Raw genomic sequence first — 57,671 nt, forward strand, 5'->3', positions numbered from 1 at the left:
ATGTTCCCGCCGGCGATTGAGGCAAAAAACAAAATTAACGCGGGGTGGAGCAGCCCGGTAGCTCGTCAGGCTCATAACCTGAAGGTCGTAGGTTCAAATCCTACCCCCGCAACCAAAACGTCACAACCCGGCTCATGCCGGGTTTTGTCGTTTTTGATGGGTGGGAGAAGGAATTGAAACTCAGTCAGGCTTTGCAACGCAAAGGCTGGCAAGGTTCACAACAAGCGCACAGCGCGCAGGTGCAGGGAGGGGCATAGCCCCGAGCAAAATCCTACCCCCGCAACCAATAATTACAACGGCTTAGCTGGAAACAGTTAGGCCGTTTTTTGTTGCCCGTAATTTACTTGCAGTTGATAGTCTAATCGTGGTGTGGAATTGTCATTATAACGTAGGTAAAACAATATATATCGGGATGTTAGGTCCTGTTTCAGGCTTGGGATGGAGCCACAAGGTATTGACGAAGGAGAATAACAAGATGGAATCACGTCGTGAAATTGGCTTAAAGACATTAGGAGACCTGACACAGTCAGACGGGACGGGCATCCTGAAGCGTCTCAAGGATTTTCCTGTGCTTGCAGAGGGAGTTGTTGATTTTGCCTATGGCGAGGTCCTGTCTCGCGATGTACTCGATCCCAAGGTGCGGCAATTGGCGACTGTTTCATCGCTTGCTTCCCAGGGTATGCTCAAACCGCAGCTCAAGGTACATTTTGCGGGTGCTTTGAATATTGGCGTGAAGCCCGAAGAGCTAATAGAGATCGTTTACATAACGGCTATCTATGCTGGTATGCCTAAAGCACTGAATGCTGCGGCGATCCTACAGGAAGTATTCAATGAAAAAGACATTAAAATCACGGTGATGGCTGACTAGGTCATTTTTTGGCCCCCGGAGGAGGCAAATTCCTTAAGGAATTTGTTCAATGTAACCTCCCCTAGGCGCAGCATGCTATTCTGGCATTGAATTTATTTTGCCACCAATTGGCTTTTTTCCGCGTGGAAAAGCCTTCTTATATCAATCCCAATTCAGCATCGCTTGCTGATCCGTCATACTTATTCTTGGGAGGCCAGGGACGGCTTTGCCAGTCGGGTGTGAAGGCGAAGCTGGAAACCTGACGTCCATCCACAAGGGCGCCATTTCCAGCGCCGAGGGCATAGTCATAATAAAGCTTGACGATTTCCTCTCGCGAGACCTGCTGAGCCGCCGGATGGGCAAGACAGGCCTTCCGCCATTTCCGGACACGGGCATAGTCAGCTGCTTCGGGAAGGTCAAAGTCCTCATAATACTCGAGAAACCAGAAACGCATGAACATAGGCGTGAAAACACACTCGGCGAGTCCAAATTCTTCAAAGAGCCAGGTGCCGTCCGGGTTATGCTCCATCAGGAAATCATTGAGATCCCTATAAAGCGCCAGCATCTTGTCAATGTGATCTTTCCGCTTTTCTGGGTCCTGATTCATGACAAAAAGGTAGCCAGCCATCGTAAACGGGCCTTCCCTGGTGATCAGAAGATTCTCGATCGCATGGCGAAGCGGATCAGCTGCTCGCACCTGGCCGCCGGGCACGATTTCGTCAAGATAGCGCAGGAGGACAAGACTTTCTTTTAGAATATTACCGTCATGTGTCTCGAGGACAGGCAGGGCGGTTGTCCCCCTTGTTTTCTCAAGGAGGGCAGGGTCACGCGGCCGGGTGATGTCAACGACCTCGAACCGGACATGATCCTGCTGATTTTTTAAATTGAGCAGGATTTCAACACGTTGGGAGAAGGGGCATACTGGTATATGATAAATTACAAACTCATTTGTCAATTTTCAGTCCTTCTATTTTATTTACAAGTTTCCGCTTCAGTTTCGTAGCTCCATATTTTCGAGTGTTGTTTCAGCGATTTCAAGAATAAGCTTTTTCCTGACCGCATCGGCGAAGGTGGCGGCATTGTCAGCTGTAATTACAAATGCTCCATCGCCGCCAATGATCTGGGTTCTGAAGGCCAACTCCAGATCATAGCTGTTTGGCCGACCGGAGCAATGCCGGCAAAGGATGGCAAGACCATTGATGGTAATTCCCGCATTCACAATTTCCTGGCGGGCAAATTCAATCGGCGGACCACTCCAGTTGTTGGCGCTATCTGCAGAGATATCTATGACGCGCCGAAATCCCCAAATATTATTGGTTTCGATGAGGTTCTTTCCGAACAACAATGCCGTGCCAATGGCGTTGTAACCGCGCGCTTTTCTCGGGTGACTCCGCAGTTCTTTCGCAAAATCCTGCGCGGATTCCTGGCTGTCGATGATACGCCATCCCACCACGATATCCTGTGAATTCGAGTCTCCCCATTCTACATAGGTGACAGCAATTCTCTCATATATTGTTGTTTTAATTGCTGAAATAACATTCTGGTCGGTAATCGCCTTGGCATAGCCTTCCCGTTGAAACAGGATTTCCGCATCATCGATGGAGCCGGTGGCATCAGCAAGTAGAACAAGCTCCACCCCGACCTTTGTTTCTTCCTGCGCCCTTGTTGGCCCGGTCCAGAAGAACATCAGAATTATCAGGATGACACAAAGTTTATCGAGGTGCATCTCCAGACCTCACCCTCCTAACATAAGGAAGATATAATTTGGTAGTTTTGTTAGGGGGTCAAGTAACAATACATTCGAGGAGTTTGTCGCAAGGCACTTCCCGTAGCCATTGCGGCAATAACATTGATCCAAACGGTTTGTGTGGGCGTAAGAAATAATAAATCGGCAGCAAGCTTGACATTCATTAGAATAATTCTAATTGGATATGTACCCCGTAACGCGACGTAATAAACCTCTTTGGAGAAATTCCATGTCAAAACGCAAAAACATGACGACAACCGCCGGTGCACCGATCAGCGACAATCAAAACTCCCTCACTGCCGGGGCACGAGGGCCTCTACTGATGCAGGACTATCAGTTGCTTGAAAAGCTCGCACATCAGAACCGGGAGCGGATACCCGAAAGGGTGGTTCATGCCAAGGGATGGGGCGCGCATGGCACCTTCACCGTAACCCACGACATTAGCAAATATACCCGGGCGAAGATCTTTTCTGAAGTCGGCAAGAAAACCCCGATGATCGCCCGTTTCTCTACGGTTGCTGGTGAGCAAGGCGCGGCGGACGCCGAACGGGATGTGCGGGGATTTGCCCTTAAATTCTACACCGAGGAAGGCAATTGGGATATGGTCGGCAATAATACGCCCGTATTCTTCGTGCGCGACCCCTTGAAATTTCCGGATTTTATCCATACCCAGAAGCGCCATCCGCGGACTAATCTGCGCTCCCCAACCGCAATGTGGGATTTTTGGTCCTTATCCCCTGAAAGCCTGCATCAGGTGACTATCCTGATGTCGGATCGCGGCCTGCCTGTAGCGCCGATGTATATGAACGGTTACGGATCACACACCTATAGCTTCTGGAATGAGGATGGGGAACGCTTCTGGATCAAGTTCCACTTCAAAACCAAACAAGGGCACAAGCATTACACAAATGAGGAGGCCGCGAAAATTATTGGCGAGTCCCGTGAAACCTACCAGGAGGAATTGTTCGGCACGATCGAACACGGTGAATTCCCTAGGTGGACTGTGAATGTGCAGGTTATGCCTGAGGCGGACGCGGAGAAGACGCCTTATAATCCATTTGATTTGACAAAGGTATGGCCGCATGGCGACTATCCGTTGATCGAAGTCGGTGAGATGGAGCTCAATCGCAATGCGGACAACTACTTTGCGGAAATAGAGCAGGCTGCCTTCAGCCCGTCCAATGTCGTACCTGGGATAGGCTTCAGCCCGGATAAGATGCTGCAGGCTCGCATTTTCTCTTATGCGGATGCTCATCGTCACCGTCTTGGTACCCACTATGAAGCGCTACCGATTAACGCGCCAAAATCTGCCGTAAACCATTATCACAAGGATGGGGCAATGCGGTTTTTCCGAAATGATACTGGAAATCCTGATGCCTATTATGAGCCCAACTCTGTGAACGGGCCGGTGGAAGACCAGAGTTATCGTGAGCCACCCTATCGTATTTCTGGTGATGCGGACCGGTATGATCATCGCGAAGGCAACGATGATTATTCTCAACCCAGGGCACTTTTCAACCTGTTCGACGCAGGAGAGAAAGAGCGGCTCTTCTCGAATATTGCAGCGGCAATGCAGGGTGTGCCTGAGGAAATCGTCCAGCGGCAACTCGGCCACTTCTTTAAGATAGATCCCGCCTACGCAGAGGGCGTGGCCGCAAAACTAGGCACCTCCGTCTCAGAAGGAGCAACAGCCGCGTAAGCGCGACAGTAACTATCCAAACAGAAAGCCCCTTGAATAATTGATTCAAGGGGCTTTTTGCTGGAACTGGGGGTGACGGATAGCCGTCTCTAGGAAAGGAAATGCCGATCCGTTGCGAGCTTTTTCCAGGCATTGACATCCGGCGGGCCCATTGTGCGGATTTTCAAATCACGTATGCCCCTGCTTACCCAGCTCTGCATGCTTTCTAGATGCGTTAGCGGGGCGTCTGCAAACCGGATGACTCGCTCGACTTTTCTCTCTCTTCTTTCCTTGTATGTCATCAGCGCCTGATCAATATTTTGCATGGCCAAAGCATCCGCAAGGCAGCGGCTGTCGGCGAGGGCCATTGCAGCCCCTTGCTGGATTAAAGGAGAGCATCCGCTTGCAGAGTCGCCGACGAACGCGATGCGCCGGTCGAAAAAGCAGGGCTTGATAACGGATTTCAGACGGTTCGTCAGGATATCAACATCGTCCAACTGGGACAGGATATACGGAACGGGTCCGCCGTATCCGGAGAACACCTTCTTGATATTCTCCTTCGCGTTGTCACCCAGAACTATGTCATTTAGGTCCTCATACACATGGCCATAACAATAAAGGGCATCCTCGCTAATGGGATAGACAGTGAAGAGATCTGTCTGGCCAATTAAATGTAGAGGTTGCAATGTATGCTCGGTATAGGGAACCACAAACCGCCAACTGATGACATTATGATCGACGAGCATTTCCTGCCCTTCATAATTGTTTTGGCGCACCAGGGAATTGATCCCATCCGCCGCGATCAAAAGGTCGTAGGATCCGTTCAGTAGTTCGTTCGTGCAGGTGATCTTGACCGCGTCATCACCATGTTCGACCGTCAGTATTTCCGTATTGTAGCGGATCTTTTTCTCCAGACCTTCAAGCAGGGCGCGATCAAGGTCCTGCCGTTTGAGTGAGATGAACTGATCGTTCTCGAACGGCGGTTCCGTCAAATTTGCAGACTTGATCGTCTTGCCCGTCATTTTGTTGTAGGTGATTGTAGAAGCCTCGAAATAACGGCCTTCCAATCGCTCCAGCGTGCCGAGATCTTTAAGCTCTCTCACAGCATTGAAAGGAAGGACGATGCCGGTATGGGCAATGCATTCCGAAGATCGCTTTTCAATTATCTCGAAGTCCAGCCCGAATCTACTTAGCCACTGCGCAATAGAAAGCCCCGCAATTCCGGCGCCTACAATCAAAATTTTCGATGTCAAACCGGTATGTTCCTCATAATAGCCATACCCTCGTACGATAGAGCCGGATCATATAATTATTCCTCAGTTAAATCAAAGTAGCTTGTTGAGATGGTTGATGAAACTCTTATTTCCCAGGCGTCAGGCGGCTTGCAAGCGGGATTCTGACTGTTTAACGGAAGCTCAACACTTTCCAGCTAATGTTAGGCAAGCCTGAATTGTTCGAACCGGGAAGAAAATTTGATTAGACATCGCAATAACTTGCGCGCCGGACAACGCAAGGGAATTGGCTTATGCTGAGCGAATTAGCCATTCTCATCTGCTTGCTTGTCATGTTAACCGTTTTTTGGAGGCGGAAAAAGCGGCTCACTCACGTCAAGTTAGGACGGGATTTAATAAACTACGGCCTGCTTATCGTGGTAATCGCGTCCTTCGTCGATCTTTTGTTTGTTGGTGACGGCTCGGTATTCAATATCGGTTTTAGCGATATAAATTCACTGGAAGTATGGAATGCCGTTGGTTATTTGCCGGGCCTCGTGCTGGTTGCGATCGGCATGTCGCGCATGCTTCCAGCTATTGAACGTCTCAATCAGGAGATTCAGGCCAGGATAATCTCCGAAGAAAAGCAACGGGAACAAAATAAGCGTCTTCAGTTGACTATCGCCCGAGCTGAGACAGCCGAAACCACACTACTCGATGCCATCGAATCAATGCCGGAAGGCGTTGCAATTTTCGATCCGAACGACCGGCTTTACGTTTGTAACAACCCCTATCGTGAGCGGTATAAGAAACTTGCGGACAAGGTACAGTCAGGCGTCCATTTCAATGAACTCGTCCGTTTGATGGTCGAAATGAAGCGGGTGCCGGAAGCGGTTGGCAGGGAAGAAGAATATATTGCGGCTCGAATCAAGGAACATAACAATCCAGCCGATCCGGTAGAGCAGGAAATGGACGATGGTCGGATTTACCGGCTATCCGAAACAAAGACCAAATCGGGAGGCACAGTATCCATTCGAACGGATATTACCGATATTCGTGCCCGTGAGCAGGCTCTTAAGGAAAATCGTGCAAAACTGGAGGAAGCTCAGGCCATCGCCCATATCGGTAACTGGATGCGTGATACTCGCGCCGACAAACATGAGTGGTCGGATGAAATTTTCCGCATTTTGGGATGCCAGCCTGGCGAAATCGAGCAAAGCTACAGCAATTTTATGTCCCGGGTACATAAAAACGATGTCGCACGTCTGCGCTCAGTCTTTGAGCATACGAACGAAAGTCTTGAGCCGTTCGAAGCGGAGTTCCGTGTGGTGCAGGATGGGGGCAGTATTGTTTACGTCAGGTTACTGGGGCGGGTGAATACTGATGAAAATGGAGTTGTGACAGGGGGCAGCGGAACCCTTCAGGATATCACCACCCAGCATATATTTGAGCGCGAACTGATGCAGGCGAAACTGGAAGCGGAAGAGGGCACGAGATCAAAATCTCTGTTCCTTGCGAATATGAGTCATGAGCTCCGGACGCCGCTAAACGCCGTAATCGGCTTCTCCGAAGTTCTGGCGAAAGAAATTTTCGGCCCTCTGGCGAACGACCGGTATCGCGAATATGCCGACAACATCCAGTCCTCGGGTCGGCACCTGCTATCGCTAATCGATGATATTCTGGAATATTCGCGTCTGGAATCTGACTCCATCGAACTGCAGGAAACGGAGTTTAATCTCCTGAAGGCAGCAGAATCGACGAAAACCATGTTGTTGGCTAAGGCAAATGAAAAGCGGATCAGCTTTTTCCTTTCGAAGAATCTCGATATCGAGATTCGGGCTGATGAAAGAAAGCTGAAACAGGTGCTCATTAATCTTGTCAATAATGCCATAAAATTTACGCCGGAGAATGGACTGATAGAATTGGACCTAGCTGAAGATTCGGATAATTTTATTTCGCTCTATGTGATTGATAACGGTTATGGCATCAGCAAGGATGAAATTAAGAATGTGATGCGCCCGTTTGGACGGACGCATTATTCCATATCAAAATCGATTGAGGGAACAGGTCTGGGACTCCCGCTTGCGAAATCAATTGTCGAGTTGCATGGCGGCATGTTGAAAATCAAATCCAATGCGAATAAACCGGGAACAACGATCGAGATACGTTTGCCAAAATCCCGGGTGGTAGGCCCGGAGCAGAATGCCCCCCGTCTGAACGTAATTTAACGGTCATAATCGGGCTGCAAAATACTCACCTGATTAGTGAATCTTTATGTAGCGTAGCAGTATTTTTTCTGCTAATGAGCCTCACCGAAATATTTGGATTCAACAACTAAACAGGTGGAACATTAGAATTGCAACTGCTCCAGGATTGTGAGGGCTATGTCGCTGATCGCGAGCATGCCCTAGCCGGTTTGCGGCGATATGAAAACGAAGCGACAGCTCTTGAAATCGAGCAGTCAAACGATGCTGTCCACTTTCTGTATATCGACAAGATTGCAGAGGCGGCCAGCAACTTTCTCACCGGATTTCCAGGTACTTGTCTTTATGCGGCGAAAGCTAACCCGCATCCGGCGCTTCTGCGTCTGCTGTGGGCTGCGGGTATTCGTCACTTTGAAGTCGCCTCGATCCGGGAGATTGAGAATCTGCGTCGCGATTTGCCAATGGCGCAGCTTTATTTCATGCACCCGGTCAAAAGCCGGCAGGCAATTGCCCGCGCCTATGCGCTTGGCGTGCGCCATTTTGCCTTCGACAGCCTTGACGAACTTCGCAAGATAAAGCAGGAAACCGGCCATGCCGAAGACCTGTCGCTGATGCTGCGTCTCAGTGTATCGCAGGTTGGTGCGGCATATCCGCTCGACAATAAATTTGGCGCGACATTGATGGAGGCTCCGCTTCTCCTCACCCATGCCCGCCAGATCGCTGAGAAAGTCGGCGTAACTTTCCATGTCGGCTCGCAATGTCTTGAGGTCGAGGCATATGTCAATGCCATCTACAATATCGCCAATATGCTGGAAGGTTGCGGTGTCAAGATCGATATGATTGATGTCGGCGGTGGTTTCCCGATTTCCTATCCGGATATGGAGCCTGCGCCGCTGCAGGATTATTTCGACGCAATCGCCAAAGCCCTGATGGAATGCGGCTTTGAAGATCTCGAGATTTTCTGTGAGCCGGGCCGGGCGATGGTTGCCGCAGGCGGAGCCGTCGCGGTAAGGGTTGAACTTCGCCGTGGGCAGTCGCTATACTTAAATGACGGCACCTATGGATCGCTCTTCGATGCGGGCCAGCTGGGCTGGACTTATCCGATTGAGCTATACCGGGCCGGACGGCTGGAAGTCCTTTCGGAAACGTCGCTATTTCAACTCTACGGGCCGACATGTGACAGCATCGACAAGATGCAGGATCGACTTTCGCTCCCAGAGGATGTGTGTGAGGGCGACTGGCTTATTTTCCGTCATTTGGGGGCTTATGGTTACGCCATGCAAACCAAATTCAACGGATTTTACTCCGAAACAGTCGTGGCGATCGAAGGCGGCGCCGAACTCGCGTAACGCAACTATTCAATAAAAGGCATTGAGGTCATTATGATGAAAACCTCTCAAAGTAACGATAAGGCGGCTCTCCTTTCGAAGACCGTCGAGCATATCGATTTTAAAAGTTTTGACGCCCGACCAATCATTGACGCCATGGGCAAGATGTCCTTCACCTCGCGTGATCTCGCACGGGCGACGGAAATTTTTAACATGGCCGTTGAAGACCCGGATTGCGCTGTCATCCTGACCCTCGCGGGATCGACATCCGCGGGCGGCTGTATGCATGTTTACCGGGATCTGGTGGAATTGGGCATGGTGGACGCGATTGTGTCCACCGGTGCTTCCATCGTCGACATGGATTTTTTCGAGGCGCTCGGCTTTCGCCACTATCAGGCCGACAGTTCTGTCGACGATAATGATCTGCGGGCGCTTTATATCGACCGTATTTACGACACCTATATCGATGAGGAAGAACTCCAGCATTGCGACGAGACGATCAAGCTGATCGCCGATAGTCTGGAGCGGCGCCCTTATTCCTCACGGGAGTTTATCCAGGAAATGGGCCGTTGGCTCAAAAGCAATTCGGTCAAGAAGAACTCCTTGATCGAGACCTGCTTCGACCATGATGTGCCGATTTTTGTTCCGGCTTTTTCCGATTGCTCCGCCGGGTTTGGCCTGGTCAAGCACCAGGTTGAAAACCCGGACGCACATTTGAGTATCGATAGCGTAAAGGATTTCCGTGAGCTGACGGAAATCAAGATCGCCGCTGGCACAACGGGCCTGTTGATGGTTGGTGGCGGTGTTCCGAAAAACTTTGTTCAGGACACGGTTGTCTGCGCGGAAATTCTCGGCAAGGAAGTGGATGTACATAAATACGCGGTGCAGATTTCCGTCGCTGATGTGCGCGACGGTGCCTGCTCCTCTTCCACCCTGAAGGAAGCGGCAAGTTGGGGCAAGGTCAGCACCAATCTGGAACAGATGGTCTTTGCCGAGGCTTCATCGGTTGTACCACTCCTGGCGTCTGATGTTTATCATCGCGGCGGATGGAAGAACCGTAAGCCCAGAAAATTCACCAAGCTGTTTCAGTAACAGATTGCTGGATTAAAGCTATGAAGGCTCCATTTGATATTCTACCCTCGGAAGAAGGGTTCCTGGGGTTGCCCGCGGAAGAAGCGGTCGACTATGCGACGGCCAAAGCGGTGATAATCCCTTTCGGTCTTGAAGGGTCCGTCAGCTATGGCGGCGGGACAGCCATGGGACCCGCTGCCATGATCGAGGCGAGTCATCAAGTGGAGCTTTTTGATGAAGACCTTTGGTGTGAACCGTTTCGCAACTTTGGCGTTGTTACGATGCGGGAGCAGCCTGTCGACGGCAGTGATATCAAGAAGGCGGTCGATGATCTGGCGGCATTGACGGGGAACGCGTTGTCTGATGGGAAGTTCCCTCTCGTTTTCGGCGGGGAACATTCGATCACTCCCGGTGCGATACGGCCGTTTCTGGAAAAATATGATGATCTGATCATTTTGCATTTTGACGCCCATGCGGACCTGCGGGATGGCTTTGAGGGGGAACATTACTCTCATGCCGCCGCAATCCGGCGCGTTCTTGATCATCCCACGGTACCCATTGTCTCCATTGGCATTCGTAATATCTCGGCGGAGGAAATCCCGTTCCTGGACGCAAACCGTCATCGTATTACGATTCACTGGGGCAAGGATCGCGAAAACTGGCGCGTTGAGGATATTGTTGCCCCTCTTAAGGACCGGCCCATTTATCTGACGTTCGACCTTGATGGTTTTGACGGGTCACTGATGCCGGCCACCGGAACGCCGGAGCCGGGCGGGGTGTTTTGGAATGATGCGATCAATATCATCAAGGCGGCGTCGAAAACCGGTAAAATAGTTGGTGCCGACATCAACGAACTTGCGCCGATAGAAGGGTTTCACGCGCCGAATTTCCTGGCGGCAAAGTTAGCTTACAAGATACTTTCCTTTGCTTTTTCGCGTTGACTGCCCCGAAAATAGCAAAATTTCACCTCATTTTTGAATAAAATTGGCCGCATTTCCCCGTCATGTTGTTTCTCGTAACAAGAGGACAGGGAAATGGAAAAAGCAGGATATTCACGGAACAAGGGAAATATCTTTACCCGACTGTTTTCAGTGGCGAGATCATGCCGTCATCAGCTCGGCATTGTTGCTGTCACGATGGCGCTGGGACTGGCTATCATTTTGAATATTGCCATGGCGTCCGAGACAACCACCGAGAAAGCGCACGCCCAGATGGCTTACTTCAAGACAGATTCCTCGAAGAAAAGCATGGCCATCAATTAAGAAGGGCCTTTATCGCGCGACCAGCCCATCCTGTTTCATGCGCCACAAACAAACCTCCACCCGGTCCTGTCCGAAGAAGGCTTCGTTCTTGTAGGCAAGGGTGGGGACACCCCAATGGCCTGATTTTTCAAGCGCAGCCTGATTTTCCTCGACCTTGGCGGCATAACCGTCGAAATCATTTTCTATGAGGTTGTCAAGATGTGCGAGATCGAAACCGGCCTTCGCCGCTGCCTTGTCCAAATGGTCTCCTTCGTGCCATCCGCGCACCTCGCCGTTCCACAGGAGTTGGGAAATGTTATCCAGAAAGGCGAGGCCGTCGCCTGTTTCTGCAGCAGCAATCCCGAGATGCGTCAATCGATGGATAAAAGGTTGTTCCGCCGGCACTTCCCTTGTTTGACGGTTCATCTTGACTGGGTCCGGCCTTGGCCAGGAAATCGGGATGCCGTTCATGTCACCAACGCGTTGAATATCCGTCAGGAGATAGTCGATCCAAAGCGGATGCACATCCTTGAAGAATTGAGGTGTGCGAATTGCAATAGGATATACGGGGCGCACATTAACCTGAAGATCATATTCACGTGTTAATTCGACAATCCGGCGCGTTGCCAAGTACGAATAGGGGCTTCTGAACGACCAGAAAAGATCAACGCTGTGGGTCATGGTTACTCCATTGTTATTTGTTACTTTTTCTTCACAATAGGACCTTATAGTGACTTCCGCCAAGTAATTTTCTTTACCGCTGTAATGGCATGAGTCATTGTAACGACCGTGCAGGAAATGTAATGGGCCGTCGTATGCCAAATCCTAAGTATCTTAAGGGATAACATGCCTTTTTTTCATATACTAGTTCTTGCGGTGATTCAGGGAATTACCGAGTTTCTGCCTATTTCTTCGAGCGGCCATCTATTGATTATCCCGACGTTAACTGGCTGGCAGGATCAAGGGCAAAGTATTGATATCGCAGTGCATGTTGGGACTTTGGTGGCTGTAGTGGCATATTTTCGAAAAGATATTATGCAGATTATGACGGCCTTTGTGAAACCGAATGATCCTGCAAGCGCCGAGGGGCGTCGTCTCGGTTGGCATCTAATAGTCGGCAGTATCCCGATCATTTTTGCCGGTGGAGCCATGTACTATCTCGTTCAGGGAGAGCTCAGGTCGATCCTGCTGGTCGCCGCGACCACGATCTTTTTCGGGCTGTTTCTTGGTTGGGCAGATAAATACTTTCCAGCCTCGAAAAAAGTAACTGAAATCTCCATGATGGATGCATTCGTAATTGGCCTTTTTCAGGTTCTGTCGCTCCTTCCTGGAACTAGTCGATCTGGGATTACCATGTCGGCAGCGCGGATGCGTGGCATAAGCCGGAGCGATGGCGCACATTTTTCCATATTGCTTTCCATTCCAACAATTCTCGGGGCCGGCACGCTGGCGACCTACCACCTGATCCAGATCGGGGATGCACAGGTTGGTTTTGATGCCGTTCTGGCAGGCGTAGTCTCCTGTGTGGTTGCTTTTATGGTCATCAGCCTGCTGATGCGCTGGATCGAAAAAATTGGCTACACCCCATTTATTATTTATCGGCTTATCCTCGGCGTTTTTCTGCTTGCGGTGTATTTTTCTTCATAGCGTTCGATAATCCCGGAGTAGTTTCGTAACGTCAAACTGCTTGATTAATCCTGTCTGAAACACCATTTCCCCATACATGGTGAACGGGGAGGGCGTAAACATGTCTGCAGTTCAAAAAAGTAGCGTAAATGCCGTAAAGATTTTCGGGGCAGGCCTTATGATCGTCGCCACTCTCTTTTCACGGCACGTTGCCGCTGCGGAGGATGAAACGGATTTACACTATTCCGTTTATCTTGGGGGGCTTTACCTCGGCAGTATTGAAGCTGAAGTCAGGCAAGGACAGAGTAACTACAGTATCGAGAGTGCCGCCCGCACCAATGCGGCGTTCAAGTGGATGCTAAACTGGTTTGCGACGGGCGAGACCGAGGGCCTGATCAGTCTTGATAAATTTTTACCACGTCAGCATTTGCATAAAAGCACCTGGAATAAGAATGTCCGTACCGTCTTCTTGGATTACGCAAAAACAGGTGAGGTCAAAGTACAGAAAACTACCTCCCGCGTTGACCCTCCCAATAAATACACACCTATTGACCCTGAAAGCCTGGCGAACACGATTGATCCGATGACGGCTTTCCTGACAATGTCCAATCGATTGGAAAAAGGGATGGGCTGCAACATCCAGATGCCGGTTTTCGATGGCCACCGTCGGTATGACGTGGTGCTGACCGATACACCTCCGCGTTATTTTAAACCGTCCCGGTATTCTGTATTTGAAGGGCAGGCTATCGGATGCAAGATTGATATCGTCAGAAAAGGCGGATTCCCGGCAGACCAGGATTACGAAAATAATCCCACTGCCAATCAGGATATCATTTTGTATTCAGGTGCGCCTGTCGAGAACGGTAACGTCGTTCCGGTTCGCATGCGAATGAGTACCCAGTTCGGCATGATGGAAATTCACCTCGACCGCTATCGCGAAGGCCCTGTGAAGCTCGTGAGTCGTATTTCGCAATAGACCTGCCTTTATCACAGGACGTCTGTCAGATAGTCCGCCACTGAATTAAAAATAAATGGCTTGAAGTTCTAATGTCCTCTTTGGGGTGGTCCGGATCATCGAGTCAGACTAGATTGATCTGCATTGGTGGAGAAAACACAATGGCAGAAGCTCACTTGGTTGATGGAATGCGTCCAATAAGTCGCAGGGAAGAACTTGAGGACATAGAGAGGAATAAATACCTCTACGAAGCACTGGACCAGAATAAACGCGAAGGCCTGATGCTGGCGGTCCGGGCCCGAACTATTTCCCTTGTGATTATTGGTGTTTTTCTGATTTACCTCAATCCAGACTGGTCTGTCCTGTACTATGAAGTACTGATTGCCGGCTTTTTGTTGATTGGCTGGTTGCAAGTTAAAATTGGCCGGGTGGAGCGATCGCGAGCGGAGTTGCTCCTGATCCTTCTGGATCTCGCGCTGATGACTATTGTCCTGGTCGTTCCCAATCCGTGGGACCCACGCCCCTGGTCTGTGGCCATGCAATACAAATATGCGCTCTTTCCCTACTTTTATGTACTTTTGGCAGGTGCTGCACTTGCCTATTCCTGGCGGACATTACTGCCGGTCGCCGCCTTTACGACTGTTCTTTGGATTGGGGCCTATTTTTGGGCAATCGAACAACCATCGGACATTGCGGAGTTATCTGAGAAGGTAAAGTTGGCGCTTGCCGGATATCCACATGTACTTGACTTCGTTGACCCGAATTTTGTTCCGCTGGAGCAACGCATTCAGGAGGTCCTGATCTTCTGTATTGTCGCCGGATTGCTCGGGCTTAACGGTTGGCGGTCCCGCCGGCTGCTGGTCAAGCAGGCCGGTGTCGCGCGTGAACGCGCAAACCTTTCCCGGCATTTTCCACCGAATATCGTTGATACCCTTGCTGAAAGTGATCAACCCCTTGGTGATGTCAGATCCCAACCGGTAGCCGTGTTATTTGCAGACATTGTTGGTTTTACGAAAATGGCGGAAGCGGAAACGCCAGAACGAATTGTTGCGGTGCTGAGGCAGTTTCACACCCGGATGGAGGCCTGTGTATTTGACAATCACGGGACGCTGGACAAGTTCCTCGGCGATGGGCTGATGGCAACTTTCGGTACGCCGGAGATAACAGTGGAAGATGCTGAGAATGCTTTGCGTTGTGCGGCCGCAATGCACCAGGAAATGAATATCTGGAACGAGCAACGGGCAAAAGAAGGATTATCCCCAATCCGATTATCCATCGGTATTCATTATGGGACTGTGGTTCTTGGGGATATCGGTTCCGAACGCAGGCTTGAATATGCAGTGCTGGGGGACGTGGTGAATGTTGCTAGCCGGCTTGAGGCATTAACACGTGAGCTGAATGCATGCACGGTCGTCAGTGACAAGCTCATAGAGGCTGCAGGAGGGGCGGCAATCGCCAGGGATTTGGATTTCATCGAAAACGGGTCCCAGGAAATTCGGGGACGTGATGAAACGGTGACAACGTGGATACAGCCTCTTGCGTCTGTTGCCCCTTAGCCGGAGAGAAGACGCGGAACGAAGAGGGCGATGGCCGGGAAGAGGAGGATAAGGGCAATCCGGACCAACTCGATCCCAAAGAAAGGGATGACCCCCTTGAAGGTATCTCCCATTTTCACGTCCCCGGCGAGTGCACTGATGATGAATACATTCAGCCCCACCGGGGGCGTTATCAGCCCAAGCTCAATGACAATGAGCGAAAGAATACCAAACCAGATTTTCAGCTCATTGGCATTCATGGCGAACGCGGCCGTGGCCGCGGTTACGTAATCGCCGCCATTAATCTCGACGAGAACCGGCCATAAAAAAGGAACGACGACCAGGATCATCGAAAGGGAGTCCATAAAACAGCCTAGGATGATCAGTGCGATCAGCATCACAACAATAATTGACAGTGGCTCCAGAGTACTGGCTCCCGCCCATGATGCCAATGCTTCGGGAAGTCCGGCGCGTGTAAAAAAGCCCTTCAGGACCTCGGCACCGAACAGAATGAAATATATCATCCCGCTGGTTACGGCTGTCGCGAGAAGGGATTCCTTGATGCCCGCAAGGTCCAGCCCTTCTCCAAACCGGCGCAGGTATAGGCCATAGACAAGGATAAGGAAGACACCGATACCCGCGGCCGGCGTAGGGGTAAAGAGGCCGAGACCAAGCCCCAGGATAATCGCGCCGAAGATGACCACAACCGGGATGAGGCGCCGGATGGCGATCCGCCGCTCCTCTGGAGGCATCGGTTGTGCTTCCGGTGCGAGGGACGGCTTGATCCGGACCATTACCGCGATCGCCAAGACGAAAAACAGGACCGCAATAAGGCCCGGGATAATCGCCGCCTGAAACATCTCAAGAATGGAGGCTTCAACGATAATCGCATAAATCACGAGCGCCACAGAGGGCGGTATGAGGATGCCAAGTGTGCCGCCTGCTGCCAGCACGCCGGTCGCGAACCCCGGCGCATAATTAAGCCGCCTGAGCTCCGGCAGGGCAACCCGCCCCATCGTCGAGGCTGTGGCAAGGGAAGAGCCGCATACGGCGCCAAAGCCGGCGCAGGCGCCAATTGCCGACATTGCTACACCGCCCCGGTACTTCCCGGCAAAGGCATTGACGCCCTGAAACAGGTCACGGCTGAGATTTGCGTTAGATGCGAGATAGCCCATTAGAATAAACAACGGAACAACGGACAGGTCGTAATTGCCGACCGAATTCCAGAGCAGGCTCTTGAATTGAAAAAGGTAGGGTTCAAACCGCAGATAGGGCAATGCCAGGCTTAACGCGAAGTTCCCGCCGATCCCTACCAGAACCATCGACAGGCCCACCGGGACGCGAAGGGCAAGAAGAACGAATAGGACCACAAGGCCCAAAATGCCGATAAATTCGCCGCTCACTCGCTTGTCCTTTTCTCGCGAAGCTGCATTGCCGCAACCAGGGCCCAGAGAACCAAGGACAGGATTCCGGGAATATAGAACGGCCAGTTCGGCCAACCAAGTATAGGGGAAGAGGCAAAATCCTGGTAAGCGGATATCATTCCAAGGGACATCCAGTACGCCAGAAACAGTGCCAGAAGGATCGTCAGAACCAGGATAATCTTTTCAAGAATTTGCTGGATTTGCACAGAAAAATGGTCGGCGAACAAGTCCACCGCGACATGCCCTTTCCGGCGCTGGCAATAGGGGAAAAACATCAGGGCGACCGCGCTGATGGTCAGGCGGACAAAATCCTCATACCCCGCCAGACCGGCGACATTCGCGCCAAACAGCCGGGCAATCTTGTCGGCCCCGAAGGCAGCCGTATTGATAGTAGTTGCAAGAACAATCAGAAGGGTAAGGACGCCTGCCAACAAGGCCCAGCCGGATACGATCCAGTCCAGTTTTTTCGGCATCCTTACTCCCTTAACTGCTCGCGGTTAGCGTGGTCAATTGGAATGCTTGGCGATAGCTTTGCGTGCCTCATCGACCAGTTTTTGGCCGTCAATGCCGCGGTCGCTCACTTCACTGACCCATCGTGCGACGACCTTTCCGCCAACCTCGTCAAATGTTCCCTTGGCGGCCGCATCAAGCTGGACAATCTCGCCGCCTGATTTTTCCTGCATGCCTATTCCGGGCTTTTCGACATTGTTCCAGACGACGCCCATTTCCTCGGAAAAGGCAGGGCCGATATTGTCGTCGATAACCTTCTTCAGGTCATCAGGTAGGCTGTTATAGCGATCCTTGTTCATTGCAAAAAGGAAAGTTGCCGTTCCAAACCGTTCATTGTCGCCGCCGACGAGTGAGTAGTTTGTAAGTTCCGCCAGCTTGAACGGGGGAAAAATCTCGAAGGGAACCAAACCACCTTCGACGACACCCTTCGACAGGGACTGCGGCAGATCCGGCAGAGGCATTCCGACGGGGTCGGCGCCCCAGGCTTCAATCATCCAGCCACCACTGCGCGAGGGTGTACGGATTTTCATTCCCTTTACATCTTCCAGCGAGGTGACTTTCTTGGATGTCGTATGCAAGGCATTGCCTGCGTGCACATGGACGAGAAGCGGTTTCACCTCTGTAAAATCCTCAGCAATCAAAGGGAAAACGTCTTGTATGGCAGCGTTCGTTGCCTTGGCATCGCCCTTATGAACCGTTGGCAGTTCGAAAACTTCTATGCGAGGAAAAACCCCCGGCGTATAGCCCGGAACTGTCCAGACCATATCGACAACGCCGTCACGGACCTGCTGATAGAGCTCCGGTGGCTTCCCGCCGAGTGCCATTGACGGGAAAATCTTTACCTCGATACGGCCGTTTGAGTCTTTCGCAACCTTTTCTGCCCAAGGCTGTAACATTTGAGTATGCGCCGGTGCCTTAGGGCTAAGAAAATGATGCAGGGTTAAGGTGACCTCGGCTGCCTGCGCAGAGATCACACTGGTAACCGTCATTACGGTTGCCAACGTAAATCCAATTAGCTTTTTCATGTGTATCCTCCCAGTTTCGCCGATCCTGTTCTATGACAATTGATATACGGCGATAAAGTTGACATTAGCGATAATAGATCGGGCGTAAAATAAGATTATGCTTCGCGCTATTCGTAAAATGCATGAAATGTAATTCCGTAACCGTCAACTCGTTACCAAAAAATGCCTCATGTGAGAAGGCTATGATTGACTTTCTGGTTCTGGATCAGGAAGACTTATCGGTGCAATACACTCAGGGAGCGATTCATGAAAGCCGCCATCTGCCGGGAGTTCAACAAGCCGCTGCATATTGAGGAGCTAACTCTCGCGCCGCCTGAGGAGGGGGAAGTGCGGGTCAAGCTGGCTGCCTGCGCGATCTGTCATTCGGACATTACCTATATGGACGGAGGCTGGGGTGGCACCCTTCCAATGGTGCTTGGCCATGAAGCCGCCGGGGTCGTTGTAGAGACCGGCGCTGGCGTGCATGATATCAAAATGGGCGATCATGTACTCGTAACTCTTATTCGCTCCTGCGGTCATTGCGCGGACTGTGAAAATGGAAAGCCCTATATCTGTTCTACGCCATTTCCAATAGACACGGATAGCCGCCTGACATCTGTACAGGGTGAAAAGGTAGGGCAGGGTCTTCGCACCGGGGCGTTTGCCGAAGAGGTGGTCGTAGATCAATCGCAGCTTGTCAGTCTTCCAAAAGATTTGCCGTTGGATGCGGCGTCGCTCCTTTCCTGTGGGGTCATTACGGGACTTGGCGCGGTCGTGAATACGGCTGAAGTTGACTATGGCTCTTCCGTCGTGGTCATCGGTTGTGGCGGCGTTGGTTTGAATGCAGTGCAGGGAGCCGCGCTGGTGAATGCTGCGCCAATCATCGCTCTGGATCTGGTTGAAGAGAAGCTGGTCGCCGCCCGCAATTTTGGCGCAACTCATACTGTCGATCCACGCGCCAACAATGCGACGGAACAGGTGCACGCACTGACCCATGGACGAGGCGCTGATTATGTCTTTGTCGCAGCGGGTAGTCCCAAAGCGTTTGAACAAGGCCTTGATCTCCTCGCACCGTCCGGGACGCTGGTGATTGTCGGGATGCCGCCGACAGGACAGAAGATTGCGGTCGAGGCCGGTAACATCGCCGGGGCCGCCCAGAAAATTCTCGGTAGCAAAATGGGATCGACCCGGTTGCGTATCGATATCCCGAAACTTGTCGCGCTCTATGAGGCGGGTCGGCTGAAACTGGACGAGTTGATTACTGGGCGATATCCGCTTGATCAGATTAACGAGGCCATTGACGAAGTGCGGGCGGACAAGGCCCTCAGAAACGTAATCATATTTGAGTAGATGTCATGAAACTAACCGATCTTGAAACCTTCGTTGTTGGTACGCCTCCCCCACATTGGGGTGGGCAGTTCTGGGTATTCGTCAAGCTGACCACGGACAGCGGGGTGAGCGGAATAGGCGAAGCCTATGCGGCGCCGTTTCACCCGGATGTCACAGTCAAGATGATCGAAGATGTATTTGAGCGGCGTCTTCTCGGGATGAATCCGTTTCATATCGAGCGCATCTGGCGTCGGGTCTATTCCAGCGGATACACACAGCGGCCGGACTCCGCCATGATGGCGGTGCTGAGTGCGCTTGAAATGGCATGCTGGGATATTAACGGGAAAGAAACAAATAAACCGGTTTATGAACTTTTAGGAGGTAAAGTCCGCGAAAAGCTTCGGACCTACACCTATCTCTACCCGAAGGAAGGGGATACCGCGGATGTTTATAGCGATCCAGACCTTGCCGCGGAGCGGGCGGCGGAGAATGTTGCCCTCGGATTTACCGGCGTAAAGTTCGATCCGGTGGGGCCTTACTCGGCTTTCGATCCGCGCCAACCCTCGCTTGGCCGAATGGATCTGTCGGAAAAGCTGGTCGCCCGGGTCCGCGACGCCGTCGGTGATAAAGCGGACTTGCTGTTTGGTACTCACGGCCAGTTGACAACCTCGGGCGCCATTCGTCTCGCGCGCCGCCTGGAGAAATATGATCCGCTCTGGTTCGAGGAGCCGACCCCACCTGAAAATGCGAATGAGATGGCTAAACTCTCACGCCAGACAACGATCCCGATCGCAACCGGAGAGCGTCTTTGTACGAAATATGAGTTTCACCGCGTGCTGGAAAGCGGCGCGGCTTCGATCCTGCAAATGGCGCTTGGACGTGTCGGCGGAATATTGGAGGGCAAGAAAATCGCCAGCATGGCGGAAGTTTATTACGCCCAGATCGCGCCACATATGTACTGCGGCCCTGTTTCGGCAATGGCCGATATTCAGCTCAGCACCTGCACGCCGAATTTCCTGATACAGGAAAGCATCAACACCATGGGTGACTTTCATGCGGACATCCTGAAAGAACCGATCCAGTGGGAGGAGGGGTATATCATTCCACCCACGAAACCAGGTCTCGGGATTGAACTGGATGAAGACGTCATTGCCCTGCATCCCTTCACAGGCGACCAGCTTCATCTGGAAATGGTCGATGACCCGGTAGTCTTTGACTAAGTCAGCCGAAATTCATATCGGCCACAAATGGATTGGTTTCTCTTTCCTGACCGAAGGTCGAGAGATTTCCATGCCCCGGAATAAAAGTGATATCATCGCCCAGCGGCCAGAGCTTTTCACGAATGGAATGGATCAAGTCCTCATGATTGCCGCGCGGGAAATCCGTCCGGCCAATTGATCCCTGGAACAATACATCCCCGACGATCGCGACTCGTTCCTTCAGGTTGACAAAAACGACATGGCCGGGTGTATGGCCGGGGCAATGCACGACAGTAAATTCTTCATTCCCGACGGTGACTGTGTCACCATCTTCCAGCCAGCGATCAGGCGTGAAGGAAAATGACTCTGGGAAACCATATCTTGCGCATTGGGTTGGAAGCTGATCGATCCAGAATTTATCGTCCTTGTGCGGTCCTTCAACCGGCACGCCCAGCTTTTTGCGCAGCTCTTCCGTTCCGCCGGCGTGATCAAGATGGCCATGAGTGATCAGGATTTTCTCGATCGTCACGCCCTGTTTTTCAGCGGCTTCCTGAACACGATCCAGATCACCGCCGGGGTCGGTCACGGCGCCCTTCATGGTTTCTTCGCACCAGATCAGGCTGCAATTCTGGGCAAATGGGGTAACGGGAATAATGACGGCTTTCATTAAATATCAGAGCGTGTAACGCCCTGTCCTTTGACTGTTGTTTTTACTTCTATCTTTTCAGGGCGCCGAGAATACCACGAAGAAGGGCCTTGGCAATGCTACGCCCGAAGGAGGAGCTGACCGCCCGCGTGAGGGACTTGACTGCGGCTTCACCAACACTCTGGCGGTTTGACCGGCGCGCGGGCACCTTTTTTGATTTTGCGGCTTCGGCAGCTTCAGCAGCTTTTGCTTTTTCCGCCGCTTTCGCCGCTTTTTCTGCCCGTTCCTGCAAAATTTCGTAGGCCGATTCATTATCGACCGTTTCATCATACTTACTCGCAAGCTTGCTGTCGTTCAGGACGCGCTTGCGTTCGGTCTGGCTTACCGGTCCGAGCTTGGAAGACGGCGGGCGGACCAATGTCCGTTCAACAATTGAAGGCTCCCCTTTATTCTCCAGGGTGGAAACAAGGGCCTCTCCAACGCCGAGCGTGGTGATGACATCTTCTACCTCAAAAGCCGGATTAGGTCGATAGGTCTGCGCAGCAAGCCGAATTGCTTTTTGTTGCTTCGGTGTAAAGGCGCGGAGCGCATGCTGTATTCTGTTGCCGAGTTGCCCCAACACAGTGTCCGGAATGTCGTCCGGACTTTGCGTGACGAAAAAGACGCCAACACCTTTTGACCGGATCAGCCGGACCACCTGCTCAACCTTGTCAAGGAGAGCCTTGGGTGCATCGTCAAATAGCAGATGCGCTTCATCGAAGAAAAAGACTAGCTTGGGCCGATCGGCATCGCCCGCTTCCGGCAACTCCTCAAACAGCTCGGATAACATCCAAAGAAGGAAAGTTCCGTAAAGGCGGGGTGAGTTCATCAGTCTGTCGGCAGCTAGAATATTGATCATGCCGCGCCCTTCATGATCAGTCCGCATAAAATCTCGAAGATCAAGCGCAGGTTCCCCGAAAAACTTGTCCGCTCCTTGGTCTTCAAGGCGCAATAACGCGCGTTGAATCGCGCCAATCGACTGTGGCGAAACATTTCCATAAACCGCGGAAATCTCTTTTCGTTGTTCATTGAGGACACCAAGGAGGGCGCGCAGGTCTTTCAGGTCGAGCAGTAACAGGCCCTGTTCATCCGCGACACGAAAGACGATATTCATGACGCCTTCCTGCGTATCATTCAGCTCCAGCATGCGTGACAGCAAAAGTGGCCCGATTTCAGAAATTGTCGTGCGGACCGGGTGCCCTTGTTCCCCGAAAAGATCCCAGAAAACAGCGGGAAAGGCGGCTCCGTGGTATTCCTCTGTAAAACCGATTTTGCTGGCTCGCTTGGTCAGGAAATCCTGCATGTCCGATGTGTGACAAAGTCCGGAAAGATCACCTTTGGCATCGGCAAGAAAAACCGGAACGCCGGCGCTTGAAAACCCTTCTGCAAGGACTTGCAAGGTGACGGTCTTCCCCGTGCCGGTAGCGCCTGCAATGAGGCCGTGCCGGTTCCCCCATTTAAGAGGAAGATATTGGTTGCTCCCGCTGCCGTCGTCGCTCTTGCCGATAAATATGCTGTCGCTTTGCAAACAGGTCATGGTCACTAACTTCCCTAAATTAAGTTCGGATCGGCAAAGACGCGGAAACTTCATCCTTGAATTTATACCGGTTGTCCCGCTGCCTCAAGCATCCATTCACGCACGGCGGCGAGCTTGGGGCGCGTCGCTTTGCGCGCGGATGACACAAGATGGAAGGAATGGTTGGATCGGCGTTTGACATCGAAGAGTTTTACTAGCCGGCCCGCCGCGATTGATTCCTGCACCAGTGCATCGATGCCTATGGCAATGCCAAGGCCATTTTCCGCCGCATGGAGCGCCATGTTCGCGCTTTCAAAATGCAGGCCTTTGCTGGAATTGATATCGTTGAATCCTGCCTCCGCGAGCCAGCGCGGCCAGTCAGTGGGGCGCGGGCTTTCATGGACAAAAACCGCATCGTGCAAATCGTCCGGCTGCGTGAATTTTTTGGCCATTTCCGGGCTGCAGACTGGATAGGTGATCACTTCGAGCAGTTTGTCGATCCGCATGCCGGTAAGGCTGATTCCATCGGGTAGGACCTGGATGGAGAGGTCAAAGTCATCTCGCTCAAAATCCGCCGGATTAAGGGACGTGATGAGTTGCACGTCAATATCCGGGTGGTGTTCATACAGATCTGCCCATCGTGGAATTAGCCAGCGCAACGCAAAAGTTGGGTAGGCACAAATGGAGACGGCGTTGCGTCGTGTTTCACTTCGTAAGCGCGCAGAAGCCGCCGCGATCTTCTCGAGCGGGAGGGTTATCTCCGCAAGATACTGCCGACCGACAGCGGTCAGTTCAATACGTTTGTGATGGCGATGAAAGAGCGTTTTTCCCAAATACTGCTCCAGTGCCTGGATTTGACGGCTGACAGCCCCCGGTGTCACACCCAGCTCTTCTGCTGCTTGATTGAAGCTCAAATAGCGGCAGGCGGCGTCAAAGGCCCTAAGTCCAGCTGTAGAGGGAATATGAAGCATAAATAATAAAATCCTGAGTGAGTTTTTTTCAATTATATTATGCTGAATTATCGATTGTCCATAGTCATCGTCTTGCTCATTATAAAAACCGAAATTTGAACTGGTAATGGCCTATAAAAAAAGCGGGAACGATATGACTTTTCTACATAAAAAGCAGGAATTCAAACCACAGGAACTCTCTGATTATATCGCGCCGGATTGCCATGGCCTTAACTTTTTCGAGGTTGATAGCAACCTGCGCGATTTGTTGCATGTCTATATGCCGGATGATTTGCGCCAGCATATGGAGCCGCATTATAACCGTCTGGGTGAAATTTCAGGTAACCAGCTTGATGACTGGTCGCGCGAAGCGGACAAACATGTCCCCGTCCTCCATGCCCGTGACGCCCGCGGCAGGAATGAAGACTGGATCGAGTTTCATCCTTCCTACCGCAAGATGGAAGACGTCGCCTTTAAGGAGTTTGGCTTTCACCGCATGTCCCATTGCAAAGGCGTGCTCGGCTGGCAGGAAAAAGTTCCGCCCATCGGGAAGTATGTTTTCCAGTATATTTTTGGCCAGTCTGAGTTCGGCCAACTCTGCCCGATCTCGGCAACCGACACGTCGGCCATGCTGATTGAGCGCTATGCGGATGATGCCACCAAGGAAAAGCTTCTGGATCGGATGTACAGCCAGGATATGGACAAGATCCTCAAGGGCACGCAGTTCATGACCGAGAAGACGGGCGGATCGGACGTCTCGCAAATTTCGTTGCAGGCGCGCCATGAAGACGGTGAGTGGAAACTTTATGGCGAAAAGTGGTTCTGTTCCGCCGCGGACGGAGATGTTGCTCTTCTGCTGGCCCGGCCTGAAGGTGCACCGGAAGGGAACAGCGGTCTTGCGCTCTTTGCCATGCCGCGTCGCCGTGAAGACGGCAGTCGCAATCCTTACCGCATTGTCCGACTGAAGGATAAGCTTGGCACCAAATCCATGGCATCTGGTGAAATAATCTTTGAAGGAGCGACGGCCTATCCGCTCGGTGAAGTTGGGGCGCACCCGAATCAAGGCCTCAAGATGATGATGGATCAGGTGAACTTCTCCCGTTTGTCGCATGGCGTGCGCGGGGCGGCGATGATGCGCCGCTGCCTGAACGAGGCATTGACTGTTGCCAACTACCGCAAGGCGTTCGGAGAAACCATCATTGATAAGCCGCTTTTGCGCCGGCAATTGATGAAACTGATGGTCCCGACGGAGCAGGCGCTGTCCATGTTTATGTATGTCGCCGTCAACCTCGAGCAGGGGGAAAAGGGGGACGAGGCTGCCGCGAAGAGGACCCGCATCCTGACGCCGCTCCTGAAGTACCGGACTGCACGGGACAATATTCGTGTTGCGACCGGCGCCATGGAAGTGCGGGGTGGCAATGGCTATATCGAGGATTGGGTCAATGCCCGCCTAGTCCGGGATGCCCATTTGGGTGTGCTGTGGGAAGGAACCTCCAATATCAACTCCCTCGATGTAACGACGAGGGCTGTCGCCCGGGTCGGTGCGCATGAGGATCTTGGCGAGGATCTTACCCGGCAAATTGATTCAAATACTGCGATGCCGGGTCAGTTCGCCGGTCAGCTTAAAGGGCTGGTCGATCAGTCCGTGAAGTTTGCGAAGGAAGTCGCCCGGCAGGGGAAGGAAACCCACGCCCGCAAGGCCGCAAGTGCGCTATATCATGTTACAACCGCAACCTTGATGGCGAATGAGGGGGCGGAGCTTGGCGCGGCCGGAAAAGATGCCCGGCGACTGCTTCTCTCTCGTATGGTAATTGATCACAAGCTTGGCGCGGCCAATCCGCTTTCGATTGAAGCTGATGCCTTTGATACGGCGGCGACGGACGCACTCCTGAATGACGCACCGGTCAGCCTTGAGGAGGCAAGCCGTATCCTCACTTTGTAAGGGGACAGTGACTGTTGGAACATGAAGATAGGTCTATAATATGAATATGGAAGTCAAAATCAAAAATCGGGAAGAACGGGAACTTGAAGACTGGGTGGCGGCGGACTGCCATGGCCTTAACTTCTTCGAGATAGACAAGAGCCTTCAGGACCTGCTGACGATCTATCTTCCCGATGATCTGAGGGAACATATGACGCCGGTCTATCGGCAGCTTGGTGAAGTGGCAGGTAACCGTCTCGATGAGCTGGCGCGGATTTGCGAGACGCATATGCCGGTCCTTCATCCCCGTGATGCTCGCGGTCGCAACCGGGACTGGATTGAATACCATCCTGCCTTCCGCGAAATGGAGAAAATAGGTTACGGCGATTTCGGAATACATTGCATGTCGCGAAAACCTGGTGTCCACGGCTGGCAGGAGAAGGTCCCGCCGATGGCGAAATACGTGTTCCAGTATCTTTTCACACAGTCTGAGTTCGGCCTGATGTGCCCGATTTCCCTGACGGATACGTCGTCCATGTTGCTGGAACGTTATGGCCCGGAAGTGGCCAAGGAAAAATTCCTTGAGCGGATGCGCAGCCAGGATATGGACAAACTTTTCCGCGGGGCACAGTTCATGACAGAGAAGATTGGCGGTTCGGAGGTTGCCAATCTCGCGGTTACGGCGCGCGAGGAAAATGGCGAATGGCGGCTTTATGGTGATAAATGGTTCTGTTCGAGCGCGGATGCAGAGGTCTGTCTTGTGCTGGCAAGACCGGAAGGGGCGCCAGAAGGAAATGCCGGTTTGGCGATTTTTGCTGTCCCTCGACAACTCGACGATGGTGCACGCAACAACTACCGAATCGTTCGCTTGAAAGACAAGATGGGTACGAAATCCATGGCCTCCGGCGAGATAATCTTTGACGGCGCGCTTGCCTATGCGTTCGGTGATGTTGGCGCGAAGCCCAATCCGGGCCTGCGCCAGATGATGGATCAGGTCAGCATGTCGCGCCTTTCTCATGGCGTGAGGGCCGCCGGCATGATGCGGCGTTGCCTGAATGAGGCAATGGTGACAGCCAGAACCCGGGATGTTTTTGGCGAGCCGATCATCAACAAGCCTCTCTTACGGCGACAATTGCTGAAATTGATGGTGCCGACAGAGCAGGTGCTGTCAATGGTGATGCATGTTTCCTCTGTTCTTCATAAGGCGGAGAATGGCGATGAGGGAGCCAAGCGCCTCAACCGGATTCTGACACCGCTCGTTAAGTTCCGCGCCTGCCGGGACAACGTAACCGTTGCGACTGGCGCCCTCGAAATCCGGGGTGGAAATGGCTTTATTGAGGACTGGGTGAATTCCCGTCTTGTCCGTGATGCGCATACGGGCTTGTTGTGGGAGGGCACCTCGAATATCAACGCGCTGGATATAACGACCCGTGCGGTGGCCAAAGCTGGCGCTCATGAAGATCTGGCGGATGATTTGAAGGACCGGTTGCAAAGCGCAACTGGACTCCCTGGTCAGTTCGCTGGCGAACTCTCGGGTCTTGTTGACCGGGCTAAGAAGTTTGCCGAAGATATTGCGAAATCCGGAAATGAAACCCAGGCGCGGCAGGCGTCGGATGCGCTCTATCACGCAACGACGGCAACCCTACTTGCGACGGAAGGCGCGGCGCTTGGCAAGGCGGGCGGCGATGCCCGTCGGATGCTTCTCTCCAGGCTGGTGATGGATACACGATTGCGTCCTCATGATCCGCTCTGCAACGGAGGGAACCAATTTGAAATTGAGGCGGGAAATTACTTGCTTCAGGACGCATCGGTTCCAATTGATGTCGCCGCCGATCTACTGAGAGTTTAAGTCAACGAGAAATAAGTATAACAAAAAAATCTAATGTAAATTCGACAGATCTCCCCGACCGTGTCATTATGTCGCTGTCGGGGATTTTTTTGTTCAAAAGCTCGTAGAACTGCGAAAAAAAGACACATACACAATAAAATTTTACCGAATAAATGTGTAAAATTTGAACCTGCGTCATCTCACCACATGGAAGGACGTCTGATAAAATTAAAATATGTTCCTCAGACATCGGCTTTTGATTGGTTGGCAATCGAACTGGAGAGGAGATAATACGTGACATGTTGGGATCCTTGGATACGCGTATTTCGTCATTGGCTAAGTCGGAGGCGGAAGATGCCCGTCTTGAGCTGCCGGTAACGAATCCGGAGACAGAGCGTAAAAACATTACGAGGGCGCCTTGTGCAACCTGCAGCGCCCATAATGAGGCCATTTGCTCCGCTATTAATGATTGTGACATGGACGATTTCGCCCGGAATGTCAGGACCAGGTTGGTCAAGCCAGGCCAATCCGTCTATCGGGAGTTTGAAGAGGCAAAGTTTGTATTTAGTGTTGTCTCAGGGGAGATCCGGCTTGCGAACCTGTTGGATGATGGCCGCCGCCAGGTCACCGCTTTCAAGACCGCCGGTGAGGTAATTGGCGCGCAACAGAATGGATACTACCAGTCAGATGCAGAGGCCGTCTGCGACACGGTGGTGTGTCAGATTCCGGTAAAGGCCCTGGAAACATATCTGAAGAAAATGCCAGCCATGCAAACCGCCCTGACAGAAAAGGTTCTTGAAGAGCTTCAGGAGCTTCGCCATTTAGCCATTCTTTTAGGCCGCAAAACACCGGTTGAGAAAATTGCAACTTTTCTTATTGATCGGGCGGAAAAGAGCGGCAGTGAAACCGAGAATGAGATCAAAGTCAGCCTGACAATGGGCCGTAATGACATTGCTGATTTCCTGGGGTTGACGATTGAGACTGTCAGCCGGACGATCACGAAACTCAAGAAAATGGGTGTTCTGGAAGTGCCGTCGAACCATTCGATCCTGATCAAGGACAGGGTATGGCTGGAAAACCTGGCGGAAGGTGAAAAATAACTCTGGAGATGCGGGATTTGGTCAACGAGCCTGTTTCCCGCTTTTTTGGTCAGTTGATAGCACCGCATCTCTCTTAACCTGACAGAACAGATCAAAAGAGCTCATAACTGGCGCTCGATTCCCAAAAATCGCTATGGCTTTACCTGTTCGGGGCCTTTAAAACGACATTCCATAGCAGATTAGTTCTTCCAAAAAACAAGTCCATATACGCAAGGCGGAAAGTTCATTTCTGCTTTGATTTCAATCAATGCCGGAAAACCGTCTTCTTCTAGTTTGCGAGCTTAGGAGGAGTGTTGGTGATGTCCAGAGCGAAGAGATCTGTAAAGCGCTTCAAATACTCCTGTAACTAATCACAAGAGACGGAACTCGGGTATGAATCTGTTATGGCTCGCTTTTACAATCATGGGTGCCCTGCTGGGTATTGTGCTGTCTGCAAAGGCAGTCGACTCGTCAATGATGCTGCATGGCATGATATTCTCCATAGCCAGTGTGCTCAGCGCTTTTGCCCTGATAGCAAGGAATTACCGTAACATCCGCAGCCCCAGTCACACGGATACCAACGGCAGGGTTAGTTACAATACGGATATCATCAAGGCCGGGGTTATCGCCTCAGCATTCTGGGGGATTGTAGGATTTGCCGTTGGGTTGCTCATTGCGTTGCAGCTTGCGTTTCCAGCCCTGAACTTCGATCTTCCCTGGACAAATTTCGGTCGGCTTCGGCCACTTCACACGTCGGCGGTTATCTTTGCATTCGGCGGCAATATCCTGATCATGACGTCCTTTCATGTCGTGCAGCGAACCTGTCGCGCGCGGCTCGCCGGAGACATCGCGCCCTGGTTTGTCTTCTGGGGGTACCAGCTTTTCATCGTGCTGGCCGCGACTGGCTATGTGCTGGGTGTAACCCAATCCAAAGAATATGCGGAACCCGAGTGGTATGTCGATATCTGGCTGACACTGGTGTGGGTCGTCTATCTGCTGGTGTTCCTTGCGACAATCTGGAAGCGGCAGGAAAAACATATCTATGTCGCCAACTGGTTCTATCTAGCCTTCATCGTGACCATTGCGATGCTGCATATCGTGAATAATCTCTCCGTGCCGGTCAGTCTTGCCGGTGTGAAAAGCTATTCCCTGTTTGCTGGGGTGCAAAGCGCGCTGACCCAATGGTGGTATGGGCATAACGCGGTCGGGTTTTTCCTGACGGCGGGCTTCCTGGGAATAATGTATTACTTCATCCCAAAACGGGTGAACCGGCCGGTTTATTCCTATCGCCTGTCGATCATTCATTTCTGGTCGTTGATATTCCTCTATATCTGGGCGGGTCCGCATCACCTGCACTATACAGCCTTGCCTGACTGGGCGCAGACCCTCGGCATGACCTTCTCCATCATGCTCTGGATGCCGTCTTGGGGTGGGATGATCAATGGCCTGATGACCCTTTCCGGGGCTTGGGATAAACTCCGGACTGATCCGGTCGTCCGCTTCCTGGTGACTTCGGTTGCATTCTACGGGATGAGCACCTTTGAAGGACCGCTTATGTCGATCAAGGCGGTCAACGCGCTCAGCCATTATACGGACTGGACCATTGGCCATGTACATTCTGGCGCGCTTGGCTGGGTTGCTTACATAAGCTTTGGGGCGCTTTACTTCCTGACGCCTGTCGTGTGGAAGCGCAAATCGCTTTATTCGGATGCGCTCGTCAATCTGCATTTCTGGATTTCGACGGTGGGCATCCTGCTTTACATCACCGCAATGTGGGTCTCCGGCATTCTGCAGGGCTTGATGTGGCGCGCCTATGATGCCTTCGGATTTCTGGAATACTCCTTCAGCGAGACGGTCGAGGCGATGCATCCTTTCTATGTGATCAGAGCCCTTGGTGGTGCCCTCTTCCTCATTGGCGCTCTCATCATGGTCTACAACCTCTGGCGAACCGTCCGGGGCGATGTGCGTGAGAAAGAAGCAGGGGCACTTGTGCTGAATATGGAATTTGCAGGGGCGAGGTAAGGAACATGTTCAGTCACAAGAAAATTGAGAAAAACTCGATCCTGATGCTGGTTCTCGTCCTGATCGTGGTTTCCATCGGCGGGCTAATCGAAATTGCGCCGTTGTTCTATCTGGAAAGTACAATCGAGAAGGTAAAAGGAATGCGGCCCTATAGCCCGTTGGAGCTTGCCGGCCGGGATATCTATATCCGCGAGGGCTGCTACAACTGCCACAGCCAGATGATCCGTCCCCTCCGTGATGAGGCGGAACGCTATGGCCATTACTCTCTGGCAGCGGAAAGCATGTATGACCATCCATTTCAGTGGGGGTCCAAGCGGACAGGTCCTGACCTCGCCCGGGTGGGCGGGCGCTATTCAGATGAATGGCATGTCACTCATATGAATAACCCGCGTGACGTGGTGCCTGAATCTATTATGCCGGGATATCCCTTCCTTGGGAAAACGCCCCTGCATGTGCCGGATGTTGCTGGCAATCTCGAGACAAACAAGATTGTCGGGGTACCGTATACGGACGATATGATCACCAACGCGGAGCTGGATTTGGCAATACAGGTAAATCCGGATGCCGACGAGATTGATGCTTTTCTGGAGCGTTACCCCAAGGCACAGGTCAGGGATTTTGATGGTAATCCGAAGATGCTGTCGGAGCTGGATGCGTTGATTGCCTATCTCCAGATGATGGGAACCCTGGTGGACTTCACGTCATATGACGTGGATGCAAATAAACGGTAGGAGGGGACTAATGGATTATCATAGCGTTTCGACTTTCGCACAGAGTTACGGACTGCTTTACCTATTCGGCCTGTTTATTGCGGTGCTTGTTTATGCATTGTGGCCGCGAAACAAGGAAAAGTTTGACAAGGCAGCCCATATTCCGCTCGAGGACGACTAAGATGTCTGACAAGGTTGAAAAAGACGAAATTACTGGTACCGATACCACAGGACATGAATGGGACGGGATCAAGGAGCTGGATAATCCCATGCCGCGGTGGTGGCTTTGGACGATGTACGCCTCTATTGTCTGGGCGATCGGTTACTGGATCGTTATGCCCGCCTGGCCACTTGTTACCAGCTATACTTCCGGATTCATCGGGTACTCCTCTCGCGGATCGCTGGAACAGGAACTGGCGGAGGCGAGTCAGGCTCATGCAGCAGACCGGGCGACTCTTCTCACGATGGAATTCAGCGCCGTAAAGAATAATGATCAGGTCTATCAGTTCGCCATTCGCGGTGGAAAGTCGGCCTTTGCCGTGAATTGCTCGCAGTGTCATGGGTCCGGTGCGCAAGGGTCACCAGGCTTTCCGAACCTGAATGACGATGATTGGCTTTGGGGCGGGAACCTGGATGCGATCTACGAAACCATTAAATATGGAATTCGCTCAGATCATGACGATACGCGGATTGGTGATATGCCTGCCTTTCTCACCGACGAATTGCTCACAAAGGAGCAAATAAACGATGTCGCGGAGTATGTCCTTTCCCTGTCAGAGGAGCGAAAAGATATGGCTGCAGTTGATCGCGGGTTGGAAGTTTACATGGAAAACTGTGCGTCCTGTCATGGCGATAAGGCAAAAGGTAATCGCGATTTCGGGGCGCCGAACCTGACCGACGCGATTTGGTTTTACGGGAAAGACAAAGATATCATTCTCCGAACCATTTCCCGGGGCCGCGCCAACGTCATGCCTGCCTGGACCGGGCGGTTGGATGACACAACAATTCGCCAGCTTGCCCTGTATGTGCACTCCCTCGGGGGCGGAGAGTAATCCGTTTCACCTTTTTATTCTGGAGTAAGGGTTGTGGTTGACAGCTCCGTAGAAAATATTGACGTCCGTCCGGTTAACAAGAAGGAAAACCGGGCTCTCTTCGCCAAGCGTGAGAAAATCCAGCCTAAGAAGGCGCGTGGAAACTTCCGCCGCCTGAAATGGATCATCATGGGCATAACCCTGGCGATCTACTATATCACGCCCTGGATCCGCTGGGATCGCGGTGAGAGTGGGCCGGATCAGGCCGTACTTGTCGATTTCGCGCGAGAGCGGTTCTATTTCTTCTTTATCGAACTCTGGCCGCAAGAGGTCTACTATATTACCGGGTTGCTTATCCTGGCGGCAATTTCTCTATTCCTTGTGACGTCTCTATTCGGGCGGGCCTGGTGTGGGTATTCCTGCCCGCAAACGGTCTGGACGGATCTTTTCATATTTGTTGAGCGTATGGTGGAAGGGGACCGAAACGCCCGCCTTAGGCTGGACAAGGAACCGATGTCGATCTCGAAACTCAGCAAACGGGTGCTGAAGCATTCGATCTGGCTCGTAATCGGCGTGCTCACCGGCGGTGCCTGGGTATTCTATTTTGCCGATGCCCCGACGCTGCTGCGAGAGCTGCTAACGTTTGAAGCACCCGTCATAGCCTATTCCAGTGTTGCGGTCCTGACCGCTACGACCTATGTCTTCGGCGGTTTAATGCGGGAGCAGGTCTGCACTTACATGTGTCCCTGGCCCCGAATTCAGGGCGCAATGGTGGATGAGGACTCTCTGACTGTCACCTATCATGAGGCTCGCGGGGAACCGCGCGGACCGCATAAAAAAGGAGACCCCTGGACTGATCGGGGACATTGCATCGACTGTAACCAGTGTGTTGCGGTTTGTCCGATGGGGATTGATATCCGCGACGGCCAGCAGCTTGAATGTATTACCTGCGCCCTTTGCATTGATGCCTGCGATGACGTGATGGACAAGATCGACCTGCCGCGCGGGCTGATTAGCTATGATACGTATGCGGGACAGTTTGACAGCGATCCGGACCGCAAGCTCAATATACGCTTTATCCGTCCGCGGACGATTGCCTATGGGCTGATCCTTGCCCTTGTCGGGGCGGTGATGGTCTTTACGTTGTTCAACCGGTCGGTGCTCGACGTAAATGTCATCCGTGACCGTAACCCGTTGTTCGTGACTCTCTCTGATGGATCAATTCGCAATGGCTACACGGTGAAGATTCTGAACAAAATTCATGAAACTCGGCAATTTTTGATTGAGGTGAAGGGTGTGAAGGGTGCTCAGGCGTGGATCGAAAGCGGCCCGCCGCTCGGACTGCCGATACTGGTCACGGTGCCGGCTGACGCCCTATCCAGCTATAAGCTCTTTGTCTCTGCGCCGTCGGAAAGCCTGCAGGACAAGAGTTCTGATATCGATATCGTCGTCGCGGATTTCGAAAGCGGCGAGACGGATGTGCGGACAACAAGTTTCAAGGGGCCGGAAAGATGAGCGCGAGAATAAACGGAAAGCTGCTGACTGGTCGCCATGTGGCCCTGATGCTGGCCGCATTTTTCGGGCTGATGTTCACGGTCAACGGTATCTTTGTGTATTTCGCACTCGGAAGCTTTTCGGGGGTCAGCGAGAACGATGCCTATAAGCGCGGCCTCGCCTATAATGAGGAAATCGATCTCCGGTCGCGGCAGCTTGCACGCGGATGGCAGCCAACGCTTATATTTGAGCAGACAGGTGCCGCCCAAGGGAAGTTAATTTTCACTATTCTGGACGAGGACGGGCAAAAACTGGAAGATCTCGATATTGTTGCGACTATTCGTCGTCCGGTGATAGACGCCAAAGATCAGGGTCTATCTCTGGTTTATGACAATGGCTATTACGCGGCGGATGTCTTGCTTTCGGGCCCTGGGCAATGGGATGTCTCCATTCTGGTTTATGGAGGCGATTATAACGAGCCTTACCGGTTGGATAAGCGGATATGGCTAAAATAGCGCTTGAAACTCAGGGAAACTTGACCGCCGGACGTTCCTACGATCTGGGCGGAAATTGTTGTTCCGGCGGCGCCATGGCACTGGGCGATGCGATATCTCCCGCCGCCGATTTGGACGATTTTATCAATGCGGATCCAACGGCATTCGCTGAAACCGACCAGGATGGCAACGCGATTTTGCATACGCTCGTAGAGAACATGCATTGCGCCAATTGTATCAAAACGATCGAGCAGACGCTGCAATCCAATCCGTCGGTCCTTGAGGCGCGGGTCAATTTTTCAACCCGGCGGCTCTTCCTGCGCTGGCGGCCGGAAGGAGTGGATGTCAGTGACCTTGTAAAACCGGTAATTGCTCTCGGCTACCCTCTCACACCCTATAACTCCGCAATGATTAAATCGGCAATCGCGGAGGAAAATACGCATCTTCTCAGGGCGCTGGCGGTGGCCGGTTTCGCGGCGGCCAACGTGATGTTGTTGTCCGTTTCCGTATGGGCGGGGCTCTTTTCTGAAGACATGGGACCAGCAACCCGGGATTTTCTGCACTGGATTTCCGGGATGATCGCGCTGCCGGCTGTGGCCTATGCAGGTCAGCCCTTCTTCAGGTCCGCGATCGCAGCTCTTCGCGCCGGCCGTCTCAATATGGATGTACCCATATCGCTGGCCGTTATACTCGCCGCAGGCATGAGCCTTGCCGAGACCATTCAAAGCGGGGAGCATGTCTACTTCGATGCCTCAGTTACGCTTCTCTTTTTCCTGCTCATCGGGCGGTATCTTGATAATGCGGCGCGCAGCAAGGCGCGCTCTGCGGCAGAGAGATTGCTGCTTCTGAAGGCGGTAGCGGCGACGATTGTTCTCCCGGACGGGAAATTTAAAACAGTATCGGTTGAGGCCGTTACGCCCGGGACACATGTCAGGGTTATGGTGGGGGACAGGTTACCCGTCGACGGGGAGGTGGTTAAGGGGCGGTCGGATATCGACGTGAGTTTGATTACCGGGGAAAGCTTGCCGAGTTCGGTCGGCGCTGGTGATGATGTCTTTGCCGGTACACTGAACTTGAGCGCGCCGCTTGAGATCGTGGCAACCAAGACGGGCGACAATACGCTGCTTGGGGATATCGTCCGTCTAATGGAAGCGGCAGAGCAGGGACGGGCAAATTATGTGCGTCTTGCTGACCGAATTGCTGGATTTTATGCGCCTGCGGTCCATCTGCTGGCAGCCGGGACCTTTATTGGCTGGTGGATACTGGCCGGGAGCTGGCAAAATGCGCTGATGCAGGCCGTGGCCGTGCTCATTATCACCTGTCCCTGCGCGCTTGGTCTTGCCGTACCTGTCGTGCAGGTGGTCGCGAGCGGACGGCTCCTGATGAAAGGGATATTGGTTAAGGCGGCGGATGGTCTCGAGCGTCTCTCGGAAGTTGACACAATTGTTTTTGATAAGACTGGCACTCTGACGGAAGGCCGTCTTGATCTTGTTAATCGCGATGAGATATCCGTGAGGCATCTTGACCTTGCGGCTCGGATTGGGCGCAATAGCCGCCATCCGCTTGCCCGTGCGGTAGCGCGGGCCGGAAAGGGAGCAGGGGAATATCTGGAAGTTGAAGAATGGCCTGGAGAGGGGCTGCGTAGCCTGGTCAGCGGCAAGGAAGTGCGTCTTGGCAGTCGCTCCTTTTGCGGTGTGCGGGACGACGCATCCTCTGACATAATTCCGGGTCCGGAGTTGTGGTTAAGCATTGAAGGCGAGGACGCGATCCAGTTCCGTTTTCAGGATCGATTGCGCCCGGACGCCCTTGCCACAATCAAAAACCTGAAAGCGCGGGGTTTCAAGATCGATCTTCTCTCGGGGGATCGGGAAGCGGTGGTCAGAGATCTTGCCGAGAATCTTGGTATTGAGAATTGGTATGCCCAGAAAAAGCCCGAGGATAAGGTCGCACATCTCAAAACATTGGAGGCGGCGGGACGTAAAGTATTAATGGTCGGTGATGGATTGAACGATGCGCCGGCGCTGGCCTCAGCCTATGTGTCACTTTCTCCCGCGAGTGCGGCAGATATCAGCCAGACAGCCGCCGATTTCGTATTTCAGGGCAGGGATCTCTCGGCCGTAATCGAAACGATCCAGGTCGCCCGCGCATCAAGGCGCCTGATTTTCCAGAATTTCTCCCTTGCGTTTCTTTATAACGCCATAGCTGTTCCGCTCGCAGTCGCGGGCGTGGTAACACCGTTGATCGCAGCGGTGGCCATGTCCGCGTCCTCCCTTCTCGTTTGCCTGAATTCCCTCCGCCTCCGGTTGCATGGGAAAGGTTCCACAGGATGAATGTGCTTATCTATCTCATCCCGGTCGCATTGTTTCTGGGGGGAATTGGGCTTGCGGCATTCCTTTGGAGCCTGAAAAGCGGTCAATATGAAGATCTTGACGGTGCCGCAAATCGCATTCTTATTGATGAAGATGATGACGAGAAAATTTCCTGATATGCCGGATGCCGATGTTGTACAACACTGGCAGTTTTGAAACTCTCCTGATACTGTGGTTTCAAATAAACAAGATTCTGGTAGCGTAATTCATCATGGCGATTTGGGGAAAAATTCTGGGTGGAGCGGCCGGCCTTCTGATGGGGGGTCCTCTTGGCGCTCTTGTCGGCGGTCTTGCGGGGCACGCAGTCGATAAATATCGTGAAACAGCGTCGGGTGAAGACGAGATCGGGCACCATCAGGTCAAGCAGGTTGCGTTTACCATCGCGGTCATTGCTTTGGGCGCAAAAATGGCGAAGGCGGACGGCGTTGTCACGCGTGAAGAGGTCGATGTCTTCAAGCGCGTGTTTCGCATTCCGCCAAATGAGGAAAAGAATGTTGGGCGTGTCTTTAACATGGCCCGTCAGGATACGGCCGGATATGAAGAGTATGCGGCCCAGGTGGCGCGGATGTTTCGCGACACGCCTCAGTTGATGGAGGATCTTCTCCATGGTCTTTTTGCTATTGCCATGGCGGACGGCGTTTTGCATCCGGATGAGGATATCTATCTTCAGAATGTCGCGGCGATCTTCGGCTTTAACGAGGCGGCTTATGCCCGTATTCGCAGCTATCACGCGAAAGATGGTGAGCGTGATCCCTATCAAATTCTCGGCGTTTCTGCAGACATATCCGATGCAGAACTCAAGAAAGCCTATCGTCAACTCATTCGAGAAAATCATCCAGACAAGGTTATCGCTGACGGTCTGCCACAGGAATTTGTGGATGTTGCCAACGCCAAGCTTGCAAAAATTAACGCAGCATATGACCAGGTTGTAAAAATCCGCGGTCTTTAGTATCGGAACAAAAATTGAAGAATAAAGATCTTGTCCTGATGCTTCTGGTCAATTTTCTCTGGGCATCAAATTTCCTGTCGGCAAAGATCGGAATGGAAGTGTTTACCCCGCTTCTTTTCACAGCGCTGCGCTTTTCCCTAGTCATCATGGTGATGTTGCCCTTTGTCTCGCTCCCGCACGGCCATTGGCGAAAAATTCTTATAATTGGCTTGTTGATGGGTGTGCTGCACTTTTCCCTGATGTTTTGGGGGCTGTCTCTTTCGCCGGATATTTCCTCGGTTGCGATTATCAATCAGACCTTCGTGCCATTTTCCGCCTTGCTGGCGATGGTGTTCCTGAAAGAAAAGATCGGCTGGCGGCGCTGGGGCGCTATCATCATGGCGTTCGCTGGTGTGATGGTGATCGGATTCGATCCGGTAATATTCGCGAACTGGTTGTCGCCAACGCTTGTCATCATCGCGTCCTTTCTGGTCTCTCTCAATATGGTCATTGTCCGGACGATGCCGGGTGTCAGCGCCCGTAATCTTACCTTCTGGACCGCGGCCATCGGCACCTTACCGTTATACTTCTTCTCCTATTTGTTCGAAGACGGTCAGTGGGCCGCCGTGCAGACCGCCAGCTGGAAGGAATGGGCCGCCGTCGCGTTCTCCGCCATCGGGGCGACAGTCATCGGCCATGGTCTTGGCAATTACCTGATCAAACGTTATCCTGTCAGTACAATCGCGCCCTACTATCTACTGGTGCCGGTTTTTGCCATCGCGCTCGGTATTATTTTCTGGGGAGATGTAATGACGCTGGAACTGATGATTGGCGGGGCGATGGTGATGAGCGGGGTAACCATCATCACATTACGATCAGCAAAAAAACATCCAGCGAAGCATGTCAAAAGCGATTAGGAACATTATCTGGCGTCCGTCGCCGAATTTCGACGATCGCGCCGCAGGCACGCCGATTGACATGCTTGTCCTGCATTATACAGGAATGAAGACAGCGGAGGCTGCGATTGAGCGCCTGACGGACGAGACTGCTAAAGTTAGTGCGCATTATCTCGTTCAGGAGGACGGTCAGGTACTGGCGCTGGTGGCGGAGGAAAAGCGCGCCTGGCACGCCGGTGTTTCACGCTGGCGCGGCGCGGACAACATCAATGCCCGTTCGGTTGGAATTGAAATCGTCAATCCCGGTCATGAATTCGGTTATCGGCCTTTTCCGGACGTGCAAATGGAGGCGGTCACGGTGCTGGCAACTGATATTGTTGCGCGTCACGCCATCCCGGCATGGAATGTTGTAGGTCATTCTGATGTGGCGCCAAATCGCAAGGAAGATCCGGGCGAGCTGTTTGAGTGGCGGGAACTGGCGCGCAAGGGCGTTGGTCTTTGGTATCGGGAGAACAGACACGCATCTCTACATTACGCTTCGCTGTTGCCGGGCACAGGGGGAGAGAGCGTCATTGCGATACAGGAAGCTTTGAACGAGATCGGCTACGATGTCATGAAAAATGGGATTTATGACGATGCGTTGACAGCTGTTATTTGTGCTTTTCAGCGTCATTGGCGACCGTCAAGAGTGGATGGAAATGTCGATGCGGAGACACAGGCCGTCCTTTACGCGTTGCGTGATGAAGTTCGGCGCTTGACTTGAGCTTGGCTCATGCTTAGTTAAAACCGGACAGATGGCTGGATGATCGTCGCTAACCGGAAGGTTAGGGGAGGAAAGTCCGGGCTCCACGGAAATACGATGCCGGTTAATGGCCGGCGGGGGTGACCCCAGGGAAAGTGCCACAGAAAGTAAACCGCCCGGTTTCCGGGTAAGGGTGAAAGGGTGCGGTAAGAGCGCACCGCGCCGCTGGCAACAGTGGCGGCATGGTAAACCCCATCGGGAGCAAAACCAAATAGGGATGGTCGGCGCAAGGGCAACCTGTGTGCAAGCCGGTTTTCCGGGCTATCATCCGGGTTGGTTGCTTGAGATGTCTGGTAACAGGCATCCTAGATGAATGATCATCCCCTGGATTCAGGGACAGAACCCGGCTTACAGGCCATCTGCCTTATTTTCTATCGCAATCTGCGGTATAGTGGGATTTTGGCGAAGGCGTCTCTTCACAATAGGAAAAAATATGGGGTTCTTGCGAGCGGCGGGTCTCGGAATGGTGGCGGTTTTCCTGCCTGTTTTTGCGACGCCTGCTTTTGCTGCCGCGACGGAAATGCCCTCTCTTGTCTATGACATCGGTATTAGTATTTGCATCGCCAGTATGCTCTCGATCCTCTTTGTCCGGATCAAAATCCCAACCATTGCCGCGTTTCTTGTATGCGGGATCCTGATCGGGCCGATCGGCATAAAACTCATTACCCAGCCGGACAATATTGACACAATATCTGAGCTTGGATTTATCCTGCTCCTGTTCATGATCGGGATGGAGATAGATCTTCGCCGGATGTTGCGGAGCGGCAAGATGATTATTGCCTCCGGCCTGCTGCAATATCCATTGACGGTATTGTTTGGCATTCTCGTGGCGAAGGCGCTCGCCTGGATCGGTTTGTCAACGGTGGGCGAAAACTATGATGCGCTGTATTTCGGCTTGTTCATTGCCGGTTCCTCGACTCTCCTGGTGATTAAGCTATTCCAGGAGAAATATGAACTGGATACTGAGCCGGGGCGCATCGCCCTCGGCCTTCTCGTGTTTCAGGATTTCTGGGCTATTATTGTGATTATCCTGCAGCCCTCCTTTGCGGCGCCGGAAATATTGCCTGTGCTATATACCCTTCTCGGGATCGCGCTTTTGGCCGTCGTGTCCTATTTGCTCGCCAAGAGCCTTGTGCCGCTGGTGTTTCGGTGGCTCTCCAAGGAACCGCAGATGATGCTGGTCGGCGCCCTGGGCTGGTGTTTTGCCATTGTCTTTATCGGCAATGGATTTGAGTATGTTGGTGATTTCGCTTTCGGTGAAGGCTCTCACATGTCGGTGGCTACCGGGATGAGCGCGCTGATCGCCGGTTTGACCATCGCAACGCTTCCCTATAGCCGGGAAATTGTCGCGAAGGTCGGGATTGTTCGTGATTTCTTCATTACACTGTTTTTTGTGGGGCTTGGGATGAGTGTGCCGCCGATAGAGGGGGTGAGCGTCATGGTCATTGCTCTCGCGCTTGTCTTGTTTGCCTTAGTGAGCCGCCAGCTTATTTTCTTTCCCTTGCTCTATTTTACCGGCGGCGACCAGCGTCATGCCGAGGTCGCCTCTATCCGGCTCGCGCAGATTTCGGAGTTTGGTCTTGTTATTTCCTACCTGGGGACGCAGTACGGCCATATCTCGGATGAGTTTGCGAGCGCGATCATTTTCGCCTTTATTATCACGGCACTACTGACGCCGGTACTTTACAAGCATGCGTATAATATTCATCGGTGGATGGCACCGTTTCTGCAGGCAATCGGTTTTCGAGAGCCGGAAGAAGGCGCTCTGGAAGCGGAAAAAGAATATGATCTGGTGCTGCTCGGGTTTCATCGCGTTGCGTCATCTTTGCTGCATGATATCGCCAAAAACAAGCCGGAGTTGCTGTCGCGCATTCTCGTGATTGATTTCAATGTTCAGCTTCACCCCGCGATCCGCAAGCTTGGCGCGGCGGTCCGCTACGGCGATTTGTCAAACGATGAAATTCTCCTTCATGCCGGGGTCGGGAATGCAAAGGTCGTGGTTGCCACTATTCCTGACGACATTCTTCGTGGCACCAGCAACAAGGAATTGGTGAAGGTTGTTCGGCGGATAAACGAGAAAGCAATCGTGATTGCCAATGCCGAGGAGCTTGCCTCTGCGCAAGAGGTTTATGCCTGTGGGGCGGATTATGTCTATATGGGCCGGATCAATACAGCCCGTGCCCTGGAAGAGATTATCACACGGACGATGGATGGGGCCCTTGAGGATTTTCGAAGGGATGAAGAGGAGCTTCACGGCCGCCATCATGAAAGAACGGAAATCCTAAAATAGGTCGGCTTTCGATATAAACATTGCCGATTATCTGATTTATATCAGAAAAATACGAATCACTTTGGCCTGAATTTTTGAAATCAGGCGATATTTCTCGCAGAAGTATAAATTTTCGTTTCTCCCTTTTGGCCCGAGAACGCGGACTCGTCACTCCAATAGCCCGTCGCCAAGTGACTGTGCCGTCCTTGATGAGTGATCGACAAGTCGGAACAAAAATAGAACATATATAAAATTCCCTATTACTTTCAATAAATCGATCAGGAGTTTTGATCGCAGAATATCGCTGCAGTAAAGGTCAAAATTTTACTTAAATTCCTCTGAGTTTTCTCCCGTAAATCCCAGTAATTGGGGGCGTTTCCCGTTGACTTCCATAAAATCCCATGATATTCCAAATTTATCCATTATACACCAGAAGTGCTTGTTTTTGCCGGTCTGTGTCGGAAGTTCATAAGAAATTTTCTGGGTTCTTGGGGAATGGAAAAGTAGGGGGATTTTTGGCTGTATGGCCCTGTTTCTGTCCACATATGTCAACAAGGTCGATAAGAAGGGACGGGTATCCGTGCCGGCGAAGTTCCGTGCGGTTCTTGCGTCCAAGGGTTTCGACAGTGTTGTGCTGCTGCCCACAATCAATGGCGATGCCATTGACGCCTGTGGTATGGACGTGATGGAGCGCCTTCTCGAGAAGATCGGCGGCTTTGATCCCTTGTCTGAAGATCGCGAGAGCTTTGCTGATGCACTCATGAGTGACGCTGTCGAGCTCCCCATTGATGGTGACGGTCGTATTATGGTCCCTCTGGAGCTTCTTGAAAACGCAGGTATTGAGGGTCAATGCGCCTTTGTCGGGCGGGGCGACAGTTTTCAGATCTGGCAGCCCGAGGCCTTTGAAATTCGTAAGAAACAGGCGCGTGCCCGCGCCGTCCAGAAACGTGCCTCTAGTTTGGGCGGCGAAGGGGGTGCCAATGATTAGGCAAGATGCCCCTCATATCTCTGTACTACTGCGGGAAGTTCTAGAGATTCTTGGCCCGAAAGACGGGGGTGTCTATGTGGACGGGACCTTCGGGGCTGGTGGTTATTCCCGCGCAATACTTGAGGCCGCGGATTGTCATGTCTATGGCATTGACCGCGATCCACTTGCGATTGCGATGGGCCGCGAGATGGCAGCCGAGTTTCCCGGTAGGCTGGTCATGGTTGAAGGTTGCTACGCGGATATGGAGGGGTTGCTGTCCTCCCACGGCATAGATGCGGTTGATGGAATTGCTCTCGATATCGGTGTTTCCTCCATGCAGATCGATGAGGCGGAGCGCGGCTTTTCCTTCATGAGGGAAGGGCCACTTGATATGCGCATGTCCGGTGAGGGCCGGACGGCGGCTGACGTTGTTAATGAAGAATCTGAAGCAGAACTCGCCAGGATTATATTTGTGTACGGTGAGGAGCAAAGATCGCGTGCGATTGCGCGTGCAGTAGCCGAAAGGCGCGAGTTGGCGCCTTTCAAGAGTACAGTTGAGTTAGCGGAAGTGGTGGCTTCGGTTGTTCGTCCAACAGGAAAGGGCATTCATCCGGCGACGCGTACCTTCCAAGCGTTGCGTATAGTAGTAAATGATGAACTTGGGCAGCTGGTCAAGGGCCTGGCCGCATCCGAACGACTGCTTACTCCCGGTGGTCGTTTAGCGGTTGTGTCTTTCCACAGTCTTGAAGACCGACGCGTGAAAAACTTCCTGTCAGCAAGGTCTGAAGGGCGTGCCAGGCCGTCTCGTCATGTTCCTGTCTCGGACGAGGGGCCAGCTCCCACTTTCAAGCTTATCAAACGAGGTACCTTCAAGGCTCGTCCTGATGAATTGGCCGTTAATCCGCGGTCGCGCTCTGCGCGGTTGCGTGGGGCGATCAGGACTGATGCGCCGGCCTGGACGGAGGCGGCATGAAGTTAAACCTAACAGTAATTTCTCTGGTTCTTGTTGCGGCTGTATCTTTCGGTCTCTATCAGCTTTCCTATGAGGTTCAGGAGCTTGAAAAAGACCTCAAGGCGCTCAACAAAAGTATTTCCGAAAATAAGGAGAGTGTTCGTATTCTGAAAGCGGAGTGGACCTATCAGAACCGTCCGGACGTCCTGCAGTCGCTCGCAAGCAAGTATCTGCCGTTGCTCCTGATCGCGCCTTATCAGGTGGCGTCGGTTGGCGAGGTGCCATACCCGCCTATTGACCCAGAGCAATATTCTGTTCCCGTGCCGCGCCACAACCCGCGCCGCGATTATACGCCTGTAACGCCACTGCCAAAAGGAGCAATACAGCTTGCGACCTTTACGCATGAGGGGAGCTTGCAATGAGCGAATTGACTTGGTCCACTAAGTCATCTCGCCCCCGCATTACGCTGACGCCCTCTCATGGCCACAACAATCCGGAAGATCGTCATATGGCGTTGCGGCTAGAGGGCAGTGCAAAGGAAACACTAGAGCAGGGTCGAAATCGACTTGTGATGGCCGGCGTTATCTTTGCCTTTTGTTTTGTTATCCTTGCCGGAAGGCTCGTTGGGCTGGCCATTAGCGGTATTGGTGAAGAGGACGCAATCGCCTCTGATGTTGATGCGCCTCCGCCTGTCGCAGTCGGTGAAAGCATGCGGGCAGAGATCAGGGACCGGAATGGGGTCCTGCTGGCCACTACGCTAACCACGGCATCGCTGTTCGCCGAGCCCAAAAATATTATCGACCCCAAGGAAGTTGCGGCGAAGCTTACAACGGTTCTCGATGATTTGAGCGAAGCTGCGATCCTGAGCAAACTCGCGTCGGCAAAAAATTTCGTCTGGCTCAAGAGAAACTTGACGCCAACGCAGCAGTATCAGGTAAATGCCCTCGGTATTCCAGGACTGCATTTCCGTGAGGAGGAGAAGCGGTTTTATCCGATGGGGGCGCTGGTCTCTCATGTGATGGGCTTCACCGATGTGGACAACCACGGCATTGCCGGTGTTGAAAAGTATTTTGACGACCAGCTCAGCGGGTCCCGCGACAGAGCTTCGCAGGAGTTAATGCTCTCTCTCGATGTTCGCATACAGCATGCCTTGCGGGACGAGCTTTCCCGTCACATGTCTATTTTCCGTGCCATCGGGGCGGCGGGCATGGTCATGGATGTACAGACGGGCGAAATACTGGGAATGGTCTCCCTGCCGGATTTTGATCCTAATCGGCCGAATGATTTTTCAGGGGATGCCAAGTTTAACCGGATTTCCCTTGGCGTCTATGAAATGGGCTCAACCTTTAAGACCTTTACGACAGCAATGGCGCTGGATATGGGCGTTGTTGGATTGCAGGGCGGATATGATGCGACAGACCCAATCCGCAAGGCCGGCTTTCGCATTCGCGACGACCATCCGAAGAAGCGCTGGCTGTCTGTTCCTGAAATATTTATGTATTCCTCCAACATTGGCGCGGCAAAAATGGCCGATGACGTTGGACCCAAGAAACACAAGGCATTCCTGGCGAAATTGGGCCTTCTCGACAAGCCATCTTTAGAAATTCCCGAGCTCGGTGCCCCAATTTTGCCGCCAAGATGGAATAGTCTTGAGACCATGACAATTTCATTTGGCCACGGACTGTCTGTTAGCCCCCTGCAACTCAGCACGGGGATTTCGGCGATCGTCAATGGCGGCAATTATATCAACCCAACGGTGATCCGGCGCGATAAAGGAAAACTGACGCCGGTCCGTCAGGTTATTTCTGCAAAGACCTCCGATACTATGCGGCGGCTAATGCGGCTTGTTGTTGAAAAGGGGACCGGCGGCAAGGCATCTGCTGCGGGGTACCTCGTCGGCGGTAAAACCGGTACGGCGGAAAAGGCAGTTGGCGGCCGGTATAAGCGGGATGCATTGATCGCGTCTTTCGTCAGCGCGTTTCCCATGAATGATCCGCGCTACGTCGTGTTTGCCATGCTTGACGAGCCAAAAGGTAACGCCCAGACGCATGGCTTCAGAAGCGCAGGCTGGACGGCGGCGCCGATTGTCGGGCGGTTGATTTCCCGGATTGGTCCGATCCTGTCAATCCAGCCGGTCGAGGAAGAGAGCGAGGCTGTTCAGAAGGCCATGTTTATCCCCATTAATTCACGGGAGAAAAAACTTGCGTCTTTCTGAATTGATGAAAGGCCGGGAAATTCCGGCCATGCATGATACGCATATCAAGGGGCTGACCGCGGACAGTCGCCAGGTTGAGCCGGGCTTCCTGTTTGCTGCGCTTTCTGGAAAAAGTGCTGACGGCCGTGAATTTATCGAGGATGCCGTTAAAAGAGGGGCAGTCGCCATCCTTACCAACACGTCATATGAGCCGGCGGACTGTAAGCTGCCATGTTTTCGCGAGGAAAACCCGCGCTTGATCCTGGCTCGCCTGGCGTCGCGCTTCTACGGGGCGGAGCCAGAGACGATGACGGCTGTCACCGGAACAAATGGCAAGACATCCGTGGCGTATTTTACGCGCGCTATTTGGCAGGCGATGGGTTTGTCCGCGGCGAGCATTGGGACACTTGGTGTCATGATGCCCGACCAGACGCTGCCCCTCGGCTACACGACTCCCGAGCCGGTCCTTCTGCATAAAACGCTTACCTATCTCGTCGGTCATGGAATTCAGCACGCGGTTATCGAGGCGTCTAGTCATGGGCTTGATCAGTATCGCCTTGACGGAGCGCGTATAAAATCTGCCGCTTTTACCAATCTGACGCGTGACCATCTTGATTATCACGCGTCATCCGAAGGCTACCTGAATGCGAAGCTTGGCTTGATCTCCCGCGTTCTTGATAAAACGGGAACGGCGGTTCTTAACGCGGATTCGGAAGTCTATCCCGCCTTTTTGCGGGCTGCCAAGGATCGCGGCGTGAAGATCATTTCCTATGGTCGGGCGGCAAATGACCTCAAGCTCATTGATCTCGCGCCTGAAAGCGCGGGGCAGGTTGTGACAGTGGAAATTTTAGGAAAGCGGCAGGAAATCATGTTGCCGCTTGCTGGTGAATTTCAGGTCATGAACGCTCTTTGCGCCCTCGGTCTGGTGATTGGCGCGGGCGGTGACCCGGCCGCTGCCAGCAAGGCGCTTTCAAAAGTGACCAATGTGCCGGGGCGGCTTGAACTGGTTGCGACGCTTGCGAATAACGCCGCGATCTATGTTGATTATGCTCACTCGCCTGACGCGCTGGAAACCGTGCTCGAAGCCGTTAGAAGCCATGCAAAAGGCAAAATTCACGTGGTTTTCGGATGTGGCGGTGACAGGGATAAGGGCAAGCGCGCGGAAATGGGGCGTATAGCCGGTCTTTATGCGGATCGGGCCATCGTGACGGACGACAACCCGCGCACTGAAGACCCTGTTCAGATTCGGGCGGAAATCATCGTTGCTTGCCCGGACGCCCTGAATATTGGTGATCGTTTTGCGGCGATTGAAACAGCGATCAAGGCTCTCGGGCAGGAAGATATACTCGTTGTGGCCGGGAAAGGTCATGAGGAAGGCCAGGTTATCGGGACGCAAACCATCCCGTTTAACGACAAGAATGCCGTTCACGAGATCGTCGCGGCGTTAGGGGGCGAAAATGTCTGACCAGCCACTTTGGAAAGGGATCGATGTTATCGCCGCTGTTGGTGGAAAAGCCGACCGGGAAGACTGGACGGCGTCCGGCGTCTCCATTGATAGCCGCTCCCTTGAAAAAGGGGAGTTGTTTGTTGCGATTGTTGGCCCAGTGCATGACGGTCATGATTTTGCTCGCGCTGCATTTGATAAGGGCGCGGCGGCATTGCTGCTGAGCCAACGGCCTGATGACCTGCCGGCGGAGGCGACTGTTATTCTTGTGGATGATACCTTGCGTGCGCTTGAAGATCTGGGGCGCGCCGCCCGGGCGCGAACAAAAGCGCAGATCGTTGCGGTCACCGGCAGCGTTGGCAAGACAGGCTCCAAGGAATCGCTTTTACACATTTTGTCGCGGCAGGGAAAAACCCATGCCAGCATCGGCAGCTTCAACAATCACTGGGGCGTGCCACTGTCGCTTTCGCGCATGCCCGAGGATACTAAATTCGCCATTTTCGAGCTTGGCATGAACCATCCGGGTGAGCTTGGTCCCCTGTCAAGAATGGTCCGTCCGCATGTCGCGTTGATCACCACGATTGAAGCCGTTCATCTGGAGTTTTTCTCGGATGTCGAGGCAATTGCCCATGCGAAAGCGGAAATATTCGAGGGTCTGACCTCCAGCGGCTCGGTTATTCTCAATGGAGATAACAGCTATGGCGGCCTTTTGAAGAGCATTGCGGCGAATGCCGGCATTACACATATCCTGACATTTGGTGAAAAGTCTGAAGCGGACATCCGTCTAACTGATTTTACGCTTTACCCCGATTACAGTGATGTCGCGGTCAAGATTGCGTCCCATGAGGTGTTTTTCCGCCTGGGTGTGCCAGGTCGCCACTGGATCAGTAATATTCTCGGCGTATTGGGTGCGGTGAGCGAGCTTGGCGCCGATATCGAAAAGGCGGCGGATGCTCTTAGCAATTTGCAATCCCCGAAAGGGCGGGGTGCACGTCATATGGTGCCTTGTTTCGGGGGCAGCTACATGGTCGTTGATGAAAGCTACAATGCCAGCCCGGCCTCCATGCGCGCGTCTTTGGAGGTCCTGCATAACCTCCATCCAGACGGCAACGGGCGGCGTATCGCTGTTCTTGGCGATATGCTGGAACTGGGCGAGAAATCCGCAGATATTCATCGCAGCCTGAAAGCGGATGTGTGCGCGGCGGGAGTTGACCTTCTGTTCACCTGCGGACCGAATATGGCGCAACTGTCAAAATCCATGCCTAGCACTATCGGCACACATCATGAAGAGACATCGGATAGGTTGATCAATCCCTTGCTGGAGGTAATCGGTGCCGGTGACATTATTCTAATCAAGGGCTCGCTTGGCAGCAAAATGCGTATCCCGCTCGATGCCCTGCTAGAGCGCCGCCCCGTCGTCATGGCGGGCGCCGAACAGAGGGGGCGCTGATGCTCTATAACCTTTTATTCCCGCTGGCCGAAGATTTTACACTCTTCAACCTATTCCGTTACCTGACGTTTCGAACCGGTGGCGCGGTGATGACGGCGCTGTTGATCAGTTTCATATGTGGTCCGGCGGTTATTCGCTGGCTGAAAAGCAAGCAGCATCGCGGACAGCCGATCCGTAACGATGGGCCGCAATCTCATATTATCGCCAAGCAGGGCACCCCGACGATGGGGGGCTTCCTGATCCTTCTGGCGCTTGGGATCAGCACATTGCTCTGGGCGGACCTGAAAAATATCTATGTCTGGGTGGTACTGCTGGTCACGCTTGGGTTTGGCGCCATCGGCTTTGCCGATGATTATCTGAAAGTCAGCCGCCATAATACCCGGGGTCTCCCCGGGAAACTCAAGTTGCTGCTGGAACTACTGATCGCCGGATCGGCCGGTTATGTCATCATGGCAAGCTCACCGATGGATATATCGGGTGTGCTGACCATCCCGTTCTTCAAGAATGCGATTATCAATCTTGGCTGGTTTTATATCCCTTTTGCCATTTTGGTGACAGTGGGGGCAGGGAACGCTGTTAACCTGACCGATGGCCTAGATGGCCTTGCCATTGTTCCGGTTATGATTGCTGCCGCCTCCTTTGCGTTGATTGCCTATCTGGTAGGTAATGCCGTCTTCTCGAATTACCTCCAAGTCCAATATGTCCCGGGTTCTGGAGAGTTGACCGTATTCTGTGGTGCCTTGATTGGTGCCAGTCTCGGGTTCCTTTGGTTCAACGCGCCTCCTGCCATGGTTTTTATGGGCGATACCGGCTCGCTTGCCATGGGCGGTGCGCTTGGCTCCGTCAGCCTCGTCGCGCGGCATGAGATTGTGCTGGCGATCATTGGCGGACTGTTTGTGTTGGAGACCGTGTCCGTAATTGTTCAGGTGGCGTCCTTCAAGCTGACGGGGAAGCGTGTGTTCCGGATGGCGCCGCTGCATCATCACTATGAACAGAAGGGCTGGGCAGAGCCGACAATCGTAATCCGGTTCTGGATTATTGCCGTTATCCTCGCCCTTATCGGCCTCGCATCGCTGAAGTTGAGGTAAGGGGATGATGCAGAGCCATTCATATCAGCATAAGAACATCGCCGTATTCGGTCTGGGCAAGAGCGGTATGGCAACGGCGCGCCAGCTTCACCTTGGCGCAGCGCATGTTTTTGTCTGGGATGATAATGAGGCCCGGCGCCAAGCAGCGCAGGAGGCTGGCCTGATCGTGCAGGACCTGACGGAGAATAGCTGGCCGGAGGCAGAGGCGCTGGTCTTGAGCCCGGGCGTCCCCCTTACCCATCCGACACCGCACCCCGTTGTGAACCTTGCCAAAAAGGCCGGCGCTGCCGTTATTGGCGATATTGAAATATTCCTGCAGGAGAAAGAGGCGGGACGGATAATCGGTGTGACCGGCACCAATGGGAAATCGACAACGTCAGCGTTGATACATCACCTGCTCGCGTCCGCCGGAAAATCCACAGCTCTTGGCGGAAATATCGGTACGCCGGTCATGGACCTGCCGGAGCTCGAACTAGAGGGATGCTATGTTCTGGAGCTGTCGTCCTACCAACTGGATTTGACGCCTTCCTGGCAGGCGGATGTGGCGATCCTTCTCAATATTACGCCTGATCATCTGGATCGTCATGGTGACATGGAAGGGTACGCAGCTGTCAAGAAGCGCATCTTCCAGCACCAAGATGAAAATGGTATCGCAATCATCAATATCGATGATCCGATTTGTGAGCATATTGCGACCTGCCTTGCTATTTATGGTGAAGGTAAGCTTGTTCCCATTTCGACAGAGACGTCAGTTTCTGGCGGAGTGAGTGTCATTGACGGCCGACTCGAGGACCTGTCGGTTGGCGATCAATCTTGGACGATGGATATTTCAAAGATTGGTTCCTTGCGCGGCCGTCACAACTGGCAGAATGCCGCGGCAGCAGTTGCTGCCGCGCGGAGTGTCGGGTTAACGCCTGAAGAAATCAGGTCAGGCCTTCAGTCCTTCGGGGGCCTTTCTCACCGCATGGAAGAAGTGGGCCGCTGCGAAAATATTCTGTTCATCAACGATTCCAAGGCGACGAATGCGGAAGCGGCGGAGAAAGCCCTGACCAGTTTTGGCAACATCTTCTGGATTGCCGGGGGCCGACCAAAAGCGGGCGGTATTTCCTCGCTAGCACCACATTTTGGCAGAATACGAGAAGCTTTCCTGATTGGCGAGGCTGCGGACCAGTTCGCTGAGACGCTGGACGGAAAGGTTCTTTACCGGAATTGCGGTGATTTGACCAAGGCTGTGCAAATGGCTGCGCAGGCTGCACAGAAAGCAGGGCATAAATCTTCCGTTGTGCTGCTGTCTCCAGCGGCTGCGAGTTTCGACCAATTCACCAGCTTTGAGGCCCGGGGCGATGCGTTTCGAGCCGCCGTCCAGCAATGGATCAAGGAGGCGCAATCGTGACAACCTTTACCCGTCTTGATCGTTCTATAGTCGGAAGCTGGTGGTGGACTGTCGATCGCTGGACGCTTGTCGCGGTAGGATTGCTCGTTGCAATGGGCGGGGTGATGGTCTTGGCGGCAAGTCCGGCTATTGCGGCCCGACTTAACCTTGACAGCTTCCATTTCGTGCGGCGCCAGTTCATGTACCTGCCAATGGCCGTGATGATAATTTTCGCCATCTCACTGCTCTCGCCTCTCTGGGTGCGGCGGCTAGCGGTTGTCAGTTTCGTCTTTTTCTCCCTCCTGACAATTGCCACCCTGCTGGTCGGGCCTGAGGTAAAAGGCGCGCATCGCTGGCTGCAATTTGGCAGTTTTACCCTTCAGCCAACCGAATTCCTGAAGCCGTCATTTGCAGTTGTCGCCGCCTGGATGTTTGCGGAGCAGCGTCGGAGCGATGAAATACCGGGTAATTTGATTTCCATGGTGTTGTTCGCCTTTGTTGTTACCCTGCTGCTCCTGCAGCCGGATGTCGGCATGACGCTGGTTGTTTCCGCTGTCTGGTTCGCCCAGTTTTTCCTCGCGGGTCTACCCATTATCTGGGTTGTGATGTTTGTTGTCGTCGGCATTGTCAGTGCCGCCGCGGCCTACAGCCTGTTTCCCCATGTGGCAAGCCGTGTCGATCGGTTTATGGATCCGTCGGGCGGCGGCAACTATCAGATTGAGCGCGCGATGGAGGCGTTCCAGACCGGTGGCTTTTTCGGAGTCGGGCCAGGGGATGGCTCGGTAAAACGTCAACTGCCAGATGCGCATACTGATTTTATCTTCGCCGTTTTGGGGGAGGAATTTGGCGTCGTCATCTGCCTTCTCGTTGTTGCCCTTTTCGCGTTTATTGTCCTCCGTGGCTTCAGCCGCTTGCTGGAAGAAAAGAACTTTTTTGTCGTTCTCGCCGCGGCCGGCTTGCTCACCCAGTTCGGGTTACAGGCAGTAATTAATATAGGGGTCAATCTGCGCCTGATGCCGACAAAGGGAATGACACTGCCCTTTATCTCCTATGGCGGTTCATCAATGTTTGCGCTCGCCCTTTTAATGGGCATGTTGCTCGCGCTCAGCCGTCGCCGTGCTGGTACGGGAGAGCTAAGATGACGCGCCTGAATAAGCAGATAGTCTTGGCGAGTGGCGGTACGGGCGGGCATATATTCCCCGCCCGCGCGCTTGCGGAAGAACTGACGTCGCGGGGGTTTGAGGTGACGCTCATAACCGATATGCGCGGCGAGAAATATGACGAGCTTTTCCCCGGAGTTACCGTTCTCCAGGTCAAGTCCGGCTCCCCGTCTATCGGAGGACTTGTCGGGAAAGTGAAGGCCGTTGGCGCCCTGATTCTCGGCTTCCTGCAATCACGCAAAATGCTGCGCCGGATAAAACCCTTAGCAGTGGTGGGATTCGGCGGATACCCCTCCATGCCCCCGGCGGCTGCCGCGGCAAGTCTGGGTATTCCGCTGGTGCTGCATGAGCAGAATGCCGTGTTGGGCAGGGTGAACAAGTTGCTGGCGGGTTATGCGAAGATTATCGCCACATCCTTCGATCACACCGAGAGTCCGGACAACGAGACCGCGAACAAGATGATCTATACCGGCAATCCTGTCCGGCGAGCAATTCTTCCACTGTTTGGTAAGGGCTACATTAGCCCGGCACCAGGCGGCCCTATTAATCTGCTCGTTCTTGGCGGTAGCCAGGGGGCGACCATCCTGTCTGAAGTCGTGCCGCTCGCACTGATTGCCCTTCCTGATGACCTGAAGGCGCGCCTCCATGTGACGCAACAATGCCGCGCTGAAGACATTGAGAAAGTTCGCGCTCTCTATCTGGAGAATGGAATAGAAGCGAAGTTGGGTCGCTTTTTTGACAATGTCGCGGAACTGCTGGAAACATGCCATCTGGCCATCACCCGTTCGGGCGCGTCGACGCTGTCTGAATTGACGGTGGCTGGGCGACCGTCGCTCCTCGTTCCCTATAAACATGCCATGGACGACCATCAGCGAAAGAACGGTGAGAATGCTGTGGCGCGTGGTGCCGCTCGGCTTGTCCTGCAGGATGAATTCACGGTTGAAGAAGTAAGCCGCCAACTGACTTACCTTTTTCACCATCCGGACTGTCTGTCGGTTATGGCAAATGCCGCGACAAGCCTTGGTGAAATTCACGCGGCAGAGAAACTTGCCGATCTGGTCGAGCGGTTCAAGCCCGCCAATAGTGACAATGAGAAAAACGGAAAGGCCGCCGCATGAGAAAGCTACCCCTGGATATGGGCCTTGTTCATTTCGTCGGTATCGGCGGAATCGGAATGAGCGGTATCGCGGAAGTGATGCATACTCTTGGCTACCAGGTGCAAGGCTCAGACCTAGCCGCCAATGCTAATGTTGAACGCCTGCGCGGCCTTGGCATCACGGTGCATGTAGGCCATGACGCAAAAAACCTGGGGGAGGCCCAGGTCGTTGTGATTTCCTCTGCGGTGAAGCCGGACAATCCCGAAGTGCGTGAAGCAAGGAGCCATCTGATACCGGTTGTTCGCCGGGCGGAAATGTTGGCTGAATTGATGCGGTTGAAATCGGCGATTGCCGTTGGCGGTACCCATGGCAAGACAACGACAACTTCACTGCTGGCGAGCTTGCTCGATGCGGCGGGGATGGAGCCGACAGTCATAAATGGCGGTATTATCAATGCTTACGGGACCAATGCCCGCCTCGGTAAAGGCGAGTGGATGGTGGTCGAGGCGGATGAGTCCGATGGCAGTTTTACGAAATTGCCGGCAACCATTGCTGTGGTAACCAATATTGATCCGGAACATCTGGATTTTTATGGCGATTTTGATGGCGTGCGTGAAGCCTTCCAGACATTTGTCCAGAATATTCCCTTTTACGGGTTCGCCGCGGTCTGTATCGACCACCCCGAAGTTCAGGCGCTGATCGGCCGGATTTCGGACCGACGGCTTGTTTCATATGGACGCTCTCCGCAAGCGGATTACCGGGCAACAGATATCCGGTTTGCAGACGGGCATGCGCATTTCAATGTAGTGCTAAGCGATCGTATTGAAGGCGACACCCGTGAAATGAAGGGATTCGAATTGCCCATGCCCGGCGTTCATAATGCCATGAACGCGCTTGCGGCGATCGCGGTCGGCATGGAAATGGGCTTCTCGGAAAAAGACCTAAAGAAAGGCTTACGCAATTTTGGCGGGGTCAAACGCCGATTTACAAAAACAGGCGAAGTGAATGGCGTCACCATAATCGACGACTATGGCCACCATCCTGTTGAAATCGCGTCGGTTCTTTCCGCCGCGCGCCAAGCCTATGACAAAAAGGTGATCGCCGTCGTGCAACCGCACCGTTATTCGCGTCTTCATGACCTGTTTGAAGAGTTCTGCACCTGCTTCAACGATGCGGACACGGTCATCGTGGCGGATATTTATGCCGCGGGTGAGGCACCATTTCCAGGGATTGACAAGGAGCATTTCGTCGAGGCGCTTCGCGCCCGAGGGCATCGCCATGTCCTGTCTCTGGACGGACCGGAGGCACTGCCCGCCATGGTCAAGGAAAACAGTCACCCTGGTGATGTCGTTGTTTGTCTGGGGGCGGGTTCTATTTCAGCTTGGGCCAATGTATTGCCTGCGAATCTCGAAAAGCTGAGGGGCGAGGAAAAGGTAGGATGAATGACATGACTCCTATGGAGCCACAAAATTCGACCAATGAAAAGCTGCTGGATCTTATGCCGCCTGCTCGTGGCCGGTTGCGCGAGAATGCGGATCTCAGCAAGGTGACCTGGTTTCAGGTAGGTGGACCTGCGGATATTCTTTTCAAGCCGGAAGACGACGCAGACCTAGCCGAGTTTCTGAAGAACCTGCCAGGTGATATTCCCGTTCATGTCATTGGCGTCGGATCCAACCTTCTCGTGCGGGATGCCGGAGTGCGGGGCGTTGTCATTCGCCTGGGCCGCCATTTCGCGAAGATGAACAATGAGGGTGACAAGTTGACCGTGGGTGCGGGGGCGCTCGACGGGCATGTCGCGCGTTTCGCGGCAGATGCGGGGCTGGAAGGCGCCGAATTTTTGAGTGGCATTCCCGGAGGGATCGGCGGCGCGTTGCGGATGAATGCCGGGGCCTATGGCGCCGATATCTCAGATATTTTCCTGTCTGCGGTTGCGTACGACCGAAAAGGCCAGCGTCATGAACTGAGCCTGAAGGAGATGGGCTTTTCCTATCGTCACACGGATGTTCCAAAGGACTGGATATTCACGGAGGCGACATTCCGGCTCACGCCGGGCGACCGGCAGGAAATACTGGACCGTATGGCGGATATTTCGCGAAACCGGGAGGAAAGCCAACCCATTCGCAGCCGGACCGGTGGCTCGACTTTTGCTAATCCTCCCGGAAAAAAGGCATGGGAGTTGATTGATGATGTCGGGGGGCGTGGATTTTCGATTGGTGATGCCATGGTCTCCGAAAAACACTGTAATTTCCTGATCAACAAAGGCGCCGCGCGGGCGGCTGACCTGGAGGCAGTCGGCGAAGAGCTGCGCCGCCGCGTGTTCGCCAAGCATGACACGCTACTGCGCTGGGAGATAGTTCGTCTCGGGGATGCAGGCGAGCGGATGGAAGGAGCCGATTCATGAAACATGTCGCTGTCCTAATGGGGGGGTGGTCCGCCGAACGCGAGGTTTCCATGAATAGTGGCCTCGCCTGCAGCGAGGCACTTAAATCATGCGGATACAAGGTTACGCCGATTGATGTCGGTCGCAATATCGCCGAGACACTCAGCGAGCTTAAACCCGATGTTTGTTTTAATGCTCTGCACGGTCGCTATGGGGAAGATGGCTATATTCAGGGATTGCTCGAAATAATCGGCATTCCCTACACTCATTCCGGCGTTCTTGCGTCGGCACTGGCGATGGATAAGCCGGTTGCAAAGACGCTTTTTGCCGACGTCGGGATCCCTATTGCCGATGGCAAGATTTTCACGCGTCAGGATATTCAGGATGGCGCCAGCTTTCCTAAGCCTTTCGTCGTCAAACCTCTAAATGAGGGTTCGAGCGTCGGGGTGACGATTATTCTGGAGGACGAGAATATAAGCCTTCAGGATTTGCCCTGGACATTTGGCGAAAAAGTCCTGATCGAAACTTTCATTCCGGGGCGTGAAATCCAGGTTGCTGTCATGGGAGATACAGCTCTTGGCGCGGTTGAGATCAGGCCGCTCGGCCGATTTTATGATTATGAAGCCAAATATACTGCCGGAAAGGCGGAACATCTGATGCCGGCCCCGCTTGACCCCGCGGATTACGAGGAAGCGTTGCGGCTGGCCTTGCTTGCCCATCAGACCTTGGGATGCCGGGGCGTCAGCCGGAGCGATCTTCGTTTCGACGATACGAAAGACGGGCCGGGTAAATTTTATATGCTGGAAACAAATACACAGCCCGGCATGACATCGCTCAGCCTCGTTCCGGAAATTGCCGCTCATTCCGGCGTTTCCTTTGAAGAGCTTGTCCGCTGGATTGTGGAGGATGCATCATGCGACCGATAACAATTGACAAGGACGACCGCGTTATTCCGTCAACATCACGACCGCGCAAGGCGACGTCCAAGAGTGGCGGCTTTTTTAAGAGCCTGCGCGGTGGCGGCAAAAAGAAAAAGACGACCAAAAGAAAAACGGAACCTCGGATTTCGACTGAGGCTGCATTTTCACGGCTGGGCAGCATGACGATTGGGATTACGGACCGGATTAGCGCACCCTTCAGGTCAGAAAAACCGCGACGGGGAAGCCGGCGAAAACCTACACCTGCCTGGCGTAAGCCTGCCGTTATATGTGGCGGCGTGCTGCTAGCCGCGATCGTTATCGGCGGTATAACAAACTTCATCGTTCGTGCAGAATTGCCCGAAAGAAGCGCCGCCTGGATCGACGCGCAGCAACAGGCCCTTGCGGAAGTATTCGGCCTTACAGTGCAGCAAATTAGCGTGACGGGTCGGGACAAGACATCGGGTGACGATATTCTTCGTGTCCTCGACGTTAAACGCGGTGATAGCATTCTGAACATTGATCCCGAGGCGGCCCGTGAGAGGCTCGAGACGTTGGGGTGGATTGAAACTGCTTCCGTGATGCGCCGCTATCCCGATGAAATCTTTATCGAAATCACGGAGCGTCGTCCGTATGCGCGCTGGCAGGTTAATGGAAAGACCGGCGTGATTGATCGAACGGGAGCACTCGTCTCCAAAAAAGACGAAGCCGCCTTTCGCTATCTACCGAAGGTCGTCGGATCCGGCG

51 protein-coding genes, 1 tRNA gene and 1 other RNA gene (1 of these 53 running past the window's edge) are annotated in these 57,671 nt (G+C 53.1%); 43 read left to right on the top strand and 10 right to left on the bottom strand.

From position 1 onward, the window contains the following. Window positions 1-38: 38 nt before the first annotated feature. Together J0X12_RS05150 and J0X12_RS05155 are read left to right on the top strand one after the other, a co-directional pair. Window positions 39-115 (top strand) — tRNA-Met (locus J0X12_RS05150). Window positions 116-475: 360 nt separating this feature from the next. Beyond that, the gene (locus J0X12_RS05155; protein WP_207042951.1) at window positions 476-868 is read left to right on the top strand and encodes a carboxymuconolactone decarboxylase family protein; all 393 of its coding nucleotides are present in this window, start codon (window positions 476-478) and stop codon (window positions 866-868) included. 136 nt (window positions 869-1,004) lie between these two features. Here the strand turns inward: J0X12_RS05155 and J0X12_RS05160 are convergent, their stop codons facing one another. Both J0X12_RS05160 and J0X12_RS05165 read right to left on the bottom strand, forming a co-directional pair. Continuing rightward, window positions 1,005-1,802, bottom strand: coding sequence for a glutathione S-transferase family protein (locus J0X12_RS05160; protein ID WP_207042953.1), 798 nt, complete (start codon window positions 1,800-1,802; stop codon window positions 1,005-1,007). Between the two features lie 36 nt (window positions 1,803-1,838). Then, a complete protein-coding gene (locus J0X12_RS05165; protein WP_207042955.1) occupies window positions 1,839-2,573 on the bottom strand; it encodes a DUF1194 domain-containing protein in 735 nt (244 codons plus the stop codon). A gap of 250 nt (window positions 2,574-2,823) precedes the next feature. On the opposite strand from J0X12_RS05165, the gene J0X12_RS05170 reads away from it, so the two are divergent. Further along, window positions 2,824-4,293, top strand: coding sequence for a catalase (locus J0X12_RS05170; protein ID WP_207042957.1), 1,470 nt, complete (start codon window positions 2,824-2,826; stop codon window positions 4,291-4,293). Window positions 4,294-4,382: 89 nt separating this feature from the next. Here J0X12_RS05170 and J0X12_RS05175 read toward each other — a convergent pair whose 3' ends face one another. Then, entirely contained in the window at window positions 4,383-5,525 is a 1,143-nt protein-coding gene (locus tag J0X12_RS05175; RefSeq protein ID WP_207042959.1) for an FAD-dependent oxidoreductase, read from the bottom strand. A 272-nt stretch (window positions 5,526-5,797) separates the two neighbouring features. Here J0X12_RS05175 and J0X12_RS05180 point away from each other — a divergent pair, with 272 nt between their 5' ends. The 5 genes from J0X12_RS05180 to J0X12_RS05200 all read left to right on the top strand — a co-directional run bounded on the left by J0X12_RS05180 (window position 5,798) and on the right by J0X12_RS05200 (window position 11,348). Beyond that, the gene (locus J0X12_RS05180; RefSeq protein ID WP_207042963.1) at window positions 5,798-7,711 is read left to right on the top strand and encodes a PAS domain-containing sensor histidine kinase; all 1,914 of its coding nucleotides are present in this window, start codon (window positions 5,798-5,800) and stop codon (window positions 7,709-7,711) included. Window positions 7,712-7,839: 128 nt separating this feature from the next. Next, a complete protein-coding gene (locus tag J0X12_RS05185; protein ID WP_207042965.1) occupies window positions 7,840-9,036 on the top strand; it encodes a type III PLP-dependent enzyme in 1,197 nt (398 codons plus the stop codon). A gap of 33 nt (window positions 9,037-9,069) precedes the next feature. Beyond that, the gene (locus J0X12_RS05190; RefSeq protein ID WP_207042967.1) at window positions 9,070-10,107 is read left to right on the top strand and encodes a 1,9-bis(guanidino)-5-aza-nonane synthase; all 1,038 of its coding nucleotides are present in this window, start codon (window positions 9,070-9,072) and stop codon (window positions 10,105-10,107) included. Window positions 10,108-10,127: 20 nt separating this feature from the next. Continuing rightward, on the top strand, window positions 10,128-11,027 hold the full coding sequence (gene speB / locus J0X12_RS05195; RefSeq protein WP_207042968.1) for an agmatinase: 900 nt from the start codon (window positions 10,128-10,130) through the stop codon (window positions 11,025-11,027). Between the two features lie 93 nt (window positions 11,028-11,120). Beyond that, window positions 11,121-11,348 carry a hypothetical protein gene (locus J0X12_RS05200; protein ID WP_207042970.1) on the top strand — a complete coding sequence of 76 codons (228 nt, stop codon included), beginning with the start codon at window positions 11,121-11,123 and terminating at the stop codon, window positions 11,346-11,348. 9 nt (window positions 11,349-11,357) lie between these two features. On the opposite strand, the gene J0X12_RS05205 is transcribed toward J0X12_RS05200, so the two are convergent. Further along, window positions 11,358-12,008, bottom strand: coding sequence for a 2-hydroxychromene-2-carboxylate isomerase (locus J0X12_RS05205; protein ID WP_207042979.1), 651 nt, complete (start codon window positions 12,006-12,008; stop codon window positions 11,358-11,360). A gap of 165 nt (window positions 12,009-12,173) precedes the next feature. Here J0X12_RS05205 and J0X12_RS05210 point away from each other — a divergent pair, with 165 nt between their 5' ends. The 3 genes from J0X12_RS05210 (at window position 12,174) to J0X12_RS05220 (ending at window position 15,464) form a co-directional block, all read left to right on the top strand. Continuing rightward, window positions 12,174-12,974, top strand: a complete 801-nt coding sequence (locus tag J0X12_RS05210) for an undecaprenyl-diphosphate phosphatase (RefSeq protein WP_207042981.1) — start codon at window positions 12,174-12,176, stop codon at window positions 12,972-12,974. Window positions 12,975-13,131: 157 nt separating this feature from the next. Then, window positions 13,132-13,929, top strand: coding sequence for a DUF3108 domain-containing protein (locus J0X12_RS05215; RefSeq protein WP_207042983.1), 798 nt, complete (start codon window positions 13,132-13,134; stop codon window positions 13,927-13,929). Window positions 13,930-14,069: 140 nt separating this feature from the next. Further along, a complete protein-coding gene (locus J0X12_RS05220) occupies window positions 14,070-15,464 on the top strand; it encodes an adenylate/guanylate cyclase domain-containing protein (RefSeq protein ID WP_207042984.1) in 1,395 nt (464 codons plus the stop codon). Here the strand turns inward: J0X12_RS05220 and J0X12_RS05225 are convergent. The 3 genes from J0X12_RS05225 to J0X12_RS05235 are packed head-to-tail and all read right to left on the bottom strand — an operon-like array spanning window position 15,461 to window position 18,402. Continuing rightward, window positions 15,461-16,846: a TRAP transporter large permease subunit gene (locus tag J0X12_RS05225; RefSeq protein WP_207042986.1), complete on the bottom strand. Its 1,386-nt coding sequence runs from the start codon at window positions 16,844-16,846 to the stop codon at window positions 15,461-15,463. The genes J0X12_RS05220 and J0X12_RS05225 overlap by 4 nt on opposite strands. Continuing rightward, window positions 16,843-17,340 (bottom strand): TRAP transporter small permease, encoded by a 498-nt coding sequence (locus J0X12_RS05230; RefSeq protein WP_207042987.1) that lies wholly within the window; start codon window positions 17,338-17,340, stop codon window positions 16,843-16,845. Before J0X12_RS05230 ends, J0X12_RS05225 begins: the two co-directional genes overlap by 4 nt. A gap of 33 nt (window positions 17,341-17,373) precedes the next feature. After that, on the bottom strand, window positions 17,374-18,402 hold the full coding sequence (locus tag J0X12_RS05235) for a TRAP transporter substrate-binding protein (protein ID WP_207042988.1): 1,029 nt from the start codon (window positions 18,400-18,402) through the stop codon (window positions 17,374-17,376). Window positions 18,403-18,648: 246 nt separating this feature from the next. Here J0X12_RS05235 and J0X12_RS05240 point away from each other — a divergent pair, with 246 nt between their 5' ends. Continuing rightward, window positions 18,649-19,731 carry a Zn-dependent alcohol dehydrogenase gene (locus J0X12_RS05240; RefSeq protein ID WP_207042989.1) on the top strand — a complete coding sequence of 361 codons (1,083 nt, stop codon included), beginning with the start codon at window positions 18,649-18,651 and terminating at the stop codon, window positions 19,729-19,731. Between the two features lie 5 nt (window positions 19,732-19,736). After that, complete coding sequence (locus J0X12_RS05245; RefSeq protein WP_207042990.1) at window positions 19,737-20,930, top strand: mandelate racemase/muconate lactonizing enzyme family protein; 1,194 nt, start codon at window positions 19,737-19,739, stop codon at window positions 20,928-20,930. A 1-nt stretch (window position 20,931) separates the two neighbouring features. Here the strand turns inward: J0X12_RS05245 and J0X12_RS05250 are convergent, their stop codons facing one another. The 3 genes from J0X12_RS05250 to J0X12_RS05260 form a co-directional block, all read right to left on the bottom strand. Further along, the gene (locus J0X12_RS05250) at window positions 20,932-21,576 is read right to left on the bottom strand and encodes an MBL fold metallo-hydrolase (RefSeq protein WP_207042991.1); all 645 of its coding nucleotides are present in this window, start codon (window positions 21,574-21,576) and stop codon (window positions 20,932-20,934) included. 49 nt (window positions 21,577-21,625) lie between these two features. Next, a complete protein-coding gene (locus J0X12_RS05255) occupies window positions 21,626-23,131 on the bottom strand; it encodes a helicase HerA-like domain-containing protein (RefSeq protein ID WP_207042992.1) in 1,506 nt (501 codons plus the stop codon). A gap of 62 nt (window positions 23,132-23,193) precedes the next feature. After that, window positions 23,194-24,081 (bottom strand): LysR substrate-binding domain-containing protein, encoded by an 888-nt coding sequence (locus J0X12_RS05260; RefSeq protein WP_207042993.1) that lies wholly within the window; start codon window positions 24,079-24,081, stop codon window positions 23,194-23,196. Window positions 24,082-24,214: 133 nt separating this feature from the next. Between J0X12_RS05260 and J0X12_RS05265 the strand changes: the two genes are divergently transcribed. The 30 genes from J0X12_RS05265 to J0X12_RS05410 all read left to right on the top strand — a co-directional run. Beyond that, entirely contained in the window at window positions 24,215-26,002 is a 1,788-nt protein-coding gene (locus tag J0X12_RS05265) for an acyl-CoA dehydrogenase family protein (RefSeq protein WP_207042994.1), read from the top strand. Between the two features lie 40 nt (window positions 26,003-26,042). Then, window positions 26,043-27,830 carry an acyl-CoA dehydrogenase family protein gene (locus J0X12_RS05270; protein ID WP_207043002.1) on the top strand — a complete coding sequence of 596 codons (1,788 nt, stop codon included), beginning with the start codon at window positions 26,043-26,045 and terminating at the stop codon, window positions 27,828-27,830. Between the two features lie 278 nt (window positions 27,831-28,108). Then, on the top strand, window positions 28,109-28,909 hold the full coding sequence (locus J0X12_RS05275; RefSeq protein WP_207043004.1) for a helix-turn-helix domain-containing protein: 801 nt from the start codon (window positions 28,109-28,111) through the stop codon (window positions 28,907-28,909). A 372-nt stretch (window positions 28,910-29,281) separates the two neighbouring features. Continuing rightward, on the top strand, window positions 29,282-30,910 hold the full coding sequence (gene ccoN / locus J0X12_RS05280; RefSeq protein ID WP_237688021.1) for a cytochrome-c oxidase, cbb3-type subunit I: 1,629 nt from the start codon (window positions 29,282-29,284) through the stop codon (window positions 30,908-30,910). A 5-nt stretch (window positions 30,911-30,915) separates the two neighbouring features. Continuing rightward, window positions 30,916-31,641, top strand: coding sequence for a cytochrome-c oxidase, cbb3-type subunit II (gene ccoO / locus J0X12_RS05285; RefSeq protein WP_207043008.1), 726 nt, complete (start codon window positions 30,916-30,918; stop codon window positions 31,639-31,641). A 10-nt stretch (window positions 31,642-31,651) separates the two neighbouring features. Further along, complete coding sequence (locus tag J0X12_RS05290) at window positions 31,652-31,801, top strand: cbb3-type cytochrome oxidase subunit 3 (RefSeq protein ID WP_207043010.1); 150 nt, start codon at window positions 31,652-31,654, stop codon at window positions 31,799-31,801. Window position 31,802: 1 nt separating this feature from the next. Next, the gene (gene ccoP, locus J0X12_RS05295) at window positions 31,803-32,672 is read left to right on the top strand and encodes a cytochrome-c oxidase, cbb3-type subunit III (protein ID WP_207043012.1); all 870 of its coding nucleotides are present in this window, start codon (window positions 31,803-31,805) and stop codon (window positions 32,670-32,672) included. Between the two features lie 33 nt (window positions 32,673-32,705). Continuing rightward, the gene (gene ccoG, locus J0X12_RS05300; protein ID WP_207043015.1) at window positions 32,706-34,166 is read left to right on the top strand and encodes a cytochrome c oxidase accessory protein CcoG; all 1,461 of its coding nucleotides are present in this window, start codon (window positions 32,706-32,708) and stop codon (window positions 34,164-34,166) included. Then, window positions 34,163-34,660 carry a FixH family protein gene (locus J0X12_RS05305; RefSeq protein WP_207043017.1) on the top strand — a complete coding sequence of 166 codons (498 nt, stop codon included), beginning with the start codon at window positions 34,163-34,165 and terminating at the stop codon, window positions 34,658-34,660. The genes ccoG and J0X12_RS05305 overlap by 4 nt, the downstream gene beginning before the upstream one ends. Next, entirely contained in the window at window positions 34,648-36,969 is a 2,322-nt protein-coding gene (locus J0X12_RS05310; RefSeq protein WP_207043018.1) for a heavy metal translocating P-type ATPase, read from the top strand. Before J0X12_RS05305 ends, J0X12_RS05310 begins: the two co-directional genes overlap by 13 nt. After that, window positions 36,966-37,124: a cbb3-type cytochrome oxidase assembly protein CcoS gene (gene ccoS / locus J0X12_RS05315; RefSeq protein ID WP_207043020.1), complete on the top strand. Its 159-nt coding sequence runs from the start codon at window positions 36,966-36,968 to the stop codon at window positions 37,122-37,124. The genes J0X12_RS05310 and ccoS overlap by 4 nt, the downstream gene beginning before the upstream one ends. Window positions 37,125-37,219: 95 nt before the next feature. Beyond that, window positions 37,220-37,957, top strand: coding sequence for a TerB family tellurite resistance protein (locus J0X12_RS17335; RefSeq protein WP_237688022.1), 738 nt, complete (start codon window positions 37,220-37,222; stop codon window positions 37,955-37,957). 14 nt (window positions 37,958-37,971) lie between these two features. Further along, the gene (locus J0X12_RS05325; protein WP_207043021.1) at window positions 37,972-38,853 is read left to right on the top strand and encodes a DMT family transporter; all 882 of its coding nucleotides are present in this window, start codon (window positions 37,972-37,974) and stop codon (window positions 38,851-38,853) included. After that, window positions 38,837-39,595 carry an N-acetylmuramoyl-L-alanine amidase gene (locus J0X12_RS05330; protein ID WP_207043022.1) on the top strand — a complete coding sequence of 253 codons (759 nt, stop codon included), beginning with the start codon at window positions 38,837-38,839 and terminating at the stop codon, window positions 39,593-39,595. The genes J0X12_RS05325 and J0X12_RS05330 overlap by 17 nt, the downstream gene beginning before the upstream one ends. Window positions 39,596-39,622: 27 nt before the next feature. Continuing rightward, window positions 39,623-40,001: RNase P RNA component class A (rnpB, locus tag J0X12_RS05335), an RNA gene on the top strand. A 66-nt stretch (window positions 40,002-40,067) separates the two neighbouring features. After that, window positions 40,068-41,924 carry a cation:proton antiporter gene (locus J0X12_RS05340; protein WP_207043029.1) on the top strand — a complete coding sequence of 619 codons (1,857 nt, stop codon included), beginning with the start codon at window positions 40,068-40,070 and terminating at the stop codon, window positions 41,922-41,924. 502 nt (window positions 41,925-42,426) lie between these two features. After that, window positions 42,427-42,891 carry a division/cell wall cluster transcriptional repressor MraZ gene (locus tag J0X12_RS05345; RefSeq protein WP_207043031.1) on the top strand — a complete coding sequence of 155 codons (465 nt, stop codon included), beginning with the start codon at window positions 42,427-42,429 and terminating at the stop codon, window positions 42,889-42,891. After that, window positions 42,884-43,843 (top strand): 16S rRNA (cytosine(1402)-N(4))-methyltransferase RsmH, encoded by a 960-nt coding sequence (rsmH, locus tag J0X12_RS05350; RefSeq protein ID WP_207043033.1) that lies wholly within the window; start codon window positions 42,884-42,886, stop codon window positions 43,841-43,843. The genes J0X12_RS05345 and rsmH overlap by 8 nt, the downstream gene beginning before the upstream one ends. Further along, on the top strand, window positions 43,840-44,244 hold the full coding sequence (gene ftsL / locus J0X12_RS05355) for a cell division protein FtsL (RefSeq protein ID WP_207043035.1): 405 nt from the start codon (window positions 43,840-43,842) through the stop codon (window positions 44,242-44,244). The genes rsmH and ftsL overlap by 4 nt, the downstream gene beginning before the upstream one ends. Then, a complete protein-coding gene (locus tag J0X12_RS05360; protein ID WP_207043037.1) occupies window positions 44,241-46,037 on the top strand; it encodes a peptidoglycan D,D-transpeptidase FtsI family protein in 1,797 nt (598 codons plus the stop codon). The genes ftsL and J0X12_RS05360 overlap by 4 nt, the downstream gene beginning before the upstream one ends. Continuing rightward, complete coding sequence (locus J0X12_RS05365) at window positions 46,024-47,481, top strand: UDP-N-acetylmuramoyl-L-alanyl-D-glutamate--2,6-diaminopimelate ligase (protein WP_207043040.1); 1,458 nt, start codon at window positions 46,024-46,026, stop codon at window positions 47,479-47,481. Before J0X12_RS05360 ends, J0X12_RS05365 begins: the two co-directional genes overlap by 14 nt. Continuing rightward, window positions 47,474-48,910 (top strand): UDP-N-acetylmuramoylalanyl-D-glutamyl-2,6-diaminopimelate--D-alanyl-D-alanine ligase, encoded by a 1,437-nt coding sequence (locus J0X12_RS05370; protein WP_207043042.1) that lies wholly within the window; start codon window positions 47,474-47,476, stop codon window positions 48,908-48,910. The genes J0X12_RS05365 and J0X12_RS05370 overlap by 8 nt, the downstream gene beginning before the upstream one ends. After that, window positions 48,910-49,998 carry a phospho-N-acetylmuramoyl-pentapeptide-transferase gene (gene mraY / locus J0X12_RS05375; RefSeq protein WP_207043044.1) on the top strand — a complete coding sequence of 363 codons (1,089 nt, stop codon included), beginning with the start codon at window positions 48,910-48,912 and terminating at the stop codon, window positions 49,996-49,998. Before J0X12_RS05370 ends, mraY begins: the two co-directional genes overlap by 1 nt. A 4-nt stretch (window positions 49,999-50,002) precedes the next feature. Beyond that, window positions 50,003-51,391: a UDP-N-acetylmuramoyl-L-alanine--D-glutamate ligase gene (murD, locus tag J0X12_RS05380; protein ID WP_207043047.1), complete on the top strand. Its 1,389-nt coding sequence runs from the start codon at window positions 50,003-50,005 to the stop codon at window positions 51,389-51,391. Continuing rightward, complete coding sequence (gene ftsW / locus J0X12_RS05385) at window positions 51,385-52,512, top strand: putative lipid II flippase FtsW (protein WP_420497057.1); 1,128 nt, start codon at window positions 51,385-51,387, stop codon at window positions 52,510-52,512. The genes murD and ftsW overlap by 7 nt, the downstream gene beginning before the upstream one ends. Further along, window positions 52,509-53,648, top strand: a complete 1,140-nt coding sequence (gene murG, locus J0X12_RS05390; protein ID WP_207043051.1) for an undecaprenyldiphospho-muramoylpentapeptide beta-N-acetylglucosaminyltransferase — start codon at window positions 52,509-52,511, stop codon at window positions 53,646-53,648. Before ftsW ends, murG begins: the two co-directional genes overlap by 4 nt. Next, window positions 53,645-55,069 carry a UDP-N-acetylmuramate--L-alanine ligase gene (gene murC, locus J0X12_RS05395; protein ID WP_207043054.1) on the top strand — a complete coding sequence of 475 codons (1,425 nt, stop codon included), beginning with the start codon at window positions 53,645-53,647 and terminating at the stop codon, window positions 55,067-55,069. Before murG ends, murC begins: the two co-directional genes overlap by 4 nt. Before the next feature lie 5 nt (window positions 55,070-55,074). Next, a complete protein-coding gene (gene murB, locus J0X12_RS05400; RefSeq protein ID WP_420497058.1) occupies window positions 55,075-56,028 on the top strand; it encodes a UDP-N-acetylmuramate dehydrogenase in 954 nt (317 codons plus the stop codon). Further along, window positions 56,025-56,933, top strand: coding sequence for a D-alanine--D-alanine ligase (locus tag J0X12_RS05405; protein ID WP_207043057.1), 909 nt, complete (start codon window positions 56,025-56,027; stop codon window positions 56,931-56,933). The genes murB and J0X12_RS05405 overlap by 4 nt, the downstream gene beginning before the upstream one ends. Next, window positions 56,921-57,671, top strand: the 5' portion of a protein-coding gene (locus J0X12_RS05410; protein WP_207043059.1) for a cell division protein FtsQ/DivIB. 305 nt of this gene lie beyond the right edge of the window; 751 of the gene's 1,056 nt are visible here — the first part of the coding sequence; the start codon lies at window positions 56,921-56,923; its stop codon lies off the right edge, out of view. The genes J0X12_RS05405 and J0X12_RS05410 overlap by 13 nt, the downstream gene beginning before the upstream one ends.

Origin of the sequence: Sneathiella sedimenti (assembly GCF_017313765.1) — a bacterium.
In the GTDB taxonomy this organism is placed as follows: domain Bacteria; phylum Pseudomonadota; class Alphaproteobacteria; order Sneathiellales; family Sneathiellaceae; genus Sneathiella; species Sneathiella sedimenti.

Excerpts from the sequence above, each read along its gene's own strand:
- J0X12_RS05155 (WP_207042951.1), top strand. The coding sequence starts at position 476 with ATGGAATCACGTCGTGAAATTGGCTTAAAGACATTAGGAGACCTGACA.
- J0X12_RS05165 (WP_207042955.1), bottom strand. The coding sequence starts at position 2,573 with ATGCACCTCGATAAACTTTGTGTCATCCTGATAATTCTGATGTTCTTC.
- J0X12_RS05170 (WP_207042957.1), top strand. The coding sequence starts at position 2,824 with ATGTCAAAACGCAAAAACATGACGACAACCGCCGGTGCACCGATCAGC.
- J0X12_RS05180 (WP_207042963.1), top strand. The coding sequence starts at position 5,798 with ATGCTGAGCGAATTAGCCATTCTCATCTGCTTGCTTGTCATGTTAACC.
- J0X12_RS05190 (WP_207042967.1), top strand. The coding sequence starts at position 9,070 with ATGATGAAAACCTCTCAAAGTAACGATAAGGCGGCTCTCCTTTCGAAG.
- speB (WP_207042968.1), top strand. The coding sequence starts at position 10,128 with ATGAAGGCTCCATTTGATATTCTACCCTCGGAAGAAGGGTTCCTGGGG.
- J0X12_RS05200 (WP_207042970.1), top strand. The coding sequence starts at position 11,121 with ATGGAAAAAGCAGGATATTCACGGAACAAGGGAAATATCTTTACCCGA.
- J0X12_RS05205 (WP_207042979.1), bottom strand. The coding sequence starts at position 12,008 with ATGACCCACAGCGTTGATCTTTTCTGGTCGTTCAGAAGCCCCTATTCG.
- J0X12_RS05210 (WP_207042981.1), top strand. The coding sequence starts at position 12,174 with ATGCCTTTTTTTCATATACTAGTTCTTGCGGTGATTCAGGGAATTACC.
- J0X12_RS05215 (WP_207042983.1), top strand. The coding sequence starts at position 13,132 with ATGATCGTCGCCACTCTCTTTTCACGGCACGTTGCCGCTGCGGAGGAT.
- J0X12_RS05220 (WP_207042984.1), top strand. The coding sequence starts at position 14,070 with ATGGCAGAAGCTCACTTGGTTGATGGAATGCGTCCAATAAGTCGCAGG.
- J0X12_RS05230 (WP_207042987.1), bottom strand. The coding sequence starts at position 17,340 with ATGCCGAAAAAACTGGACTGGATCGTATCCGGCTGGGCCTTGTTGGCA.
- J0X12_RS05235 (WP_207042988.1), bottom strand. The coding sequence starts at position 18,402 with ATGAAAAAGCTAATTGGATTTACGTTGGCAACCGTAATGACGGTTACC.
- J0X12_RS05240 (WP_207042989.1), top strand. The coding sequence starts at position 18,649 with ATGAAAGCCGCCATCTGCCGGGAGTTCAACAAGCCGCTGCATATTGAG.
- J0X12_RS05245 (WP_207042990.1), top strand. The coding sequence starts at position 19,737 with ATGAAACTAACCGATCTTGAAACCTTCGTTGTTGGTACGCCTCCCCCA.
- J0X12_RS05250 (WP_207042991.1), bottom strand. The coding sequence starts at position 21,576 with ATGAAAGCCGTCATTATTCCCGTTACCCCATTTGCCCAGAATTGCAGC.
- J0X12_RS05255 (WP_207042992.1), bottom strand. The coding sequence starts at position 23,131 with ATGACCTGTTTGCAAAGCGACAGCATATTTATCGGCAAGAGCGACGAC.
- J0X12_RS05260 (WP_207042993.1), bottom strand. The coding sequence starts at position 24,081 with ATGCTTCATATTCCCTCTACAGCTGGACTTAGGGCCTTTGACGCCGCC.
- J0X12_RS05265 (WP_207042994.1), top strand. The coding sequence starts at position 24,215 with ATGACTTTTCTACATAAAAAGCAGGAATTCAAACCACAGGAACTCTCT.
- J0X12_RS05270 (WP_207043002.1), top strand. The coding sequence starts at position 26,043 with ATGAATATGGAAGTCAAAATCAAAAATCGGGAAGAACGGGAACTTGAA.
- J0X12_RS05275 (WP_207043004.1), top strand. The coding sequence starts at position 28,109 with ATGTTGGGATCCTTGGATACGCGTATTTCGTCATTGGCTAAGTCGGAG.
- ccoN (WP_237688021.1), top strand. The coding sequence starts at position 29,282 with ATGAATCTGTTATGGCTCGCTTTTACAATCATGGGTGCCCTGCTGGGT.
- ccoO (WP_207043008.1), top strand. The coding sequence starts at position 30,916 with ATGTTCAGTCACAAGAAAATTGAGAAAAACTCGATCCTGATGCTGGTT.
- J0X12_RS05290 (WP_207043010.1), top strand. The coding sequence starts at position 31,652 with ATGGATTATCATAGCGTTTCGACTTTCGCACAGAGTTACGGACTGCTT.
- ccoP (WP_207043012.1), top strand. The coding sequence starts at position 31,803 with ATGTCTGACAAGGTTGAAAAAGACGAAATTACTGGTACCGATACCACA.
- J0X12_RS05305 (WP_207043017.1), top strand. The coding sequence starts at position 34,163 with ATGAGCGCGAGAATAAACGGAAAGCTGCTGACTGGTCGCCATGTGGCC.
- J0X12_RS05310 (WP_207043018.1), top strand. The coding sequence starts at position 34,648 with ATGGCTAAAATAGCGCTTGAAACTCAGGGAAACTTGACCGCCGGACGT.
- ccoS (WP_207043020.1), top strand. The coding sequence starts at position 36,966 with ATGAATGTGCTTATCTATCTCATCCCGGTCGCATTGTTTCTGGGGGGA.
- J0X12_RS17335 (WP_237688022.1), top strand. The coding sequence starts at position 37,220 with ATGGCGATTTGGGGAAAAATTCTGGGTGGAGCGGCCGGCCTTCTGATG.
- J0X12_RS05330 (WP_207043022.1), top strand. The coding sequence starts at position 38,837 with ATGTCAAAAGCGATTAGGAACATTATCTGGCGTCCGTCGCCGAATTTC.
- J0X12_RS05340 (WP_207043029.1), top strand. The coding sequence starts at position 40,068 with ATGGGGTTCTTGCGAGCGGCGGGTCTCGGAATGGTGGCGGTTTTCCTG.
- J0X12_RS05345 (WP_207043031.1), top strand. The coding sequence starts at position 42,427 with ATGGCCCTGTTTCTGTCCACATATGTCAACAAGGTCGATAAGAAGGGA.
- rsmH (WP_207043033.1), top strand. The coding sequence starts at position 42,884 with ATGATTAGGCAAGATGCCCCTCATATCTCTGTACTACTGCGGGAAGTT.
- ftsL (WP_207043035.1), top strand. The coding sequence starts at position 43,840 with ATGAAGTTAAACCTAACAGTAATTTCTCTGGTTCTTGTTGCGGCTGTA.
- J0X12_RS05360 (WP_207043037.1), top strand. The coding sequence starts at position 44,241 with ATGAGCGAATTGACTTGGTCCACTAAGTCATCTCGCCCCCGCATTACG.
- J0X12_RS05370 (WP_207043042.1), top strand. The coding sequence starts at position 47,474 with ATGTCTGACCAGCCACTTTGGAAAGGGATCGATGTTATCGCCGCTGTT.
- mraY (WP_207043044.1), top strand. The coding sequence starts at position 48,910 with ATGCTCTATAACCTTTTATTCCCGCTGGCCGAAGATTTTACACTCTTC.
- murD (WP_207043047.1), top strand. The coding sequence starts at position 50,003 with ATGATGCAGAGCCATTCATATCAGCATAAGAACATCGCCGTATTCGGT.
- murG (WP_207043051.1), top strand. The coding sequence starts at position 52,509 with ATGACGCGCCTGAATAAGCAGATAGTCTTGGCGAGTGGCGGTACGGGC.
- murC (WP_207043054.1), top strand. The coding sequence starts at position 53,645 with ATGAGAAAGCTACCCCTGGATATGGGCCTTGTTCATTTCGTCGGTATC.
- murB (WP_420497058.1), top strand. The coding sequence starts at position 55,075 with ATGACTCCTATGGAGCCACAAAATTCGACCAATGAAAAGCTGCTGGAT.
- J0X12_RS05405 (WP_207043057.1), top strand. The coding sequence starts at position 56,025 with ATGAAACATGTCGCTGTCCTAATGGGGGGGTGGTCCGCCGAACGCGAG.